The sequence below is a fragment of the Streptomyces sp. NPDC026522 genome (assembly GCF_055567555.1).
The window spans coordinates 112,590-164,230 of sequence record NZ_JBVHQF010000002.1; the positions used below are offsets into that span (position 1 = coordinate 112,590).

Annotated in this window: 57 protein-coding genes; 46 read left to right on the forward strand and 11 right to left on the reverse strand. The window is 70.7% G+C overall.

The features are described from left to right. The first annotated feature begins 197 nt into the window (after positions 1-197). The 21 genes from rpsH to glmM all read left to right on the forward strand — a co-directional run bounded on the left by rpsH (position 198) and on the right by glmM (position 15,979). Entirely contained in the window at positions 198-596 is a 399-nt protein-coding gene (gene rpsH / locus ACZ4M3_RS05010; protein ID WP_007265911.1) for a 30S ribosomal protein S8, read from the forward strand. 20 nt (positions 597-616) lie between these two features. After that, on the forward strand, positions 617-1,156 hold the full coding sequence (rplF, locus tag ACZ4M3_RS05015; protein ID WP_053682616.1) for a 50S ribosomal protein L6: 540 nt from the start codon (positions 617-619) through the stop codon (positions 1,154-1,156). 2 nt (positions 1,157-1,158) lie between these two features. Further along, a complete protein-coding gene (gene rplR, locus ACZ4M3_RS05020) occupies positions 1,159-1,542 on the forward strand; it encodes a 50S ribosomal protein L18 (RefSeq protein WP_030026334.1) in 384 nt (127 codons plus the stop codon). 45 nt (positions 1,543-1,587) lie between these two features. Beyond that, entirely contained in the window at positions 1,588-2,190 is a 603-nt protein-coding gene (gene rpsE / locus ACZ4M3_RS05025; protein ID WP_190183000.1) for a 30S ribosomal protein S5, read from the forward strand. Beyond that, entirely contained in the window at positions 2,190-2,372 is a 183-nt protein-coding gene (gene rpmD, locus ACZ4M3_RS05030) for a 50S ribosomal protein L30 (RefSeq protein ID WP_053682614.1), read from the forward strand. Before rpsE ends, rpmD begins: the two co-directional genes overlap by 1 nt. Positions 2,373-2,374: 2 nt before the next feature. Then, the gene (rplO, locus tag ACZ4M3_RS05035) at positions 2,375-2,830 is read left to right on the forward strand and encodes a 50S ribosomal protein L15 (RefSeq protein WP_030154704.1); all 456 of its coding nucleotides are present in this window, start codon (positions 2,375-2,377) and stop codon (positions 2,828-2,830) included. A 186-nt stretch (positions 2,831-3,016) separates the two neighbouring features. Continuing rightward, positions 3,017-4,330: a preprotein translocase subunit SecY gene (secY, locus tag ACZ4M3_RS05040; protein WP_190183002.1), complete on the forward strand. Its 1,314-nt coding sequence runs from the start codon at positions 3,017-3,019 to the stop codon at positions 4,328-4,330. Further along, complete coding sequence (locus tag ACZ4M3_RS05045; protein ID WP_467730266.1) at positions 4,330-4,977, forward strand: adenylate kinase; 648 nt, start codon at positions 4,330-4,332, stop codon at positions 4,975-4,977. The genes secY and ACZ4M3_RS05045 overlap by 1 nt, the downstream gene beginning before the upstream one ends. Positions 4,978-5,069: 92 nt before the next feature. Beyond that, the gene (gene map / locus ACZ4M3_RS05050) at positions 5,070-5,906 is read left to right on the forward strand and encodes a type I methionyl aminopeptidase (RefSeq protein WP_453409000.1); all 837 of its coding nucleotides are present in this window, start codon (positions 5,070-5,072) and stop codon (positions 5,904-5,906) included. A 138-nt stretch (positions 5,907-6,044) separates the two neighbouring features. After that, a complete protein-coding gene (gene infA / locus ACZ4M3_RS05055) occupies positions 6,045-6,266 on the forward strand; it encodes a translation initiation factor IF-1 (protein ID WP_003956442.1) in 222 nt (73 codons plus the stop codon). Between the two features lie 73 nt (positions 6,267-6,339). Further along, entirely contained in the window at positions 6,340-6,453 is a 114-nt protein-coding gene (gene rpmJ, locus ACZ4M3_RS05060) for a 50S ribosomal protein L36 (RefSeq protein WP_003956441.1), read from the forward strand. 199 nt (positions 6,454-6,652) lie between these two features. Then, positions 6,653-7,033 carry a 30S ribosomal protein S13 gene (gene rpsM / locus ACZ4M3_RS05065; RefSeq protein WP_030710357.1) on the forward strand — a complete coding sequence of 127 codons (381 nt, stop codon included), beginning with the start codon at positions 6,653-6,655 and terminating at the stop codon, positions 7,031-7,033. Between the two features lie 54 nt (positions 7,034-7,087). Then, positions 7,088-7,492: a 30S ribosomal protein S11 gene (rpsK, locus tag ACZ4M3_RS05070; protein ID WP_003956432.1), complete on the forward strand. Its 405-nt coding sequence runs from the start codon at positions 7,088-7,090 to the stop codon at positions 7,490-7,492. Between the two features lie 140 nt (positions 7,493-7,632). Further along, the gene (locus ACZ4M3_RS05075; RefSeq protein WP_007265920.1) at positions 7,633-8,655 is read left to right on the forward strand and encodes a DNA-directed RNA polymerase subunit alpha; all 1,023 of its coding nucleotides are present in this window, start codon (positions 7,633-7,635) and stop codon (positions 8,653-8,655) included. 125 nt (positions 8,656-8,780) lie between these two features. Next, positions 8,781-9,254 (forward strand): 50S ribosomal protein L17, encoded by a 474-nt coding sequence (gene rplQ / locus ACZ4M3_RS05080; protein WP_453356544.1) that lies wholly within the window; start codon positions 8,781-8,783, stop codon positions 9,252-9,254. Positions 9,255-9,367: 113 nt separating this feature from the next. Further along, positions 9,368-10,219, forward strand: coding sequence for a tRNA pseudouridine(38-40) synthase TruA (gene truA, locus ACZ4M3_RS05085; protein ID WP_467730267.1), 852 nt, complete (start codon positions 9,368-9,370; stop codon positions 10,217-10,219). Positions 10,220-10,286: 67 nt separating this feature from the next. After that, the gene (locus tag ACZ4M3_RS05090) at positions 10,287-11,906 is read left to right on the forward strand and encodes an ABC-F family ATP-binding cassette domain-containing protein (RefSeq protein WP_467730268.1); all 1,620 of its coding nucleotides are present in this window, start codon (positions 10,287-10,289) and stop codon (positions 11,904-11,906) included. A gap of 57 nt (positions 11,907-11,963) precedes the next feature. Continuing rightward, complete coding sequence (locus ACZ4M3_RS05095; protein ID WP_467730269.1) at positions 11,964-13,241, forward strand: glycosyltransferase family 87 protein; 1,278 nt, start codon at positions 11,964-11,966, stop codon at positions 13,239-13,241. Between the two features lie 235 nt (positions 13,242-13,476). Beyond that, on the forward strand, positions 13,477-13,920 hold the full coding sequence (gene rplM, locus ACZ4M3_RS05100; RefSeq protein ID WP_136213237.1) for a 50S ribosomal protein L13: 444 nt from the start codon (positions 13,477-13,479) through the stop codon (positions 13,918-13,920). Between the two features lie 42 nt (positions 13,921-13,962). Then, entirely contained in the window at positions 13,963-14,484 is a 522-nt protein-coding gene (rpsI, locus tag ACZ4M3_RS05105; RefSeq protein ID WP_361312420.1) for a 30S ribosomal protein S9, read from the forward strand. Between the two features lie 136 nt (positions 14,485-14,620). Beyond that, positions 14,621-15,979 carry a phosphoglucosamine mutase gene (glmM, locus tag ACZ4M3_RS05110; RefSeq protein ID WP_467730270.1) on the forward strand — a complete coding sequence of 453 codons (1,359 nt, stop codon included), beginning with the start codon at positions 14,621-14,623 and terminating at the stop codon, positions 15,977-15,979. Positions 15,980-16,028: 49 nt separating this feature from the next. On the opposite strand, the gene ACZ4M3_RS05115 is transcribed toward glmM, so the two are convergent. Together ACZ4M3_RS05115 and coaA are read right to left on the reverse strand one after the other, a co-directional pair. After that, positions 16,029-16,982 (reverse strand): DUF389 domain-containing protein, encoded by a 954-nt coding sequence (locus tag ACZ4M3_RS05115; RefSeq protein ID WP_467730800.1) that lies wholly within the window; start codon positions 16,980-16,982, stop codon positions 16,029-16,031. Between the two features lie 16 nt (positions 16,983-16,998). Next, positions 16,999-18,018, reverse strand: a complete 1,020-nt coding sequence (coaA, locus tag ACZ4M3_RS05120) for a type I pantothenate kinase (protein ID WP_467730271.1) — start codon at positions 18,016-18,018, stop codon at positions 16,999-17,001. Positions 18,019-18,300: 282 nt separating this feature from the next. Between coaA and ACZ4M3_RS05125 the strand changes: the two genes are divergently transcribed. From ACZ4M3_RS05125 to ACZ4M3_RS05160, 8 genes are all read left to right on the forward strand, one after another. Beyond that, positions 18,301-19,083, forward strand: a complete 783-nt coding sequence (locus tag ACZ4M3_RS05125) for a hypothetical protein (protein WP_467730272.1) — start codon at positions 18,301-18,303, stop codon at positions 19,081-19,083. Between the two features lie 116 nt (positions 19,084-19,199). After that, positions 19,200-21,050 carry a glutamine--fructose-6-phosphate transaminase (isomerizing) gene (gene glmS / locus ACZ4M3_RS05130; RefSeq protein WP_467730273.1) on the forward strand — a complete coding sequence of 617 codons (1,851 nt, stop codon included), beginning with the start codon at positions 19,200-19,202 and terminating at the stop codon, positions 21,048-21,050. 12 nt (positions 21,051-21,062) lie between these two features. Next, positions 21,063-21,431 (forward strand): holo-ACP synthase, encoded by a 369-nt coding sequence (locus ACZ4M3_RS05135; RefSeq protein ID WP_467730274.1) that lies wholly within the window; start codon positions 21,063-21,065, stop codon positions 21,429-21,431. Between the two features lie 64 nt (positions 21,432-21,495). After that, positions 21,496-22,884, forward strand: a complete 1,389-nt coding sequence (locus tag ACZ4M3_RS05140) for an NAD(P)H-hydrate dehydratase (RefSeq protein ID WP_467730275.1) — start codon at positions 21,496-21,498, stop codon at positions 22,882-22,884. Positions 22,885-22,944: 60 nt separating this feature from the next. Next, positions 22,945-24,081, forward strand: coding sequence for an alanine racemase (alr, locus tag ACZ4M3_RS05145; RefSeq protein WP_467730276.1), 1,137 nt, complete (start codon positions 22,945-22,947; stop codon positions 24,079-24,081). 27 nt (positions 24,082-24,108) lie between these two features. Continuing rightward, on the forward strand, positions 24,109-25,332 hold the full coding sequence (locus ACZ4M3_RS05150) for an alpha/beta fold hydrolase (RefSeq protein WP_467730277.1): 1,224 nt from the start codon (positions 24,109-24,111) through the stop codon (positions 25,330-25,332). Then, entirely contained in the window at positions 25,289-25,873 is a 585-nt protein-coding gene (gene tsaE, locus ACZ4M3_RS05155; protein WP_467730278.1) for a tRNA (adenosine(37)-N6)-threonylcarbamoyltransferase complex ATPase subunit type 1 TsaE, read from the forward strand. The genes ACZ4M3_RS05150 and tsaE overlap by 44 nt, the downstream gene beginning before the upstream one ends. Before the next feature lie 141 nt (positions 25,874-26,014). Further along, positions 26,015-26,215 carry a hypothetical protein gene (locus tag ACZ4M3_RS05160; RefSeq protein ID WP_467730279.1) on the forward strand — a complete coding sequence of 67 codons (201 nt, stop codon included), beginning with the start codon at positions 26,015-26,017 and terminating at the stop codon, positions 26,213-26,215. A 42-nt stretch (positions 26,216-26,257) separates the two neighbouring features. On the opposite strand, the gene ACZ4M3_RS05165 is transcribed toward ACZ4M3_RS05160, so the two are convergent. Then, the gene (locus ACZ4M3_RS05165; protein WP_467730280.1) at positions 26,258-26,800 is read right to left on the reverse strand and encodes a hypothetical protein; all 543 of its coding nucleotides are present in this window, start codon (positions 26,798-26,800) and stop codon (positions 26,258-26,260) included. Between the two features lie 208 nt (positions 26,801-27,008). Between ACZ4M3_RS05165 and tsaB the strand changes: the two genes are divergently transcribed. From tsaB to ACZ4M3_RS05190, 5 genes are read left to right on the forward strand one after another with little or no spacing between them, the layout of a single operon-like run. Further along, a complete protein-coding gene (tsaB, locus tag ACZ4M3_RS05170; RefSeq protein WP_467730281.1) occupies positions 27,009-27,686 on the forward strand; it encodes a tRNA (adenosine(37)-N6)-threonylcarbamoyltransferase complex dimerization subunit type 1 TsaB in 678 nt (225 codons plus the stop codon). Between the two features lie 17 nt (positions 27,687-27,703). Next, positions 27,704-28,219 (forward strand): ribosomal protein S18-alanine N-acetyltransferase, encoded by a 516-nt coding sequence (rimI, locus tag ACZ4M3_RS05175; protein ID WP_467730801.1) that lies wholly within the window; start codon positions 27,704-27,706, stop codon positions 28,217-28,219. Continuing rightward, entirely contained in the window at positions 28,212-29,348 is a 1,137-nt protein-coding gene (gene tsaD, locus ACZ4M3_RS05180; protein ID WP_467730282.1) for a tRNA (adenosine(37)-N6)-threonylcarbamoyltransferase complex transferase subunit TsaD, read from the forward strand. Before rimI ends, tsaD begins: the two co-directional genes overlap by 8 nt. After that, positions 29,345-29,632 (forward strand): hypothetical protein, encoded by a 288-nt coding sequence (locus tag ACZ4M3_RS05185; protein WP_467730283.1) that lies wholly within the window; start codon positions 29,345-29,347, stop codon positions 29,630-29,632. Before tsaD ends, ACZ4M3_RS05185 begins: the two co-directional genes overlap by 4 nt. 31 nt (positions 29,633-29,663) lie before the next feature. Continuing rightward, positions 29,664-30,293 (forward strand): hypothetical protein, encoded by a 630-nt coding sequence (locus ACZ4M3_RS05190; protein ID WP_467730284.1) that lies wholly within the window; start codon positions 29,664-29,666, stop codon positions 30,291-30,293. A 51-nt stretch (positions 30,294-30,344) separates the two neighbouring features. Here the strand turns inward: ACZ4M3_RS05190 and ACZ4M3_RS05195 are convergent, their stop codons facing one another. Continuing rightward, the gene (locus ACZ4M3_RS05195; RefSeq protein ID WP_467730285.1) at positions 30,345-31,532 is read right to left on the reverse strand and encodes a class I SAM-dependent methyltransferase; all 1,188 of its coding nucleotides are present in this window, start codon (positions 31,530-31,532) and stop codon (positions 30,345-30,347) included. Between the two features lie 92 nt (positions 31,533-31,624). On the opposite strand from ACZ4M3_RS05195, the gene ACZ4M3_RS05200 reads away from it, so the two are divergent. Together ACZ4M3_RS05200 and ACZ4M3_RS05205 are read left to right on the forward strand one after the other, a co-directional pair. Continuing rightward, a complete protein-coding gene (locus tag ACZ4M3_RS05200) occupies positions 31,625-32,569 on the forward strand; it encodes a polysaccharide deacetylase family protein (protein ID WP_467730286.1) in 945 nt (314 codons plus the stop codon). Further along, positions 32,566-33,444, forward strand: coding sequence for a polysaccharide deacetylase family protein (locus ACZ4M3_RS05205; RefSeq protein WP_467730287.1), 879 nt, complete (start codon positions 32,566-32,568; stop codon positions 33,442-33,444). Before ACZ4M3_RS05200 ends, ACZ4M3_RS05205 begins: the two co-directional genes overlap by 4 nt. Positions 33,445-33,948: 504 nt before the next feature. Here the strand turns inward: ACZ4M3_RS05205 and ACZ4M3_RS05210 are convergent. Further along, complete coding sequence (locus ACZ4M3_RS05210) at positions 33,949-34,323, reverse strand: VOC family protein (RefSeq protein ID WP_467730288.1); 375 nt, start codon at positions 34,321-34,323, stop codon at positions 33,949-33,951. A 72-nt stretch (positions 34,324-34,395) separates the two neighbouring features. On the opposite strand from ACZ4M3_RS05210, the gene ACZ4M3_RS05215 reads away from it, so the two are divergent. Then, positions 34,396-35,037, forward strand: a complete 642-nt coding sequence (locus tag ACZ4M3_RS05215) for an HAD family hydrolase (RefSeq protein ID WP_467730289.1) — start codon at positions 34,396-34,398, stop codon at positions 35,035-35,037. Positions 35,038-35,559: 522 nt separating this feature from the next. Here the strand turns inward: ACZ4M3_RS05215 and ACZ4M3_RS05220 are convergent. Beyond that, positions 35,560-36,963 (reverse strand): FtsW/RodA/SpoVE family cell cycle protein, encoded by a 1,404-nt coding sequence (locus ACZ4M3_RS05220; protein ID WP_467730290.1) that lies wholly within the window; start codon positions 36,961-36,963, stop codon positions 35,560-35,562. Positions 36,964-37,267: 304 nt separating this feature from the next. Between ACZ4M3_RS05220 and groES the strand changes: the two genes are divergently transcribed. Then, positions 37,268-37,576 carry a co-chaperone GroES gene (gene groES / locus ACZ4M3_RS05225; RefSeq protein WP_030230757.1) on the forward strand — a complete coding sequence of 103 codons (309 nt, stop codon included), beginning with the start codon at positions 37,268-37,270 and terminating at the stop codon, positions 37,574-37,576. Between the two features lie 138 nt (positions 37,577-37,714). After that, entirely contained in the window at positions 37,715-39,343 is a 1,629-nt protein-coding gene (gene groL / locus ACZ4M3_RS05230; protein ID WP_467730291.1) for a chaperonin GroEL, read from the forward strand. Positions 39,344-39,437: 94 nt separating this feature from the next. Here the strand turns inward: groL and ACZ4M3_RS05235 are convergent, their stop codons facing one another. Together ACZ4M3_RS05235 and ACZ4M3_RS05240 are read right to left on the reverse strand one after the other, a co-directional pair. After that, positions 39,438-40,172 (reverse strand): ester cyclase, encoded by a 735-nt coding sequence (locus ACZ4M3_RS05235; RefSeq protein WP_467730292.1) that lies wholly within the window; start codon positions 40,170-40,172, stop codon positions 39,438-39,440. Positions 40,173-40,260: 88 nt separating this feature from the next. Then, complete coding sequence (locus tag ACZ4M3_RS05240) at positions 40,261-41,034, reverse strand: SDR family NAD(P)-dependent oxidoreductase (RefSeq protein WP_467730293.1); 774 nt, start codon at positions 41,032-41,034, stop codon at positions 40,261-40,263. 117 nt (positions 41,035-41,151) lie between these two features. Here ACZ4M3_RS05240 and ACZ4M3_RS05245 point away from each other — a divergent pair, with 117 nt between their 5' ends. Continuing rightward, a complete protein-coding gene (locus ACZ4M3_RS05245; protein WP_467730294.1) occupies positions 41,152-42,075 on the forward strand; it encodes a LysR family transcriptional regulator in 924 nt (307 codons plus the stop codon). Between the two features lie 162 nt (positions 42,076-42,237). On the opposite strand, the gene ACZ4M3_RS05250 is transcribed toward ACZ4M3_RS05245, so the two are convergent. Then, complete coding sequence (locus ACZ4M3_RS05250) at positions 42,238-42,564, reverse strand: WhiB family transcriptional regulator (protein WP_190183031.1); 327 nt, start codon at positions 42,562-42,564, stop codon at positions 42,238-42,240. Between the two features lie 375 nt (positions 42,565-42,939). Between ACZ4M3_RS05250 and ACZ4M3_RS05255 the strand changes: the two genes are divergently transcribed. From ACZ4M3_RS05255 to ACZ4M3_RS05270, 4 genes are all read left to right on the forward strand, one after another. Next, the gene (locus ACZ4M3_RS05255; protein WP_003948568.1) at positions 42,940-43,551 is read left to right on the forward strand and encodes a response regulator transcription factor; all 612 of its coding nucleotides are present in this window, start codon (positions 42,940-42,942) and stop codon (positions 43,549-43,551) included. A gap of 265 nt (positions 43,552-43,816) precedes the next feature. Then, positions 43,817-44,446, forward strand: coding sequence for a sigma-70 family RNA polymerase sigma factor (locus tag ACZ4M3_RS05260; protein ID WP_453353189.1), 630 nt, complete (start codon positions 43,817-43,819; stop codon positions 44,444-44,446). 126 nt (positions 44,447-44,572) lie between these two features. Continuing rightward, entirely contained in the window at positions 44,573-46,081 is a 1,509-nt protein-coding gene (gene guaB / locus ACZ4M3_RS05265) for an IMP dehydrogenase (RefSeq protein ID WP_467730295.1), read from the forward strand. A 136-nt stretch (positions 46,082-46,217) separates the two neighbouring features. Then, the gene (locus ACZ4M3_RS05270; protein ID WP_453357797.1) at positions 46,218-47,342 is read left to right on the forward strand and encodes a GuaB3 family IMP dehydrogenase-related protein; all 1,125 of its coding nucleotides are present in this window, start codon (positions 46,218-46,220) and stop codon (positions 47,340-47,342) included. Between the two features lie 82 nt (positions 47,343-47,424). Here ACZ4M3_RS05270 and ACZ4M3_RS05275 read toward each other — a convergent pair whose 3' ends face one another. Together ACZ4M3_RS05275 and ACZ4M3_RS05280 are read right to left on the reverse strand one after the other, a co-directional pair. Beyond that, entirely contained in the window at positions 47,425-47,898 is a 474-nt protein-coding gene (locus ACZ4M3_RS05275; RefSeq protein WP_467730296.1) for a hypothetical protein, read from the reverse strand. A gap of 117 nt (positions 47,899-48,015) precedes the next feature. Beyond that, entirely contained in the window at positions 48,016-49,245 is a 1,230-nt protein-coding gene (locus ACZ4M3_RS05280) for a nucleotide sugar dehydrogenase (RefSeq protein ID WP_467730297.1), read from the reverse strand. A 282-nt stretch (positions 49,246-49,527) separates the two neighbouring features. On the opposite strand from ACZ4M3_RS05280, the gene ACZ4M3_RS05285 reads away from it, so the two are divergent. Together ACZ4M3_RS05285 and ACZ4M3_RS05290 are read left to right on the forward strand one after the other, a co-directional pair. Then, the gene (locus ACZ4M3_RS05285) at positions 49,528-51,234 is read left to right on the forward strand and encodes a glycerol-3-phosphate dehydrogenase/oxidase (RefSeq protein WP_467730298.1); all 1,707 of its coding nucleotides are present in this window, start codon (positions 49,528-49,530) and stop codon (positions 51,232-51,234) included. 149 nt (positions 51,235-51,383) lie between these two features. Then, positions 51,384-51,641 (forward strand): hypothetical protein (locus ACZ4M3_RS05290; RefSeq protein ID WP_467730299.1); only part of this gene is annotated, 258 nt, incomplete at its 3' end.

Consider the following 51,641-nt stretch of genomic DNA (forward strand, 5'->3'; position numbering starts at 1 on the left):
AACTTCCAGGCACTCTCGGTAAGCATCTGGTCGGCGGATGCCCGGCCGCACATGCCTTAGGCTTGTGTGGTTGGGCGTCCGCCGCCCATAACGACTTACTACGCCGTAGGTCCCCGCACCGCACCCGTCCCGCCACTGAGTGGGGAGAGGGATGGCGCATACAGGAAACCCCGGCGAGAGAGGCCGAAGGCCACTTCATGACCATGACTGACCCGATCGCAGACATGCTCACGCGTCTGCGTAACGCTAACTCGGCGTACCACGACACCGTCGTGATGCCGCACAGCAAGATCAAGTCGCACATCGCAGAGATCCTCAAGCAGGAGGGTTTCATCACCGGCTGGAAGGTCGAGGACGCCGAGGTCGGCAAGAACCTCGTCCTCGAGCTGAAGTTCGGGCCGAACCGTGAGCGCTCCATCGCGGGCATCAAGCGGATCTCGAAGCCCGGTCTGCGCGTGTACGCGAAGTCCACCAACCTGCCGAAGGTGCTCGGCGGCCTGGGCGTGGCGATCATCTCCACGTCCCACGGTCTGCTCACCGGCCAGCAGGCAGGCAAGAAGGGCGTAGGTGGGGAAGTCCTCGCCTACGTCTGGTAGTCGGGAACGGAGGAAAAGCAATGTCGCGAATCGGCAAGCTCCCCATCCAGGTTCCCGCCGGTGTGGACGTCACCATCGATGGCCGCACGGTCGCGGTGAAGGGCCCCAAGGGTTCCCTCTCGCACACCGTCGCTGCGCCCATCGCCGTCGCCAAGGGTGAGGACGGCGTTCTGAACGTCATCCGCCCGAACGACGAGCGTCAGAACAAGGCCCTGCACGGCCTGTCCCGCACGCTGGTGGCGAACATGATCACCGGTGTGACCACGGGATACGTCAAGGCTCTCGAGATCAGCGGTGTTGGTTACCGCGTCGCCGCGAAGGGCTCCGACCTGGAGTTCCAGCTTGGCTACAGCCACCCGATCCTGATCGAGGCGCCCGAGGGCATCTCCTTCAAGGTCGAGTCGCCCACCAAGTTCACGGTCGAGGGCATCGACAAGCAGAAGGTCGGCGAGGTCGCCGCCAACATCCGCAAGCTGCGGAAGCCCGACCCGTACAAGGCCAAGGGTGTCAAGTACGCCGGCGAAGTCATCCGCCGCAAGGTCGGAAAGGCTGGTAAGTAGCCATGGCATACGGTGTGAAGATCGCCAAGGGCGACGCGTACAAGCGCGCTGCCAAGGCTCGCCGCCACATCCGCATCCGCAAGAACGTCTCGGGTACGGCGGAGCGTCCGCGCCTCGTCGTGACGCGTTCCAACCGCAACATCGTTGCTCAGGTCATCGACGACCTCCAGGGTCACACCCTGGCGTCGGCGTCGACCCTGGACGCTTCGATCCGCGGTGGCGAAGGCGACAAGAGCGCCCAGGCCCAGGCTGTCGGCGCACTCGTCGCCGAGCGTGCCAAGGCCGCGGGTGTCGAGACCGTCGTGTTCGACCGCGGTGGCAACCGATACGCCGGGCGCATTGCCGCTCTGGCTGACGCCGCCCGCGAAGCCGGGCTGAAGTTCTAAGCCCCGGTTCCGGGACTCACGGACGTAACAGAGAGAGGTAATCCAATGGCTGGACCCCAGCGCCGCGGAAGCGGTGCCGGTGGCGGCGAGCGGCGGGACCGGAAGGGTCGCGACGGTGGCCCTGCCGCCGAGAAGACCGCTTACGTTGAGCGCGTTGTCGCGATCAACCGCGTCGCCAAGGTTGTCAAGGGTGGTCGCCGCTTCAGCTTCACCGCGCTGGTCGTGGTGGGCGACGGTGACGGCACCGTAGGTGTCGGTTACGGCAAGGCCAAGGAAGTTCCCGCGGCCATCGCCAAGGGTGTCGAGGAAGCCAAGAAGAACTTCTTCAAGGTTCCGCGCATCCAGGGCACCATCCCGCACCCGATCCAGGGTGAGAAGGCCGCGGGCGTCGTCCTGCTGAAGCCTGCTTCCCCCGGTACCGGTGTTATCGCCGGTGGCCCGGTGCGCGCCGTTCTGGAGTGCGCCGGCGTTCACGACATCCTGTCGAAGTCCCTGGGCTCCGACAACGCGATCAACATCGTGCACGCGACCGTGGCGGCCCTCCAGGGCCTGCAGCGTCCCGAGGAGATCGCGGCTCGCCGTGGTCTGCCCCTCGAGGACGTCGCCCCCGCGGCCCTGCTTCGTGCGCGTGCTGGGGCGGGTGTCTGATGGCCCGCCTCAAGATCACGCAGACGAAGTCGTACATCGGCAGCAAGCAGAACCACCGCGACACTCTGCGTTCGCTCGGGCTCAAGCGCCTGAACGACGTGGTCGTCAAGGAGGACCGCCCCGAGTTCCGCGGAATGGTGCAGACCGTCCGCCACCTCGTGACGGTTGAGGAGGTTGACTAATCATGGCTGAGAACAGCCCGCTGAAGGCCCACAACCTCCGTCCCGCCCCCGGCGCCAAGACCGCGAAGACCCGTGTCGGTCGTGGTGAGGCGTCGAAGGGTAAGACGGCCGGTCGTGGTACGAAGGGCCAGAAGGCCCGTTACCAGATCCCGCAGCGCTTCGAGGGCGGGCAGATGCCCCTCCACATGCGTCTGCCGAAGCTCAAGGGCTTCAAGAACCCGTTCCGCACCGAGTTCCAGGTCGTCAACCTGGACAAGCTCGGCGCTCTCTACCCCGAGGGTGGAGAGGTCACGGTGGCCGACCTGGTCGCCAAGGGCGCGGTGCGCAAGAACAGCCTCGTCAAGGTCCTGGGCCAGGGCGAGATCTCCGTGGCGCTGACGGTTTCGGTTGACGCCGTCTCCGCCTCCGCCAAGGAGAAGATTGCCGCTGCCGGCGGCACCGTCACCGAGCTCGTCTAAGACGAACGCACGTGACAAATAGCTAAAACCCGACCGGGGGTGCCTCACATATGGGGCATCCCCGGTTGGTCGTTCCACGGGGGGCGCAGTCGCCGGTAAGGTGGCCTGCACCTTTGCTTGTACGTATTCGTCGATCCCTCAGACCGTCACCTCTGACGCAGTAGCGCGGGGGTCGCAGGAGGCACCGTGCTCACCGCGTTCGCCCGGGCGTTCAAGACGCCCGACCTGCGCAAGAAGCTGCTCTTCACGCTCGCCATCATCGTGCTGTTCCGCCTCGGGTCCCACATCCCGGTCCCCGGCGTGAACTACAAGAACGTCCAGTTCTGTGTGGACCAGGCAGGGACCGGCAACAGCCTGTTCGGCCTCGTCAACATGTTCAGCGGTGGCGCGCTGCTGCAGATCACGATCTTCGCGCTCGGAATCATGCCGTACATCACGGCGAGCATCATCCTGCAGCTGCTGACCGTGGTCATCCCGAAGCTGGAGAACCTCAAGAAAGAGGGGCAGTCCGGCACGGCGAAGATCACCCAGTACACGCGTTACCTGACGGTCGCCCTCGCGATCCTCCAGGGCACGGGTCTGGTGGCCACCGCCAAGACGGGTGCGCTCTTCGGCTCCTGCCAGCTCCGCACCGAAATCGTCTCGGACCGCTCGATCTTCACCATGATCACGATGGTGCTCACCATGACCGCCGGCACCTGTGTCGTCATGTGGCTCGGTGAGCTGATCACCGACCGCGGCATCGGCAACGGCATGTCGATCCTCATGTTCATCTCGATCGCGGCCGGATTCATCGGCGCCATGTGGCAGATCAAGCTCCAGGGCAAGATCGCTGATGGCTGGGTCGAGTTCGGCGTGGTGATCCTCGTCGGCCTGGCGATGGTGGCCCTGGTGGTCTTCGTCGAACAGGCGCAGCGCCGGATCCCGGTCCAGTACGCGAAGCGCATGATCGGGCGCCGCGCGTACGGCGGCACCTCGACCTACATCCCGCTCAAGGTCAACCAGGCCGGTGTCATCCCGGTCATCTTCGCCTCGTCGCTGCTCTACATCCCGGCACTGGTCGTGCAGTTCAGCGGCTCGACGGCGGGCTGGGCGACCTGGATCCAGAAGCACTTCGTCAAGGGCGACCACCCTTACTACATCGCGGCCTACTTCCTCCTGATCGTGTTCTTCGCGTTCTTCTACGTGGCGATCTCGTTCAACCCCGAGGAAGTTGCAGACAACATGAAGAAGTATGGTGGGTTCATCCCGGGCATCCGCGCCGGCCGGCCTACCGCCGAGTACCTGAGCTACGTACTCAACCGGATCACCTGGCCGGGGTCGCTGTACCTGGGTCTGATCGCTCTCGTGCCGACAATGGCGTTGGCGGGCTTCGGAGCGAACCAGAACTTCCCGTTCGGCGGGACGAGCATCCTCATCATCGTGGGTGTGGGTCTGGAAACCGTGAAGCAGATCGAGAGCCAGCTCCAGCAGCGTAATTACGAAGGGTTCCTCCGCTGATGCGTATCGTCCTCGTCGGGCCCCCCGGCGCCGGCAAGGGAACACAGGCCGCGTTCCTTGCCAAGAACCTGTCGATCCCGCACATCTCCACGGGCGACCTGTTCCGCGCCAACATCAGCCAGGGCACCGAGCTCGGCAAGAGCGCGAAGTCGTACATGGACGCCGGTGAGCTCGTTCCGGACTCGGTCACCATCGGGATGGCCAAGGACCGGATGGAGCAGCCCGACGCCGAGAACGGCTTCCTGCTCGACGGGTTCCCGCGCAACCTCACCCAGGCCGAGGCGCTCGACGAGATCCTCAAGGCCGCCGGGCTCCACCTCGACGCCGTCCTCGACCTGGAGGTCGAGGAGGACGAGGTCGTCAAGCGCATCGCGGGCCGCCGGACCTGCCGCAAGGACTCGTCGCACGTCTTCCACGTCGCGTACGCGAAGCCGCAGGTCGAGGGGGTCTGCGACCACTGCGGCGGCGAGCTGTACCAGCGCGGTGACGACTCCGAGGACACGGTCCGCAACCGGCTGGCCGTCTACCACGCGGAGACCGAGCCGATCATCGACTACTACAAGGCCCAGGGCCTCGTGTCGACCATCCCCGCCCTCGGTGAGGTCGCGGAAGTCACGCGGCGCGCGATGGACGCCCTGAAGAAGTAGTCCCCATGTTGTGCAGGAACGGCCGCGGTGTCCGAGAGACACCGCGGCCGTACTGTTGAGAAGTCCGATTTCAGAAGGTGGAAGGCCGTTCCATGGTGCAGCTCAAGACGCCCGAGCAGATCGCGAAGATGCGCGAGGCGGGGCTGGTCGTCGCCGCGATCCACGCGGCGACCCGTGAGGCGGCCGTACCGGGCGCCACGACCCGGGACCTGGACATGGTGGCCCGCAAGGTCATCGCCGACGCCGGTGCGAAGTCGAACTTCCTCGGCTACGGCGGTTTCCCCGCGACGATCTGCACGTCGGTGAACGAGGTCGTCGTCCACGGCATCCCGGACGACAAGACGGTCCTCAAGGACGGCGACATCATCTCGATCGACGCGGGCGCGATCGTGGACGGCTGGCACGGGGACGCCGCCTACACGGCGTTCGTGGGCACCGGCCACGCTCCGGAGCTGGTCGAGCTCTCCCGGGTGACCGAGGAGTCGATGTGGGCGGGCATCGCGGCGATGAAGCTCGGCAACCGCCTGGTGGACATCTCCAAGGCGATCGAGAGCTACATCCGCCGCCAGCCGCGTCCGGCCACCGGCAAGTACGGGATCATCGAGGACTACGGCGGTCACGGCATCGGCTCCGAGATGCACATGGACCCCCACCTGCTGAACTACGTGTCGCGCAAGCGGGGCAAGGGCATCAAGCTGGTCCCGGGCGTGTGCCTGGCGATCGAGCCGATGGTCTCGCTGGGCACCGCCCAGACGGAGGTGCTGGCGGACGACTGGACGGTCATCACCACGGACGGCACCTGGTCCTCGCACTGGGAGCACTCCATCGCCCTGACCGAGGCCGGTCCGATCGTGCTGACCAGCCCGGACTGCGGCAAGGCGAAGCTGGCGGAGTACGGGGTCACCACGGCTCCCGACCCGCTCGGTTAATGATCTAGGCTATGGGGCAAACTTTCCGGATTCGTCTTTCTGGGTGCCCTGACGTAGACTGACTCGTCGGCTCTCGTGCATTTCCATGCCCTGCATGGGCACGGAGCTGATCAAGGTAGCCGATTCGAAAGGCGAAGCGTGGCCAAGAAGCAAGGTGCCATCGAGATCGAGGGCACCGTGATCGAGTCCCTCCCGAACGCGATGTTCAAGGTGGAACTCCAGAACGGTCACAAGGTCCTCGCGCACATCAGCGGCAAGATGCGCATGCACTACATCCGTATCCTGCCTGATGACCGGGTTGTCGTGGAGCTCTCCCCGTACGACCTGACGCGTGGCCGGATCGTCTACCGATACAAGTAGATCTTGTCTTCACTCCCGCCTGGGCATCCGTCCCGGCGCGGGTGGTGGCACTGACCCGGAGAACCTCACCAACATGAAGGTCAAGCCGAGCGTCAAGAAGATCTGCGACAAGTGCAAGGTGATCCGCCGTCACGGCCGGGTCATGGTCATCTGCGACAACCTGCGCCACAAGCAGCGCCAGGGCTGACGCACGCCGACCGACCTGCCTTCCGCAGTTCTTCGCGCGACGTAAGAAAACGTACATACGCAGAACCCGCCCAGCCCCGTACGGGGCCGGCGGCACCTCCGGCGGGGGCCGGGGACCCGGACGTACCACCACCCATCAGGAGTGGTCGGCGGTCGGGAACGGTTCTGCGGAAGACCCCCGAACACACAGGAGCCATTGAATGGCACGCGTTTCCGGTGTTGACATCCCGCGCGAAAAGCGTGTGGAGATCGCACTCACCTACGTCTTCGGTATCGGGCGCACCCGGTCCAAGGAGATCCTCGCCTCCACCGGCGTGAACCCGAACACCCGCGTTCGTGACCTGGCCGAAGAGGACCTGGTCAAGATCCGCGAGTACGTGGACGCCAACCTCCGTACCGAGGGTGACCTCCGCCGCGAGATCCAGGCCGACATCCGTCGCAAGGTCGAGATCCAGTGCTACCAGGGCATCCGCCACCGTCGTGGCCTGCCGGTGCACGGTCAGCGCACCAGCACGAACGCGCGTACCCGCAAGGGCCCGCGTCGCGCGATCGCCGGTAAGAAGAAGCCGGGCAAGAAGTAGTCCTGTTCAGCGGTCTTGCGCTGTAGGACCGACCACCTCCCGTAGGAGATTTAGATGCCCCCGAAGGGTCGTCAGGGCGCTGCCAAGAAGGTGCGCCGCAAGGAAAAGAAGAACGTCGCTCACGGGCACGCCCACATCAAGAGCACGTTCAACAACACCATCGTCTCGATCACGGACCCCTCGGGCAACGTGATCTCCTGGGCCTCCGCCGGCCACGTCGGCTTCAAGGGCTCGCGCAAGTCCACCCCCTTCGCCGCGCAGATGGCCGCCGAGTCGGCCGCCCGTCGCGCGCAGGAGCACGGCATGCGCAAGGTTGACGTCTTCGTCAAGGGTCCGGGCTCCGGCCGCGAGACCGCGATCCGCTCCCTGCAGGCCACCGGCCTGGAGGTCGGCTCCATCCAGGACGTCACCCCCACCCCGCACAACGGCTGCCGTCCGCCGAAGCGCCGCCGCGTCTGACGCGACGGACGCGCCTGTGCGTCTTTGAGTGTCCGGGCGGTACGACCCCTTCGGGGGCCGTGCCGCCCGTACCCTTGCAGTACCCAGCAGTACATGTCGGGCGTCAAATAGTGGGCGTCCACGACTGAAGGAACACAGACATGCTTATCGCTCAGCGTCCCTCGCTGACCGAAGAGGTCGTCGACGAGTACCGCTCGCGGTTCGTGATCGAGCCGCTGGAGCCGGGCTTCGGCTACACCCTCGGCAACTCCCTGCGCCGTACGCTCCTGTCCTCGATCCCGGGTGCCGCCGTCACCAGCATCCGCGTGGACGGCGTCCTGCACGAGTTCACCACCGTGCCGGGTGTCAAGGAAGACGTCACCGACATCATCCTCAACATCAAGCAGCTGGTCGTCTCCTCGGAGCACGACGAGCCGGTCGTGATGTACCTGCGCAAGCAGGGTCCCGGCCTGGTCACCGCTGCCGACATCGCGCCCCCGGCCGGCGTCGAGGTGCACAACCCGGACCTCGTCCTCGCCACGCTCAACGGCAAGGGCAAGCTGGAGATGGAGCTGACCGTCGAGCGCGGCCGCGGCTACGTCTCCGCCGTCCAGAACAAGCAGCTGGGCCAGGAGATCGGCCGGATCCCGGTCGACTCGATCTACAGCCCGGTCCTCAAGGTCACCTACAAGGTCGAGGCGACCCGAGTCGAGCAGCGCACCGACTTCGACAAGCTGATCGTCGACGTCGAGACCAAGCAGGCCATGCGCCCGCGCGACGCCATGGCGTCCGCCGGCAAGACCCTGGTCGAGCTGTTCGGTCTGGCCCGCGAGCTCAACATCGACGCCGAGGGCATCGACATGGGCCCGTCCCCGACGGACGCCGCCCTGGCCGCCGACCTGGCGCTGCCGATCGAGGAGCTGGAGCTCACCGTTCGGTCCTACAACTGCCTCAAGCGCGAGGGCATCCACTCCGTGGGTGAGCTCGTCGCCCGCTCCGAGGCGGACCTGCTCGACATCCGCAACTTCGGTGCGAAGTCGATCGACGAGGTCAAGGCGAAGCTGGCCGGCATGGGCCTGGCCCTCAAGGACAGCCCGCCCGGATTCGACCCGACCGCCGCCGCCGACGCCTTCGGCGCCGACGACGACGCGGACGCCGGTTTCGTCGAGACCGAGCAGTACTAGTCGGCCGGGCTCCGGCCCACCGAGCAGTACTGAGCAGCACCCGTAGAACTTTCCCGCGGCATCCGCCGCGGGGGAACTGACACCGGTACCTGACACGGCCGGTGCAGATATGAAGGAGTAACACCATGCCGCGTCCCGCAAAGGGTGCCCGCCTGGGCGGCAGCGCCGCGCACGAGAAGCACCTCCTCGCGAACCTCGCGAAGGCGCTCTTCGAGCACGGCCGCATCACCACCACCGAGGCCAAGGCCCGTCGCCTGCGTCCCTACGCCGAGCGTCTGGTCACCAAGGCCAAGAAGGGCGACATCCACAACCGTCGCCTGGTGCTGCAGACGATCACGGACAAGAGCATCGTGCACACGCTGTTCACCGAGATCGCCCCGCGCTACGAGAACCGCCCCGGTGGTTACACGCGCATCACCAAGATCGGCAACCGTCGTGGCGACAACGCCCCGATGGCGGTCATCGAGCTGGTCGAGGCCCTGACCGTCGCCCAGCAGGCCACCGGTGAGGCCGAGGCCGCCACCAAGCGTGCCGCGAAGGACGCCGAGGCCGTGGCCGAGGCTCCCGCCGCCGAGGCCGAGGAGACCAAGGAGGCCTGATCCCGCTACGGGATCGAGCTTGCTTGATCGGCTCTGAACGGGCCCGCCCCCTGCCGGGGCGGGCCCGTTCTGCGTTTTTTCCGCGGTTCTGCGTTTCTGAGAGGATCGGTCACGTGAGTGACGAGGTGGAGCCCGGGCACGTCCGGGTACGGCTGGACCTGAGCTACGACGGCAAGGACTTCTCCGGCTGGGCGAAGCAGCGCACGCTGCGGACCGTGCAGGGAGAGCTGGAGAGCGCCCTGCGGACCGTGCTGCGGCTGGGGGAGCCGGTCGAGCTGACCGTCGCCGGGCGGACCGACGCCGGGGTGCACGCGCGCGGTCAGGTCGCCCAGTTCGACCTGGCCGAGGACGTGTGGGCCGAGCACCAGGACAAGCTGCTGCGCCGCCTCGCGGGGCGGCTGCCGCACGACGTGCGGGTGTGGAAGGCCGAGCGGGCCCCCGAGGGCTTCAACGCGAGGTTCTCGGCCATCTGGCGCCGCTACGCCTACCGGGTGGGCGACCACCAGGCCGGGGTGGACCCGCTGCGCCGCGGGCACGTGCTGTGGCACCAGTGGCCGCTGGACGTGGACGCCATGAACGAGGCCTCCGCCGCGCTGCTCGGCGAGCACGACTTCGCCGCGTACTGCAAGAAGCGCGAGGGCGCCACGACCATCCGTACGCTCCAGCAGCTCGGCTGGGAGCGCGCCGAGGACGGCATCGTCACCGCGACGGTGCGCGCCGACGCCTTCTGCCACAACATGGTCCGCTCGCTGGTGGGCGCGCTGCTGCACGTCGGCGACGGCCACCGGCCGGTCGACTGGCCCGCGGCGGTCCTCAAGGCCGCCGTACGGGACTCCTCGGTGCACGTCGTCAAGCCGCACGGGCTGACGCTGGAGGAGGTCGGCTACCCGGCGGACGAGCTGCTGGCGGCCCGCAGCAAGGAGGCGCGCAACCTGCGCACCCTGCCGGGCGCCGGCTGCTGCTGAGCCGTAACGGGCGCCCGTCGGCTAATCCGTTTGGGCGGATCGGCGCCCGGCCTGGACAATGCGCGGCATGGGACATCTAGAAGCCAGCCACCTGGAGTACTACCTTCCCGACGGGCGGGTGCTGCTCCCCGACGTCTCCTTCCGGGTGGGGGAGGGGTCGGTGGTCGCCCTGGTGGGGGCGAACGGGGCCGGCAAGACCACCTTGCTGAAGCTGGTCTCGGGCGACCTCCAGCCGCACGGCGGCGCGGTCACCGTCAGCGGCGGCCTCGGCGTGATGTCCCAGTTCGTGGGCTCGGTGCGGGACGAGACGACCGTGCGGGACCTGCTGGTATCGGTGGCGCAGCCGCGGATCCGGGAGGCGGCGAAGGCCGTCGACCGGGCCGAGCAGCTGATCCTGACCGTGGACGACGAAGCCGCGCAGATGGCCTACGCGCAGGCGCTGAGCGACTGGGCGGACGTCCAGGGGTACGAGGCGGAGACCCTGTGGGACGTCTGTACGACGGCCGCGCTGGGGGTCCCGTACGACAAGGCGCAGTTCCGCGAGGTGCGCACGCTCTCCGGCGGTGAGCAGAAGCGGCTGGTGCTGGAGGTACTGCTGCGCGGGCCGGACGAGGTGCTGCTGCTCGACGAGCCGGACAACTACCTCGACGTCCCCGGCAAGCGGTGGCTGGAGGAGCAGCTGCGGGCCACCCGCAAGACGGTCCTCTTCGTCAGCCACGACCGGGAGCTGCTCACCCAGGCGGCCGAGAAGATCATCAGCCTGGAGGCGAGCCCGACCGGCTCGGACGTCTGGGTGCACGGCGCCGGTTTCGGCAGCTACCACGAGGCCCGCAAGGAGCGCTTCGCGCGCTTCGAGGAGCTCAAACGGCGCTGGGACGAGGAGCACGCCCGGCTGAAGGCGCTGGTGCTGCGGCTGCGCAACCAGGCCGCTTCCAGCCCAGACATGGCCTCCCGCTACCGGGCGATGCAGACCCGCTTCCAGAAGTTCGAGGAGGCCGGCCCGCCGCCGGAGCCGCCGCGCGAGCAGGACATCCGGATGCGCCTCAAGGGCGGCCGGACCGGCGTGCGCGCGCTGACCGTGGAGAACCTGGAGCTGACCGGGCTGATGAAGCCGTTCTCCCTGGAGGTGTTCTACGGGGAGCGGGTCGCGGTGCTCGGCTCGAACGGTTCCGGCAAGTCGCACTTCCTGCGGTTGCTGGCGGGTGAGGACGTCAAGCACACCGGTACCTGGAAGCTGGGCGCGCGGGTGCTCCCGGGCCACTTCGCGCAGACCCACGCCCACCCGGAGCTGTTCGGCCGCACCCTCGTCGACATCCTGTGGACGGAGGCGGCCAAGCCGCTCGGCGCGGCGATGGGCGCCCTGCGCCGCTACGAGCTGGAGCGCCAGGGCGACCAGCCGTTCGAGAAGCTGTCGGGCGGCCAGCAGGCGCGGTTCCAGATCCTGCTGCTGGAGCTGGCCGGCACCACGGCGCTGCTGCTGGACGAGCCGACGGACAACCTCGACCTGGAGTCGGCGGAGGCCCTCCAGGACGGCCTGGAGGCGTACGACGGCACTGTGCTCTGCGTCACGCACGACCGCTGGTTCGCGCGTACATTTGACCGTTTCTTGGTCTTCGGTTCGGACGGTGTTGTACGGGAGACTCGGGAACCTGTCTGGGACGAACGTAGGGTCGAGCGCGAACGCTAGGGGTAGACGGCCCCCGAGCGGTGATCGGGAGGCGTTGTGCGGCTGCGGCCTGGCACCTTGGTCAGGGGATGGGAAACGGTACGGGACCCCGCGTTCGGGCACCGGCTGGTGGCCTGGCTGCTGCGGCCGGCGTCGGGGCCCTGGCACGGAGTGGCGCTGGCCGTGGTGCTCGGCATCGCGGTCTCCACCAGCCTGCGGGAGAACTGGGGCTCGGACAACGCCTTCGTGGTCAAGGCGGCCGAGACGCTGCTGGCGGGCGGGTCCCCGTACGAGGACAAGCGGTTCCTCTACCTCCCGAGCGCCGTGATCATGGCGGTCCCCGAGGCGCTGCTGCCGCAGCCGGTGCTGCGCTGGGTGCTCCCGCTCGCGATGTCCGCCCTGCTGGCGGTCGGCTGGTGGGCCGCGCTGCGGCTGTTCTCGGTGCCGGCGCGCTCCCGCTTCGCGGTCGGCGGGTTCGCCGCGCTGGCCCTGGCCTACAAGCCGTACGTGAACCTCGTACTGATCGGCAACTGGACCGCCATCTCGGCGGCCGCGCTGCCCCTGGCGGTGCTGCTCGCGCAGCGTCGGTCCTGGACGGCGGCGGGGCTGGTGGTGGGGCTGGCCATCGCCTGCAAACCCATGCTGGTGCCGATCGGGCTGCTCTTCGTACTGGCCCGGCAGTGGCGGGGGCTGGCCGTGGCCGTGCTGGTGCCGCTCGGCGTCTCGCTGCTCGGGGCGCTGATGATGCCTAGCCCGACGCTGTTCGTCACCAAGACGCTGCCGTTCCTGCTCCATGGGCAGGACGCGTACGCGCTGCCCTGGGACGCCTCGCCGATCGCGGTGCTGCCGCGGCTGGGGGTGCCGGAGCCGGTCGCGGTGCTGCTGACGGCGGCGGGGGCGCTGGGCGCGCTGGTCGCGGCGTGGCGGCGGTGGCGGCGTACGGACGGTCCGGGCGACGCGGACGGGGGGGAGCTGCGGCTCGCGGAGACGGCCTGCATGGTGATGCTCGCCGCATTCCTGGTCTCGCGGCCGTCCTTCGACCACTACCTGCTGGTGGTGCTTCCGCTGTTGCTGGCCTCGGCGGTGCGGCCGGGCTCGATGCCCCGCTCGCCCTGGTTCTGGCTGGCCCTGACGCCCCAGGTGGCGCTGGTGCCGTGGCCCTCCGAGCTGGCCCACAAGCGGCGCGCGTTCAAGGACTGCGCCACCCTGTGCGGGCTCGCGATCATGCTGGCGGGTCGAGCGCTGCGCTCCGTACGGGTTACTCTGGATCCAGTAACAACTGCGGGGTCCCCACCCAGGACCGAACCGGAGTGCGCCGCGACGCCAGCAGAATCGGCATCGCGGACCGCGTTTTGACCCGTACGGGTCCTCTTGGGTACTCTGCTGGTTTGTTATGCGTATTGGCTTTCTCATTCTCACGTGAAAGGGCCTTACGCCGGTCCACCGGGCCGATGACCAGCGGTTCACACGGGTTGCGTCCCCGTAGTGGACCAGGGCTGTCGTGATCGTCCGTGGTGACCCTTGTCAGGACCCTTCCCCGTGGGCTCACGCCCTGGGGATGACCCACCACTGAAGAAGCGAAGGCATACGCGTGCGTACGTTCAGCCCCAAGCCCGGCGACATCTCGCGCCAGTGGCTCGTCATCGACGCCCAGGACGTAGTCCTCGGCCGTCTGGCGACCCAGGCCGCTGCCCTCCTGCGGGGCAAGCACAAGCCGACTTACGCCCCCCACATGGACATGGGCGACTTCGTCATCATCGTCAACGCCGACAAGGTTCACCTGTCCGGCAACAAGGCGTCCCAGAAGATGGCGTACCGCCACTCCGGCTTCCCGGGTGGTCTGCGTTCCGTCCGTTACGACGACCTCCTGGCGAACAACCCGGAGAAGGCCGTCGAGAAGGCCGTCAAGGGCATGCTCCCCAAGAACACCCTGGGCCGTCAGATGCTCTCGAAGCTGAAGGTCTACTCGGGCGACCAGCACCCCCACGCTGCCCAGCAGCCGGTGCCGTTCGAGATCACCCAGGTCGCGCAGTAGTTCCGGCCACCCCCTAAGACGTAGAAAATTCTGAGGAGCATCGTGGCCGAGACCACCGCCGAGACGACCCCCGTCGAAGAGTTCGAGGGCAACGTCGAGGAGTACACCAGCGAGTCCGAGGTCGTCGTCGAGGGCGACTACACCTCCGAGTCCCTTGCCGGTCGCTTCGGCGACCCCCAGCCGGCCGCCGGTCTGGGTCGTCGCAAGAACGCCATCGCCCGCGTCCGGATCGTTCCGGGCACCGGCAAGTGGAAGATCAACGGTCGCACCCTTGAGGACTACTTCCCCAACAAGGTGCACCAGCAGGAAGTCAACGAGCCGTTCAAGCTCCTTGAGCTCGACAACCGCTACGACGTCATCGCCCGCATCGCGGGTGGCGGCGTCTCCGGCCAGGCCGGCGCCCTGCGCCTCGGTGTGGCCCGTGCGCTGAACGAGGCGGACGTCGACAACAACCGCCCGGCGCTCAAGAAGGCCGGCTTCCTCTCCCGCGACGACCGTGCGGTCGAGCGCAAGAAGGCCGGTCTCAAGAAGGCCCGTAAGGCTCCGCAGTACAGCAAGCGTTAATCTGCGCCTGCTGTTCTGCAACGAAACCGCCCCGGCAGCACTCTCTGTGCTGCCGGGGCGGTTCGTTTACCGCCACAAGCGGCACATATCTGTCACACAGCGGCACTAAGCGAAGCGTGAACTCGGGAGGACAACAGTGGGACGACTCTTCGGGACGGACGGTGTACGAGGCGTTGCCAACGCGGATCTGACGGCCGAGCTCGCGCTCGGTCTCTCCGTGGCGGCCGCGCACGTACTGGCCGAGGCGGGCACCTTCGCCGGTCACCGGGCCACCGCCGTGGTCGGCCGTGATCCCCGCGCGTCCGGCGAGTTCCTGGAGGCCGCGGTCGTCGCGGGCCTCGCGAGCGCGGGCGTGGACGTCCTGCGCGTCGGTGTGCTGCCCACCCCGGCGGTGGCGTATCTCACCGGTGCGCTGGGCGCCGACCTCGGCGTGATGCTCTCCGCCAGCCACAACGCGATGCCCGACAACGGGATCAAGTTCTTCGCGCGCGGCGGCCACAAGCTCGCCGACGAGCTGGAGGACCGGATCGAGTCCGTCTACGAGGAGCACCGCACCGGCGCCCCCTGGGACCGTCCCACCGGCGCCGGCGTCGGCCGGGTCTCGGACTACGCCGAGGGCTTCGAGAAGTACGTCGCCCACCTGATCGGGGTGCTCCCCAACCGCCTCGAAGGCCTCAAGGTCGTCCTGGACGAGGCCCACGGCGCGGCCGCGTACGTCTCCCCGGAGGCCTTCGCCCGGGCCGGCGCGGAGATCATCACGATCGGCGCCGAGCCCGACGGCCTGAACATCAACGACGGCTGCGGCTCCACCCACCTCGGTCTGCTCAAGCAGGCGGTGGTCGAGCACGGAGCCGACTTCGGCATCGCGCACGACGGTGACGCCGACCGCTGCCTGGCCGTGGACGCCTCCGGCGCGGAGGTGGACGGGGACCAGATCCTCGCGGTGCTGGCGCTGGCCATGCGCGAGGCGGGGCAGCTGCGCGGGAACACCGTGGTCGGCACCGTCATGTCGAACCTGGGCTTCAAGCTGGCCATGGAGGCCGAGGGCATCGAGGTCGTGCAGACCGGTGTCGGCGACCGCTACGTGCTGGAGTCGATGAAGGAGCACGGCTACGCGCTGGGCGGCGAGCAGTCCGGCCACGTGATCATCCTCGACCACGCGACGACCGGTGACGGCACCCTGACCGGGCTGCTGCTGGCGGCCCGGGTCGCGGCCACCGGGCGGTCGCTGGCGGAGCTGGCCGGTGTGATGGAGCGGCTGCCGCAGGTGCTGATCAACGTGCCCGACGTGGACAAGTCGCGCGTCGGGACCTCCGGCGAGCTGGCCGCGGCGGTGGGCGAGGCCGAGCGCGAGCTGGGCGCCACCGGACGGGTGCTGCTGCGTCCCTCCGGTACGGAGCCGCTCGTACGGGTGATGGTGGAGGCCGCCGACATCGAGCAGGCCCGCGCGGTCGCGGGACGCCTGGCGGACGTCGTGAAGTCGGTGCTGGGGTAGGTCCCCGGCGCTGCCTGAGCCCCGCCGCCCCTGCCGGGGGCGGCGGGGCTCAGGCCGTTCCGGGCGGGGTGCGGTTCCAGCGGCCGCGCGCGGTGCGCCACAGCAGCTTCTGCGCGTACAGGGTCAGGGTGCCGGCCAGCATGATCCCGCCCAGGTTCAGCAGCAGCTGCTCCGCCGAGCCCCACATCTGGCCCACCTCGCCGTAGCTGAGGGCCACGGCGGCGTTGGCGGCCGCCGGGACGGTGGTCACCGAGATCGCCACGCCGACCAGCGCGCCCGACTTCGCGGAGGTCAGGGACAGCACGCCGGCCACCCCGGCGAGCAGCGCGACCGTGAAGGAGAACGAGTCCGGCTGCCAGATGAAGCTGGTGTTCGGGCGCGGGTTCTCCAGCATCGAGCGCTGGAACAGGCCCAGCGCGTTCATCGCCAGGCTGAACAGGGTGGTTGCCGCCATCGCGGCGGCGAAACCCGCCAGCAGGGCCACCAGCGAGCGCGCGGCCGCCTTGGGGGCCAGCCGGACCAGGCTGGTGCAGACACCGGCGAGCGGCCCGAACTCGGGGCCGACGGCCATCGCGCCCACGATCAGGATGGCGTTGTCCAGGACCACACCGCAGGCGGCGATCAGCGTCGCGACGATCATGAACGCGGTGTAGGTGACGGTGAGGGTCGACTCCTCCTGGGTCGCCTCGGTCAGCTGCTCCCACAGCACCGCGTCGGCGGCCTCGCCGGGCGCCTCCTCCTCGGCCTCGTCGGCGCTCTCGGAGAGGGTGAGGTCGATGTTCTCGACGGCGATCGAGCCGTCCTTGTCGATGCCCAGCCGGCGCAGCTCGTGCAGCAGCTCGTCGCCCGCCTCGCGGGCGACGTCGCACATCACGACATCACCTGCGGGGACCAGGGCCGCGCCGGTCAGCACCACCAGATGGGTGGTGCCGACGGTCCCTTCGACGAGGCGGAGCACGGCGTGCGTCCGGTCGGGCGGGGTGATCATCCGCAGGTGCAGAATGCCCGAACAGTAGCTTTCAAAGTTTGCGCAGGCTGAGCTTCTGCACCTTGTGGTCCGGGCCCTTGCGCACGACGAGGGTGGCCCGGCCGCGGGTCGGGGCCACGTTCTCGACCAGGTTGGGCCTGTTGATGGTCCGCCACATCGTCTGCGCGTATTCCAGGGCCTCCTCCTCGGAGACCTGCGTGTACTTGCGGAAGTAGGAGAAAGGATTCTGGAAGGCGGTCTCGCGCAGCTTCCGGAACCGGTTCAGGTACCAGCGCTCGATGTCCTCGGGGCGCGCGTCCACGTACACGCTGAAGTCGAAGTAGTCGGCGAGGCCCACCCTGGTCCGGCCGTCCTTGCCGGGCAGGGCCGGCTGGAGGACGTTGAGCCCCTCGACGATGAGGATGTCCGGGCGGCGGACCACGAGCTGCTCGCCGGGGACGATGTCGTAGATCAGGTGGGAGTAGACCGGGGCCGTGACCTCGTCCTTGCCCGCCTTGATGTCGGCGACGAAGCGGGTCAGCGCGCGGCGGTCGTACGACTCGGGGAAGCCCTTGCGGGCGGTCAGGCCGCGGCGCTGGAGTTCCTTCATCGGGTACAGGAAGCCGTCGGTGGTGACCCGCTCGACGCGTGGGTGCTCCGGCCAGCGGGCGAGCAGGGCCTGGAGCAGCCGGGCCACGGTGGACTTGCCGACGGCGACGGAGCCGGCGACCCCTATGACGAACGGGGTCCCCTGCTGGGCGCCGTGGCCGTTGCCGGCATCGCCGAGGAAGGTGTTGAGGGTGCCGCGGAGGTTGCTGGTGGCGCCGACGTAGAGGTTCAGCAGACGGGAGAGCGGGAGGTAGACGTCGCGGACCTCGTCGAGGTCGATGACGTCGCCCAGGCCGCGGAGCTGTTCGACCTCGTCGGCGGTGAGCGGGAGGGGGGTCCGTTCGCGCAGGGCGCTCCACTCGGCCCGGGTGAGGTCGACGTAGGGCGAGGGCTCGGGGGGCCGGCGGTGGCCGGCGCGCTCCGTTGCGCGGTCCGGCGTGCTTCGTGGCGGCGAAGTGATCACAGAGCCATTGTCGGGGGTCGCGCTCGCTTGTGGGTGGTGTGGTCGGTCACGTGGCCGAGCGGGCCGGGGAGGGCCGGGCCGGGCGGCGCCGTGGCCGGATACCGATCGGAGTCTCGTGTCGGTCTCGCGCCGATCACGATTGGCGACGGTGTGTGAAAACCGGATCGTCCGAGCGGGCTTCCCCCCGTACATTGCTGATCGCCGCAGCTCCGGCGCGCGCCCCCGACCGAGGGCGCTGCGCGGGGCCGCCTTGGGTGTTTCTTGTTCCGGGGGAGATCTTTCGTGCGTACCGTGTCCGTCCGTCGTGCTGTCCTGACCGCTTCGGCGGTGTCCCTGAGCCTGCTGGTCACCGCTTGCGGGTCGGGCCGGGCGGGTGCCGCGAAGGCCGACTTCAAGGCCGGCTCCCAGCCGTCGGCCGCCGCTTCGGGCGAGGCCGCGGCGGGCCCCAGGGGGAAGACCGCGGCCGAGCTGGGCACGCTGCTGGTCACCCAGGCGGACCTGCCGGACCACCGGCTGGAGCCGGTGCAGGACAGCGCGGCGCAGAACGACCCGATCGAGACCGACAAGGCTGCCTGCAAGCCGCTGGCCCAGGCCGAGAGCATGCAGCCGATCGGCCCGTCCGCGGGAGTCGCTCGGGTCGTCGCCAGCGGGAAGCCCCGGCCGGCGGGCGAGGGCGCCGGGGCGGCGGAGAAGCTGGACGCGGCCATGGGCGCCCTCAAGGTGACGGCCACGTCGATCGCGCTGGTGTCCTACGACGGCAAGGGCGCCGAGCAGGCCTTCGCCGCCGTCAAGGACGGGGTCGGGGCCTGCGCGGGCGGCTACTCGGTGGCGCAGGCGGGGGAGAAGACGGACATCGAGAGCGTCAGGGCCGACACGGCGCTCTCCGGCGGCGACGAGGTGGCCTCCTTCGTCACCGTGATGGACCTGGGGGACGGCGACAAGAACGTGACCCGCGTGGTCGTCCTGCGCAAGGGCAACACCCTCGCGATGTTCACCGCGCTGAGCCTGAGCGGCGAGGCCGAGCAGCCGAAGGCCGTCGTGGACGCGCAGACGAAGAAGCTGTGACCGGCTGACCTTCCCTCAGAACGGCGTCAACCCCGCTCCGGCACATTCGCCGGGGCGGGGTTTTCGTCCGGTTCACGTACCCGGCAGGAGGCCGGCCACGGCGTACCCTGCGCCCTATGTGCGGAATTGTGGGTTACGTGGGAGCGCAGTCGGCGCTCGATGTGGTCATCGCCGGACTCAAGCGGCTGGAGTACCGCGGCTACGACTCGGCCGGGGTGGCCGTGCTCGCGGACGGGGGACTGGACGCGGTCAAGAAGGCCGGCAAGCTGGTCAACCTGGAGAAGGAACTGGTCGGGCACCCGCTGCCGGCCGGCTCCACGGGCCTGGGGCACACCCGGTGGGCGACCCACGGCGGACCCACCGACGTCAACGCCCATCCGCACCTCGACAATTCGGGGCGCGTGGCGGTCGTGCACAACGGGATCATCGAGAACTTCGCCGCGCTGCGCACCGAGCTGGCCGAGCGCGGGCACAAGCTGGAGTCCGAGACGGACACCGAGGTCGTGGCGCACCTGCTCGCCGAGCAGTTCGACGCCGGGTCAGGGGACCTGGCGGAGGCCATGCGACGGGTCTGCCGGCGGCTGGAGGGTGCGTTCACGCTGGTCGCGGTGCACGCCGACGCGCCGGACGTGGTGGTCGGGGCGCGCCGGAACTCCCCCCTGGTGGTGGGCGTTGGAGAGGGTGAGAACTTCCTCGCCTCGGACGTGGCCGCGTTCATCGCCCACACCCGGTCCGCGATCGAGCTGGGGCAGGACCAGGTCGTCGAGCTCCGCCGCGAAGGGGTCTCGGTGACCAACTTCGACGGTTCGGCCGCGACGGTGCGGGCGTACCACGTGGACTGGGACGCCTCGGCGGCCGAGAAGGGGGGTTATGACTACTTCATGCTCAAGGAGATCGCCGAGCAGCCGAAGGCTGTCGCCGACACCCTCCTGGGCAGGATCGACGCGAGCGGCCTGCTGACCCTGGACGAGGTGCGCATCCCCGCCTCCGTGCTCCGCGAGGTCGACAAGGTCGTGATCGTGGCGTGCGGTACGGCGTACCACGCGGGCATGATCGCGAAGCTGGCCATCGAGCACTGGACCCGCATCCCGTGCGAGACGGAACTGGCCAGCGAGTTCCGCTACCGCGACCCGATCCTGGACCAGCGGACGCTGGTGATCGCGATCTCGCAGTCCGGCGAGACCATGGACACCCTGATGGCGCTGCGGCACGCGCGCGAGCAGGGCGCCAAGGTGCTGGCCGTCTGCAATACGAACGGGTCGACGATCCCCCGCGAATCGGACGCCGTGCTGTACACGCACGCCGGCCCCGAGGTGGCCGTCGCCTCGACCAAGGCGTTCCTGACGCAGCTGGTGGCCTGTTATCTGGTCGCGCTGTACCTCGGGCAGGTGCGGGGTACCAAGTGGGGCGACGAGATCCGCGCGGTGATCCGGGAGCTGTCGGACATCGCCGCGGCCGTGGACCGGGTGCTGGAGACGATGGAGCCGGTACGGGCGCTGGCGCGTTCGCTGGCCGACAAGAACACCGTGCTGTTCCTCGGCCGCCACGTCGGGTACCCGGTGGCGCTGGAGGGCGCGCTCAAGCTCAAAGAGCTGGCGTACATGCACGCGGAGGGCTTCGCGGCGGGCGAGCTCAAGCACGGGCCGATCGCGCTGATCGAGGAGGACCTGCCGGTGGTGGTCGTGGTGCCGTCGCCGCGCGGGCGTTCGGTGCTGCACGACAAGATCGTGTCGAACATCCAGGAGATCCGGGCCCGCGGGGCGCGCACGATCGTGATCGCGGAGGAGGGGGACGAGGCGGTGGTCCCGTACGCGGACCACCTGATCCGCATCCCGGCCACGCCGACGCTGCTCCAGCCGCTGGTGGCGGCGGTGCCGTTGCAGGTGTTCGCCTGCGAGCTGGCGACCGCGCGGGGGAACGAGGTGGACCAGCCGCGTAACCTCGCCAAATCGGTCACGGTCGAATAGGGGCATGGTGTTGTGATTATCGGTGTGGGCATTGACGTTGCCGAGATCGAGCGGTTCGGCGCCGCCCTGGAGCGGACGCCGCACCTGGCGCAACGGCTCTTCGTCGACTCCGAGTTGACCCTGCCGAGCGGCGAGCGGCGCGGAACCGCCTCGCTCGCCGCCCGGTTCGCGGCCAAGGAGGCACTCGCCAAGGCGCTCGGCGCGCCCGGCGGGATGCTGTGGACCGACGCCGAGGTGTACGTCGAGGAGACCGGACAGCCGCGGGTACGGGTGTCCGGGACGGTGGAGGCGCGGGCGCTGGCGCTCGGCGTGAAGTCGTGGCACGTCTCGCTCAGCCACGACGCGGGCGTGGCCTCCGCCGTGGTCATCGCCGAGGGGTAGACCACCTCTCGGCACTCGCGGCCGTCCCGGTGGTCCGGGCGGCCTTTTCGGGCAGGGTGGTGGCATGCGTACTGCTTACAGCGTGGAGACCGTACGGGCCGCCGAGCGCGAGCTGATGGCGCGGCTGCCGGAGGGCGCCCTGATGCGGCGGGCGGCGGCCGGGCTGGCCGCCGTGTGCGCCGGGCTGCTGCGAAGGGTGTACGGGGCGCGGATCGTGCTGCTGGTCGGCCCGGGGGACAACGGCGGCGACGCCCTGTACGCGGGCGCGCGGCTGGCCCGGCGCGGCGCGGGGGTGACGGCCGTACCGATGGACCCCGGGCGGATCCACCCGGGCGGGCTGGCGGCCCTGCTGGCCGCGGGCGGCCGGGTGGCCCCGGCCGTGCCCGGGCGGGCGGACCTGGTGGTGGACGGACTGCTCGGCATCGGCGGCCGCGGCGGACTGCGCCCGGCGGCCGCGGCGCTGGTGGAGCGGATCCCGCCGGGCGCGGTGGTGGTGGCCGCGGACCTGCCGAGCGGGGTGGACGCCGACACGGGCGAGGTGGCGGGAGCGGCGGTACGGGCCGACGTCACGGTGACGTTCGGGGCGTACAAGCCGGGGCTGCTGATCGACCCGGGCGCCGCACGGGCCGGGGCGCTACGGCTGGTGGACATCGGGCTCGCCCTCCCGGCGCCGGACGCACAGGCGTTGCAGCACGCCGACGTGGCGGGACTGCTGCCGGAGCCGGGCGCGGCCAGCGACAAGTACCGCCGGGGCGTGGTCGGCATCGTCGCCGGGTCGGCCCGCTACCCGGGAGCGGCGGTGCTGGCCGTCGCGGGCGCGCTGCGCGGCGGCGCGGGCGCGGTGCGGTACGTGGGCCCGGCGGCGGTCGGGGAGGCGGTGCTGGCCAGGTACCCGGAGACGCTGATCGGGCGGGGCCGGGTACAGGCCTGGGTGATCGGGCCGGGGCTGGGGGACGAGCGGGGCGCGGAGGTCCTGGCGGACCCGGTGCCGGTGCTGGTGGACGCCGACGGGCTGCGCGGGCTGGACCCCGCGGCGCTGCGGGCCCGGACGGCGCCGACGCTGCTGACCCCGCACGCGGGCGAGGCGGCGGCGCTGCTGGGGGTCCGGCGGGAGGAGGTCGAGGCCGGCCGGCTGGCCGCGGTACGCGCGCTGGCGCAGCGGTACGGGGCGACGGTGCTGCTCAAGGGCTCGACGACGCTGGTCTGCGACGGCGGGGTGGTCCGGGTCAATACGACCGGGACCCCGTGGCTGGCCACCGCCGGCAGCGGCGACGTGCTGTCCGGGCTGGCGGGCTCCCTGCTGGCGGCGGGACTGTCCGCGCCGGACGCCGCTTCGGTGGCGGCGTACCTGCACGGCCTGGCCGCGCGCCGCACCGCCGCGGGCGCCCCGCTGCTGGCCCACGAGGTCGCCGAAGCCCTCCCGGGCGCCTGGCGCGACGTCCGCACCCCCTGACCGCCCCGCCCGCGGCACGGCCCGCGAGGGGGTGGTGGCGGTTCTGAGAGACTGTGCCCGATGAACGAGACACCGACGCGCGCGTACGCCGAGATCGACCTAGCCGCCGTGCGGTCCAACGTGCGCGCACTGCGCGAGCGGGCGCCCCGGGCCGAGCTCATGGCCGTCGTCAAGTCGGACGCCTACGGGCACGGGGCGGTCCCCTGTGCCCGCGCCGCCCTGGACGCCGGTGCGACCTGGCTCGGCACCGCGACCCCCGAGGAGGCGCTCGCGCTGCGCGCCGCCGGGATCGGCGCCCGGATCATGTGCTGGCTGTGGACGCCGGGCGGCCCCTGGCGGGAGGCCGTCGAGGCCGATCTGGACGTGTCCGTCAGCGGGATGTGGGCCCTGGACGAGGTCCGGGCCGCCGCCCGCGCGGCCGGGCGGGTCGCCCGCGTCCAGCTCAAGGCCGACACCGGCCTCGGCCGGGGCGGCTGCCAGCCCGCCGACTGGGCGGAACTGGTGGGCGCCGCGGTCGCCGCGCAGGCCGAGGGGACCGTCCGCGTCACCGGCGTGTGGTCGCACTTCGCCTGCGCCGACGAGCCCGGGCACCCCTCCATCGCCCTCCAGCTCACCGCCTTCCGCGAGATGCTCGGCTACGCCGAGAAGGAGGGCGTCGAGCCCGAGGTCCGGCACATCGCCAACTCGCCCGCCACGCTCACCCTCCCGGAGAGCCACTTCGACCTCGTGCGCTGCGGCCTGGCCGTCTACGGCGTCTCGCCCGCGCCCGAGCTGGGCACGCCCGAACAGCTCGGCCTGCGCCCCGCGATGACCCTCCGGGCCTCCGTCGCGCTGGTCAAGACCGTGCCCGCCGGCCACGGAGTCAGCTACGGCCACCACTACGTGACGGAACGTGAGACCCGGCTGGCGCTCATCCCCGTCGGGTACGCGGACGGCGTCCCGCGCCACGCCTCCGGAACCGGTCCGGTCCTCGTCGGCGGTGCGGTGCGGCGGATCGCGGGCCGGGTCGCCATGGACCAGTTCGTGGTCGACATCGACGGCGCGGACGTGCGCGCCGGGGATCCGGCGATCCTCTTCGGGCCGGGCGACCTGGGCGAACCCACCGCCGAGGACTGGGCTCAAGCGGCGGGCACCATCGCGTATGAGATCGTCACCCGTATCGGGGGCCGCGTGCCCAGGGTGTACCGCAACGGCTGAGCACGGCCGGGTGAGGACGGCGACCGCGTGAGCGAGAACTGGCGCAAGGCCGGCTGGGCCGGCGCGGCCATCGGCGTGATAGCCGCCGGCGCGGCCGCCGGCGTCGCCGTCGAGCGGATCACCGTGGGCCGCGGCATCCGCCGCAAGGCACGGCTCGCCCTCGACGCCGCCGGGGACTACGGGTCCCTGCGCGGAACGGAGGGCGTCTGCCGGGCCGAGGACGGCACCGAGCTGTACTACGAGGTCGACGAACTGCCCGAGGAACCGGCCCGGCGCGGCCGGCTGCGGCGCAAGAAGCCCCCCGCCGCGACCGTCGTCTTCTGCCACGGCTACTGCCTCGGCCAGGACTCCTGGCACTTCCAGCGCGCCGCCCTGCGCGGCGTCGTCCGTTCCGTCTACTGGGACCAGCGCAGCCACGGCCGCAGCATGCGCGGCCTCGCCCAGGCCGACGGCGAACCGGTCACCATCGAGCTGCTCGGCCGCGACCTCAAGGCGGTGATCGACGCCACCGCCCCCGAGGGCCCGCTGGTGCTGGTCGGCCACTCCATGGGCGGGATGACCATCATGGCGCTGGCCGAGCAGTTCCCGGAACTGGTACGGGAGCGCGTGCTCGGGGTGGCCCTGGTCGGCACCTCCAGCGGGCGCCTGGACGAGGTCACGTACGGCCTCCCGGCCGTCGGGATGGGCGCCGTGCGCCGACTCCTCCCCGGGGTGCTCAGGGTGCTCGGCTCGCAGGTGGAACTCGTCGAGCGGGGCCGCCGGGCCACCGCCGACCTCTTCGCGGGCATGATCAAGCAGTACTCGTTCGGCTCCAGGGAAGTCGACCCGGGCGTCGCCCGCTTCGCCGAGCGGCTGATCGAGGCGACCCCCATCGACGTGGTCGCCGAGTTCTACCCGGCCTTCCAGGTCCACGACAAGAGCGCCGCGCTCCAGCGGTTCACGGACATCCCGGTCACCGTCATCGCGGGGGACCACGACATGATCACGCCGCCCGAGCACAGCGCCGCCATCAAGGACGTACTGCCGGCCGCCGAGCTGACGGTCCTGGAGAACACCGGGCACCTGATGATGCTGGAGCGCCCCGACGCGGTGACCGCGCTGCTGACCGGCCTGCTGGCGCGCACCGGCGCCGTGCCGGCGGCGGAGGCCGGGGACGCGCCCGGCGCGGTATCCGCCGGGGGGTCCGGAGCGACTAACGTTGGCGCGCATGGAAGAAGTACCGCGAGAAGCGCCGCGCAGCCCGGCTCCTGAGGCCGCCGCGCCCGGGGCGGCCGAAGGCGCCGTCGCCGAGACCCTGATCACCGTCGACTCGCCCGACTCCATGCGCGAGCTGGGCCGTCGGATCGCCGGCCTGCTGCGGCCCGGCGACCTCGTCCTGCTGACCGGCGAGCTCGGCGCGGGCAAGACCACCCTGACGCGCGGCCTCGGCGAGGGCCTCGGCGTGCGCGGGGCCGTCACCTCCCCGACCTTCGTGATCGCCCGCGTGCACCCGCCGCTGGCCGACGGGCCGGCGCTGGTGCACGTGGACGCGTACCGGCTCGGCGGCGGCCTGGAGGAGATGGAGGACCTGGACCTCGACGTCTCGCTGCCCGAGTCCGTGGTCGTCGTCGAGTGGGGCGACGGCAAGGTGGAGGAACTCTCCGACGACCGGCTGCACGTGGTGATCGCGCGGGCGGTCGGCCACGAGGAGGTCCTCGACGACGTGCGGGAGGTCTCGGTGCGCGGGATCGGCGCGCGCTGGACCGGGCATCCGACGGGCCTGGCCGGGCTGGCGGAGCGGGTCGCGCGGTAGCGGGGCGGCGCCCCGGGCCGAAACGTCCCGACACCGCGTCGGGAAAACGTTGCGCGAGTGCCGATGCTCGTGGTGACATGGTACCGAGCGCTGGTTAGGTGTACCTAAGTACGGCGCCCCGGGCCGGTCCAGGAGGCAGCCATGTCGGCAGCAGGAGCAGCACGCGCAGCAGCGGGAGCAGGGCGGGCGCACGGCGCGGACGTGTCCATGGGGGCGCTGCTCGCCTCCTGCGCGGCCGCCACCGCCGTGTCCACGCCGCCCGCGCGCATCCCCGTACGGCCGCTGTCGGAGGACGGGGCCCGCGACGCGGAACAGGCCGCTCCGGAGTCCGAAGCGGCCTGAGGTCCGTACGGCATACCCCGTACGGGTGAAGTGGGTGGCGGGTCAGGGGAGGACGACGACCTTCGTGTTGATCGTCGCGAAGGCCCACAGCGCGTCGCCGTCGGCCCGCGACATCCGGATGCCGCCGGTCTTCTTCGTCTGGTCCGGCTCCGGCACCGAGCCGTCCACGCGCGCACTGAAGCCGATCGCGATGCCGTCGGTGGTGGCGAACCGTACGACGTGCTCGATCGGCACCCCGTCCGAGCCGGTGACCGTGCCCGAGCGCGAGGCGACCGGGTAGCTGCCCGGCACCGGGTGGACCGTGCTCGGCATGACCGCGAAGGACTTCACCGGCTGCCCGTCCTCGCCGACCAGCCACACCCGCTTGCCGGACACCGAGTACACGACGCGCACCCCGGTCCCGGAGTCGGCCGGCACCGCGGCCGGGTCCTGCTTGGCGGGGGCCGGGGCGGGCGCGGGGGCCTGCGGAGCCGCCTTCGCGGGGCGCGCGGGCGCCGTGGCCGAGGCCTGGTAGCCGAGGAAACCGACGGCGGCCAGTGCCGCGACGGTGAGCCCGGCCACGATTCCCGAGCTGCTGCGTGCCACCTTGCTCCGCCTTTCCGCGGTCTCCCCGCGTCTTCTTCGTGCTCTTCTTCGGCTCTTCGTGTCCGCTTCGCGCGCCCGCGCGATGCCTGCCGGGGCGCTGGAACGCCCGGTCGAGTACCGCACTGACCGCCTCGGTCGAAAGGTAGCAGCCGGCCCGGCCCGCGACCGGCCGCAAGGGCCGGGGCCCAAGGAGTCGTAGGCTGTTCGCGTGCTCTTGCTCGCTGTAGATACCGCCACGCCCGCCGTCACCGTCGCCCTGCACGACGGCGAGTCAGTCCTCGCCGAGTCGAACCAGGTCGACGCCCGCCGTCACGGGGAGCTGCTGCTGCCCTCCGTCGACAAGGTGCTCGCCGAGGCCGGGCTCAAGCTCGAAGCCGTCACCGGCATCGTCGTCGGCGTCGGACCCGGCCCCTACACCGGGCTGCGCGTCGGCCTCGTCACCGCCGCCACCTTCGCCGCCGTCCTCGGCGTCCCGGTGCACGGCCTGTGCACCCTGGACGGCCTGGCCCACGCGGCCGGCGCCGCCGGGATCGAGGGCCCCTTCACCGTGGCCACCGACGCCCGGCGCAAGGAGGTCTACTGGGCCCGGTACGAGGACCCGCGCACCCGCGTCGGGGATCCCGCCGTGGACCGCCCCGCCGACATCGCCGACCGGGTCGCCGGGATGCCCGCGGTCGGGCAGGGCGCACTGCTGTACCCGGAGGTCTTCACGGACGCCCGGCCGCCCGAGCACCAGAGCGCCGGCGCCCTCGCCGCCCTGGCGGCGGAACGGCTCGTGGCCGGGACCCCCTTCGAGAACGCCGACGGCCTGCCTCCGGCGCCGCTGTACCTGCGCCGGCCCGACGCCCAGGTGCCCAAGAACTACAAGGTGGTCACCCCGCAGTGACCGCGGTACTGCGCGAGATGCGCTGGTGGGACATCGGGCCCGTGCTGGAACTGGAACACGAGCTGTTCCCCGATGACGCCTGGTCCGCCGGCATGTTCTGGTCGGAGCTCGCCCACGCACGCGGTCCGCACGCCACCCGCCGTTACGTCGTCGCCGAGATCCCTCCCGACGGCGGCTCCGCCCCGGGCGGCGGTCGCATCGTCGGCTACGCCGGGCTGGCCGCCGCCGGGGAGCTGGGCGACGTACAGACCATCGCCGCGGCCCGCGACCAGTGGGGCACCGGCCTCGGCGCCCGGCTGCTGGAGGACCTGCTGCGCGCCGCGACCGCCTTCGAGTGCGCCGAGGTGCTGCTGGAGGTGCGGGTGGACAACACCCGCGCGCAGAAGCTCTACGAGCGCTTCGGTTTCGAGCCGATCGGCTTCCGGCGCGGCTACTACCAGCCCGGCAACGTCGACGCGCTCGTGATGCGCCTTTCCGATCCCGCTAGCTCCGTAACCGTAGACGGACCCGTACAAGGTGAGACCCATGGCTGACGAACCGCTCGTCCTCGGCATCGAGACCTCCTGCGACGAGACCGGCGTCGGCGTCGTCCGCGGCACCACCCTGCTGGCCGACGCGATCGCCTCCAGCGTCGACGAGCACGCCCGCTTCGGCGGGGTCGTGCCCGAGGTGGCCTCACGCGCCCACCTGGAGGCCATGGTCCCGACCATCGACCGCGCCCTCAAGGAAGCCGGCGTCAGCGCCCGCGACCTCGACGGCATCGCCGTCACCGCGGGCCCGGGCCTCGCGGGGGCGCTGCTGGTGGGCGTCTCGGCGGCCAAGGCGTACGCGTACGCGCTGGGCAAGCCGCTGTACGGGGTCAACCACCTGGCCTCGCACATCTGCGTGGACCAGCTGGAGCACGGGCCGCTGCCGGAGCCGACCATGGCGCTGCTGGTGTCGGGCGGGCACTCCTCGCTGCTCCTGGCACCGGACATCACCAGCGACGTGCGGCCGCTCGGCGCGACCATCGACGACGCGGCCGGCGAGGCCTTCGACAAGATCGCCCGGGTGCTCCAGCTGGGCTTCCCCGGCGGTCCGGTCATCGACCGGCTCGCGCGGGAGGGCGACCCGAAGGCGATCAACTTCCCCCGCGGGCTGACCGGGCCGCGCGACGCGGCGTACGACTTCTCCTTCTCCGGCCTCAAGACGGCGGTGGCCCGCTGGATCGAGGCGAAGCGGAACGCGGGCGAGGAGGTGCCGGTGCGGGACGTGGCGGCGTCCTTCCAGGAGGCCGTGGTGGACGTGCTGACCCGCAAGGCGATCCGCGCCTGCAAGGACGAGGGCGTCGACCACCTGATGATCGGCGGCGGTGTCGCGGCCAACTCCCGGCTGCGGGCGCTGGCCCAGGAGCGGTGCGACGACGCCGGGATCGTCCTGCGCGTGCCGCGGCCCAAGCTGTGCACGGACAACGGCGCGATGGTGGCCGCACTGGGCGCCGAGATGGTCAAGCGGAACCGTCCGGCCTCGGACTGGGACCTGTCGGCGGACTCCTCGCTGCCGGTGACGGACCCGCACGTACCGGGGACGCAGGACCACGGCCACGGCCACGGCCACGGCCACGGGCACGGGCATGACCACGACCACGTGCACGAGCTGAGCAAGGACAACCTGTACTCATGAGCACGGTCGCGCTGATGTGGGAGGCCCGGGCGGTGCCCGGCCGCGGCAACGAGCTGCTGGAGTGGGCCCGTTCCCAGGTCCTGGCCCGGGAGCCGGTGCGCCGCGAGGTGCTGCGGGCCCCGCAGGACCGGGTGCTGGTGGTCACCTGGTGGGAGGCCGCCGAGGGCGTGGCGGCGGAGCTGCCGGAGCTTCCCGAGCCGGCCGACGACCTGATCACGCGGGCGGTGCACCGCTGGCGGTTCGAGTCGGTGGAGGTCGCCGGCGGCTGGGCGCCGGTCGAGTGACTCTCCATCAGGTCCCGCTATGGTCATGTCCATGTCCCGTCGTGACCTGCCGCCTCCGCCGCCGCCCGCGCACCTGCGGGAGTGGCTGGACGAGTCCGCCGTCCGCGCCGACCGCGCGCGCTTCCTCCGGGAACTGGGCCGGCGCAGCCTCGGCCCGGGCCGGCTGCTGCTGCTCTGGGCGGTGGCGGCCGTCTTCGCGCTCGGCTGGACCTTCATCGGCATGGCCCTGATGTCCTTCGAGAGCCACGAGCCGCTCTCGTACGCCTTCGGGCTCCTCTTCGGTGCGCTCGGCACGGGCGTGCTGGTCCCCGCCGGGATCTGGTTCGCCAAGGGCGCCGAACGGGACCGGCAGATGCGGCACCTGCTCTGCGCGTGGGCCGACTGCGACCGGGATCCGGCCGCGGACGCCCAGGTGCGCGCGCCCCTGCGGAGCCTGACCTGGCTGCTCGCCTCCTTCGCGCTCGGCGCGCTCGGGCTCTGGGTGACCTTCGGGACGGCGGCGGGGGCCCGGCCGGGCGAGGTGACGTACGGCGAGGTCACGTACTTCATGGGCCTCGGCCTGATCCTGTGGATCACCGGCCTGCTCGGCCTCGGCAAGGCCGGCGCGCACTACCGCTGGGCCCTGCGCTCCTTCGGCGGCGGCCGCGAGGTGTCGGGCTAGGCGGTGCCCGGCCGGGGCATCAGGATCGGGCCGCCGGTGCCGCCGGAGCCGTCAGCGTCCCGCTACCGGCGCCCCGATCAGCATCGAGGGAGCGCCGTCGACGCGGGTCAGGATCACGGTCGCCGAGTGCGGCCCCTGCGGCTTGACCTTCCTGCGCAGTTCCTCCGGCTCGATCGCCGAGCCGCGCTTCTTCACCGTCAGGATGCCGACGCCGCGCTCGCGCAGCAGGGCCTTGAGCTTCTTCAGGCCGAACGGCAGCACGTCGGTGATCTCGTACGCGGTCGCGTACGGGGTCGCGCGCAGCTCATCGGCGGTGATGTAGGCGATGGTCGGGTCGATCAGCCGGCCGCCCAGCTGCTCGGCGACCTCCGCGACCAGATGGGCGCGGATCACGGCGCCGTCGGGCTCGTAGAGGTAGCGGCCCACCGGCCCCGCCTCGGGGTCGGGCAGCGGGTCGGCGGTGCGCAGCGCGCGCGGCCCGGGCAGCAGGGTGGCCCGTACGCTGCCGGGCTCGGTCCCGAACCACAGCACGGCTTCCTTCACGTCCCCCTGGTCGGAGATCCACTCGGCCTCGGCCTCCGCCGGGACGGCCTCGTGCGGAATCCCGGGGGCGATCTTGATCGCGGCGTACGGGGCGCTGCGCGCGGCGGCGACGGCCCAGGACAGCGGCGGGGAGTAGCTCTCGGGGTCGAAGATCCGGCCCCGGCCGCCGCGCCGGGCCGGGTCGATGAAGACGGCGTCGTAGCCGGCGGTGTCGACGGCGGTCACGTCCGCCTCCCGGACCTCGACCAGGTCCGCCAGCCCCAGCGCCTCGGCGTTGGCCCGGGCCACGGCGACGGTCAGCGGGTCGTGGTCCACCGCCAGCACCCGGATCCCCAGCCGGGCCAGGGCCAGGGCGTCCCCGCCGATGCCGCAGCACAGGTCGGCGACGCTGCGCACGCCGAGGGCCGCGAGCCGGCCGGCCCGGTAGGCCGCCACCGAGGCGCGGGTGGCCATCTCGCCGCCGCCGGGGGTGAAGTACATCCGGAAGGCGTCCTCGGCCCCGAACTTCGCCACCGCCCGCTGGCGCAGCCGGGCCTGCCCGAGCGCGGCGGACACCAGGGCGGCGGGGTGCTCGCGGCGCAGCCGGGTGGCCACGGCCAGCTCCTGGGCGGGGTCGTAGTCGCGGAGCGAGTCGAGGAGGGCGCGCCCCTCGGGGGTGAGGAGGGCGGCGAAGTCTTCGGGGGTCACGGGGTCCATTGTCGGCCAGTGTGGGCCAGTCGGTGGAAGGTCGCGGTCCGCTCGCGGTGTCTGCCGGGGCCCGGGGGAGTGTCCTGGGAGTATCCGTCGCTATGCAGCCTGTACGACAAAAGGGAAATAAGACGCTACAAGGTCATCGGTCGGCGGCGCGCCCGCTCGGCCGGTACGGGGTGGCCCTGGCCGCGCTGCTGGTCGCCGCGCTGGGCACCGCATGCGGCTCCTCGAACCCGCCCGCCACCAAGCCCAAGGCAGGCCAGGGCGCCGAAGGAGCGGGCGCGGCGGGCGCGCTCGCGAACCCGGCCGAGCAGCAGAAGGCCGCCCAGCAGGCCCTGATCGCCGCGGCGAAGAAATGGAAACTGGCCAAGCCGCCGCTGACCGCCCCGCCCGCGCCGAAGACCAAGCCGGAGATCACCACCCGCGACGGCTTCGAGGTCGAGGGCCAGGACGAGCTCCCGCCGGTCTTCACCACGGTCCCCACCGAGGACAAGGTCGTCTTCCTGACGATCGACGACGGCGCCGAGAAGGACCCCGAGTTCCTCAAGATGATGAAGGAACTCAAGATCCCCTACACGGCCTTCCTCAGCGACTACCTGGTCCGGGACAACTACCCGTACTTCAAGGAGATGCAGGCCGCGGGCGTCACCCTGAACAACCACACGCTCAACCACCGCTACCTGCCGGCCCTCGACTACGAGAAGCAGCGCGAGGAGATCTGCGGGCAGCAGGACACCATGCAGAAGGAGTTCGGCAAGCGGCCGACACTCTTCCGGCCCCCCTTCGGCAACTACAACCAGGACACCCTGCGCGCGGCCAAATCCTGCGGCATCAAGGCGGTCCCGCTGTGGAACGCCGAGGCGTTCGTCAACCGGATGGACTGGCGGGAATGGGACCGTGACCTCCACCCTGGTGACATCATCCTCACGCACTTCCGGGGGCGGGAGGACTGGAAGGGCACGATGCCTGACATGATCCGTCATGTCATGAAGACCGTCACGGACAAGGGTTACGCCGTGGCTCGCCTGGAGGACTACTTGTGAAGTACGCGCGCCGGTTGGTGGCCGGGACGCTCGCAGCCGGCGCGCTCGCGCTGTCCCTTTCGGGGTGCGGGAACAGCGTGGACCCCATCGAACGACTGGGGCGCAAGACCAAGCAGGAGACGGGGAAGCCTTCGGCCTCCCCGTCCACCGCCGCCTCGTCCCCCACGCCGGCGGCTCCGGCGGACGAGGCGTACCGCAAGTGGGGGCTGACGGCCCCGGTCCAGTACGCGCCGAAGCCCGCCCAGAAGCCGCAGCTGCCCAAGGCCGCGCCGGGCAAGCCGGCCGTCATAGACCGAATACCCGTCGCGCCGGGCGACAAGGTCGTCTTCCTGACCTTCGACGACGGCGCGGAGAAGGACCCGCAGTTCCTGAAGATGGCGGCCGACCTCAAGCTGCCGATCAGCATGTTCCTCACGGACAACGTGGCCTCGTCCGACTACGGCCACTTCCAGACGCTGCGCGACAACGGCAGCGGCAGCACGATAAACAACCACACGCTGACCCACCCCAACCTGCGGACGCTGGGCCTCGCGGCGCAGAAGAAGGAGATATGCGGTCAGCAGGAACGCCTGGAGAAGCGCTTCGGCGCCAGACCGACCCGCTTCCGGCCGCCGTTCGGCAACTACAACGACGACACCCTCACGGCCGCCTCCGAGTGCGGCATCTCGCAGGTCATCCTGTGGCGCGTGTCGATGCAGATCACCGGCTTCCAGTACGCCGAGGGCGCCGCGCTCCGCCCGGGGGACATCATCCTCGCCCACTTCCGCGGCCCGGCGGAACTCAAGGGCGAGTCGGAAACCCAGATGGCCACCCACATGCTCCAGCGCATCCAGGAACAGGGCTTCAAGATAGGCCGCCTGGAGGACTACCTGTAGGGGGCCGGTCGGGCCCGCGGGCTCTGTTCTGCGGGGCGGGGGCTTCGGGGGGCGGGATACGAGCCGGGCCGGATCGGGGAGGGTATGGGGGTTTCCCGTCAGTCCCATCGTCCCTCCGGGGCGGCCCGGCCCCTCAAGGGCGCTCCTCCTCGTTCCTCGTCGTCGCGTCGCTACGCGATGGCCTTCGGCCACCCTTGACCGACCGACCCGCCCCGGATCAACGAAGACTGCCGGGAACCCCCCAAACGAACGGTCACGGGGCAGAGGACCAGGGAAGGCCTCGCAGGGACGAACAACGGGGTCCCGGGCGGGCACGCCGGGCATCCGGGCCCCCATCGACCGATCCGGCACCGGGCAAGGGCCTCACCCCACCGGACAGCGCCCCAGACACCGAAACGGCACACCCGCGCACCAGATCGCTACGCGCTCCTCCCGTCCCGGCGTCCGACGGCCGTCTGGGGCTGGTCACAGACGGGCGCACGCCATAGCTTCCGCGTTGGGGGGTCAGTTGGCGCGCTCGGCCGAGCTGCGTTCCACGCAGAACTCGTTGCCTTCGGGGTCGGCCAGGGTCACCCATCCGGTCCCGTTGGGCTTGCGGTGGTCGCCCACCTGCGTCGCGCCCAAGGCGAGGATGCGCGTCACCTCTTCGTCTCGCGACCGGTCCTGCGGCTGCAGGTCGAGATGCACCCGGTTCTTCACCGTCTTGGCATCGGCCACCGTCACGAAGAGCAGGTGCGCGCCGGACGTCATGACCGTTGCCTCGGGATCACCGGGGAAGTCGTCGGCAGCGAGCGAACCGTCCAGGACGGCGGCCCAGAACTGCGCCAGCCGGTAGGCGTCGGAGCAGTCGATGGTGATGTGTCGTATCAGGGAAGTCATTGACGCACTATCGAGCAGGCCCACTACCGCCGTCCATGGAATTGGGCGAGCACGGATCAGTACGCTGGGCGGATGATTCGGACGGTGGTTCTCGACATCGGCGAGACCCTTACCCGCGACGATCGCTATTGGGCCGCATGGGCCGACTGGCTGGGCGTGTCTCGGCACGCGCTTTCCGCGCTGGTGGGTGCCGTGGTCGTGGACGGCAGGGACAATGCGGACGCGATCCGCCTGCTGCGCCCAGGCGTCGACATCTCCGCCGAGTACGCCGCCCGTGAGGCCGCCGGCCTGGGTGAACGGCTCGATGAATCAGACCTCTACGAGGACGTCCGCCCGACACTGGCCGCGCTGCGCGCCGCCGGGGTGCGCGTTGTCGTCGCGGGCAACCAGAGTCGGAAGGCGGGCGGTCTCCTCCGCGCCCTGGACCTGCCCGCCGACCTGGTCGTCACGTCCGGCGAATGGGGCGTGGCGAAGCCCGCGCGCGGATTCTTCGAACAAGTGCTGGCCGTGTCGGACTGCCCCGCCGCCGAGACCTTGTACGTCGGCGACCACCCGGCCAACGACATCTTTCAGGCCCGGGCCGCCGGTCTGCGGGCCGCGCATCTACGTCGTGGGCCTTGGGGCCATTGGTGGGCCGATGATCCCCAGGTGCGAGCTGCTGCCGACTGGTCCATCGACTCTCTCGCCGAGCTGCCCGACCTCGTCAAACGGTAACTTTCGTCGCCCAGTTCACCGAAAGCTGCAAGCCCGTCTGTGACCAGCCCCAGACGGCCGTCGGACGCCGGGGCGGGAGGAGCGCGTAGCGATCTGGTGCGCGGGTGTGCCGTTTCGGTGTCTGGGGCGCTGTCCGGTGGGGTGAGGCCCTTGCCCGGTGCCGGATCGGTCGATGGGGGCCCGGATGCCCGGCGTGCCCGCCCGGGACCCCGTTGTTCGTCCCTGCGGGGCCTTCCCTGGTCCTCTGCCCCGTGACCGTTCGTTTGGGGGGTTTCCGGCAGTCTTCGTTGATCCGGGGCGGGTCGGTCGGTCAAGGGTGGCCGAAGGCCATCGCGTAGCGACGCGACGAAGGAGCGCCCTTGAGGGGCCGGGCCGTCCCGGAGAGACGATGGGACTGACGGGAAACCCCCGTACCCTCCCCGATCCGGCCCGGCTCGTATCCCGCCCCCCGAAGGCCCCGCCCCGCAGAACAGAGCCCGCGCTCCCGACCGGCCCCCACCTCCACCTCCCACCCCCACCCCCTCAACCCCGCAGCGGCGCCCCCAGCGGGGTGATCGTGGTTTCCGCCGGGCCCAGGGCGTCCGCCTCGCGTTGGCGTTCGGCGCTGTCGCTGATGCGCAGGAGGAGGGCGATCATGATCCAGTTGGCCAGCAGGGACGAGCCGCCCTTCGCCAGGAAGGGCAGGGCCTTGCCCGTCAGCGGGATCAGGCCCGTGACGCCGCCCGCGACCACGAACACCTGGAGCGCCAGCGCCGCCGCCAGGCCCACCGCCAGGAGCTTGCCGAACGGGTCCCGCGCCGCCAGGGCCATCCGCAGGCCCCGCTGGACCAGGAGCGCGTAGAGCAGCAGGACCGCCATCACCCCCGCCAGGCCGAGTTCCTCGCCCACGGTGGTCAGGATGAAGTCGCTGCGCCCCGCGAACTTGATCAGCTCCGGGTGGCCCATGCCGAGTCCGGTGCCCGTGATGCCGCCCGTGCCGAAGCTGAACAGCGCCTGCGCCGACTGGTCGGAGGTGACGCCCGGCGGCCGGTCCTTCCAGTAGTAGGACAGCGGGTTGAGCCAGGCGGCCACCCGGGCCTTCACGTGCGGCTCCGTCGAGCCCACCACGAAGGCGCCGCCCGCCGCCATGACGAGCCCGCAGACGATCCAGCCGGTGCGCTCGGTGGCGACGTACAGCATCACCACGAACACGCCGAAGAAGATGAGCGACGTACCGAGGTCGCGCTCGAAGACCAGCACCAGCAGCGACAGGACCCACACGGTGACGATCGGCCCGAGCTGGCGCATCGGCGGCAGCCGCACGCCCAGGAACTTGCGGCCCGTCAGGGCCAGCGAGTCCCGGTGGACGACCAGGTACCCCGCGAAGAAGACCGCGATCATGATCTTCACGAACTCGCCGGGCTGGAGCGAGAACCCGAACAAGATGATCCACCGCTTCGCGCCGTACGTGTCCGCGCCGAAGAACGCCGGGGCGATCAACAGCACCAGCGCGCCGGCCATGGTGAGGTAGATGAAGCGCTGCAACAGCCTGTGGTCCCGCAGCAGCGCCACCACCAGCAGACAGGCGGCGACCCCGACCACGGTCCACACCAGCTGGCCGGGCGCGTTCGCGTCGGACCCGTAGCGCTCGATGTACCCCTGGTCGAGGCGGTGGATGAGGACGAGCCCGAGTCCGGTCAGCAGCATGGCGAGCGGGAAGATCAGCGGGTCCGCGTACGCCGCGAACCGGCGGATGCCCAGGTGCCCCACCAGCGACAGCAGCGTCAGGCTGATGGTGAAGCCGGTGAGGTTCGGCGGCAGCACGCCGTTCATCGCGAGACCGGCCTCGGCGTGGCCGAAAACGGCGATGCCGATGACGAGGACGAGCAGCAATGCTTCGGTACGGCGGCGCGCGCCGGCGACCGTCAGCGGCTTCAGTCCCCGCACGGGATGCCTTCGCCGTCGGTATTAGGGCGTTTTATCTTCATATCCACTACGACGAGGAAGCCCTGACGATGGTTCCTGAGGGCCCGGCCGGGGCTATCCGGAAGGGGGCCATCCGTAATCTGTCGGGTGGCGTGTTGGCACTCCGCTTGACCGAGTGCTAATCGCCGGAATAGTCTCGCACCTGGCACTCGCCACTGGTGAGTGCCAACACAGCGACAGGCAGGTCCGGCACCCGCGACGACGGATCGACCTGGTCGCCACCTCAGACAGTTAACCCCGGATCTCCGAAGGGGGAGGTCGGATCGTGACGACCGCCAGCTCCAAGGTTGCCATCAAGCCGCTTGAGGACCGCATTGTGGTCCAGCCGCTCGACGCCGAGCAGACCACGGCCTCCGGCCTGGTCATCCCGGACACCGCGAAGGAGAAGCCCCAGGAGGGCGTCGTCCTTGCGGTCGGTCCGGGTCGCTTCGAGGACGGCCAGCGTCTCCCGCTGGACGTCAGCGTCGGCGACATCGTGCTGTACAGCAAGTACGGCGGCACCGAAGTGAAGTACAGCGGCGAGGAGTACCTCGTCCTCTCGGCCCGCGACGTGCTCGCGATCGTCGAGAAGTAAGACACTTCTCCAGTTTTGCTTTGAGCTGCGCCCCTGGTCACCCTGCTGATGCCGGGGGGCGAGGGGCGTAGTTCGTTCTAGGCGGTGGCGGTCGCGGTGAGCGGCCGAGGATCGCAACGAGAGGACTGAACCGCTCCCATGCCGAAGATTCTGAAGTTCGATGAGGACGCCCGTCGCGCCCTTGAGCGCGGTGTGAACAAGCTTGCCGACACGGTGAAGGTGACGATCGGCCCCAAGGGCCGCAACGTCGTCATCGACAAGAAGTTCGGCGCGCCCACCATCACCAACGACGGTGTCACCATCGCCCGCGAGGTCGAGCTGGACGACCCGTACGAGAACCTGGGCGCCCAGCTCGTGAAGGAGGTGGCGACCAAGACCAACGACATCGCGGGTGACGGCACCACCACCGCCACCGTGCTGGCGCAGGCGCTGGTCCGCGAGGGCCTGCGCAACGTCGCCGCCGGCGCCTCCCCGGCCGCCCTCAAGAAGGGCATCGACGCCGCCGTCAAGGCCGTGTCGCAGGAGCTCCTCGCGACCGCCCGCCCGATCGAGGACAAGTCCGACATCGCCGCCGTGGCCGCGCTCTCCGCGCAGGACCAGCAGGTCGGCGAGCTCATCGCCGAGGCGATGGACAAGGTCGGCAAGGACGGTGTCATCACCGTCGAGGAGTCCAACACCTTCGGCCTGGAGCTGGAGTTCACCGAGGGCATGGCCTTCGACAAGGGCTACCTCTCGCCGTACATGGTCTCCGACCAGGAGCGTATGGAGGCCGTCCTCGACGACCCGTACATCCTGATCAACCAGGGCAAGATCTCCTCCATCCAGGACCTCCTGCCGCTGCTGGAGAAGGTCATCCAGGCCGGCGCCTCCAAGCCGCTGCTGATCATCGCCGAGGACGTCGAGGGCGAGGCCCTGTCGACCCTGGTCGTCAACAAGATCCGTGGCACCTTCAACGCCGTCGCCGTCAAGGCCCCCGGCTTCGGTGACCGCCGCAAGGCGATGCTCCAGGACATGGCCACCCTCACCGGTGCCACCGTCATCGCCGAGGAGGTCGGCCTCAAGCTCGACCAGGCCGGTCTCGACGTCCTGGGTACCGCGCGCCGCGTGACCATCACCAAGGACGACACCACCATCGTCGACGGTGGCGGCAGCTCCGACGAGGTCCTCGGCCGCGTCAACCAGATCAAGGCCGAGATCGAGTCCACGGACTCCGACTGGGACCGCGAGAAGCTGCAGGAGCGGCTGGCGAAGCTCGCCGGCGGCGTCTGCGTCATCAAGGTCGGCGCCGCCACCGAGGTGGAGCTCAAGGAGAAGAAGCACCGCCTTGAGGACGCCATCTCGGCGACCCGCGCCGCGGTGGAGGAGGGCATCGTCTCCGGCGGTGGCTCCGCGCTCGTCCACGCCGTGAAGGTGCTGGAGGGCAACCTCGGCCTCTCCGGCGACGAGGCCACCGGTGTCTCCGTGGTCCGCCGCGCCGCCGTCGAGCCGCTGCGCTGGATCGCCGAGAACGCCGGCCTCGAGGGCTACGTCATCACCGCCAAGGTCGCCGAGCTCGACAAGGGCCAGGGCTTCAACGCCGCGACCGGCGAGTACGGCGACCTGGTGAAGGCCGGCGTCATCGACCCGGTCAAGGTCACCCGTTCCGCGCTGGAGAACGCCGCTTCCATCGCCTCCCTGCTGCTCACGACCGAGACCCTGGTCGTCGAGAAGCCGGCCGAGGAAGAGGCCGACGCCGGTCACGGCCACGGTCACGGCCACAGCCACTGACCTGGTCAGAGCCGGGCTGAACTGAGGAGAGCCCCGGTCCCCGCCGCTGCGAAGCGGTGGTGACCGGGGCTTTCCCGTGCCGTGGGGCGCGCCGTCACATGCCCATGTCCTGGGTCGTGCCGCGGGACGCCGTACCCATGTCCATGCCCAGCTGCCGCATCAGAGCAGGGGCGTCGTAGTACCACCAGCCCTCCGCGATCCGGCCGTTCTCGATCCGGAAGGTGGTGCAGCCCGACATGGCGACCTCCTTGCCCGTCGGGGCGACCCCCATGAACTCGCCCTTCTGCTTGCCGGTCCAGTTCCACAGGGTGGTGACGCAGTCGCCTTCGGCGATCTGGCGGTGCAGGTCGAAGGTGAAGTCGAAGGCGTCGCGCCACATCGTCATGTCCCGGCGCATGCCCTCGCGGCCGTCGACGGCGCCCGGCATCCGCAGCATGTCGTGGTCCATGTAGTCGGTCGCGACGCACTCCTCCATGACGTCGAACTTCCCCTTCTCCGCCACGTCCTCGAAGATCCGGTTCACGAGCAGCTTGTTGAGGTACTCGTCGCGGACCACGTCCAGGTTCATGAACTTCGGCATGCCCTCGCAGAGGGCCACCATTTCCTGGAACATCCGGTCCGTCTCCGGAAGCTGAGAGTTCCTCATGGCCTCCTCGTACGAGGGGAATTCGACGAGATCGACGTAGTGCGTCTTCGCGTCGCGGTCCCGTCCGATCATCGAGTGGGTGACCGTCCGCCGGCCGCTCGCCTGCTCCGCCCAGCGGTCGATGAGCGCGTTCATCTCTTCGAACCGCTTGGTTTCGTAATCAATTACCTGTACGAATGTCATCGCGTCGCCTCCCGGGTGGATGAGACACATCCCAGTTTAGGGAGAATTGCCCCGATCGGCGCCGCACTCCGGGCGCGTGCCCGGAGGCCTACTGGGGCCCGTACTTCCGGCCCGTACGCGACGACACCCCACTCAGCAGCCCGCGCGGCGTCAGTTTCACCACCCCCATCAGTGCCTTGTAGCGCGGGTCGGGGATGGAGACGGTCTTGCCGCGCGCCAGGTCGTCCAACGCCGCCGCCACCAGCTTGTCGGCGTCCAGCCACAGCCAGCCCGGGATGTTGTCGGTGCCCATCCCGGCCCGCTGGTGGAACTCGGTCCGTACGAAGCCCGGGCACAGCGCCATCAGCCGCACCCCGCTCCCGGCCAGGTCCTTCGCCGCGCCCTGGGTGAACTGCACGACCCAGGCCTTGCTCGCGCCGTAGGTCCCGCGCGGTACGAAGGCGGCCACCGAGGCCACGTTGATGATGCCGCCGCGCCCGCGCGAGCGCATCGACTCCGCCGCCGCCGAGGTCAGCCGGAGCACCGCCTCGACGTGCACCTTCAGCATGGTCAGCTCGTCCGCCATGGACACCTGGAGGTAGCGGCCCTTGTTGCCGAAACCGGCGTTGTTGACCAGCAGGTCCACCGGGTGCGTGCGGTCGCCGAGGCGGGCCTCGACCGCGGCGATGCCCTGGTCCGTGGACAGGTCGGCGGTCAGCACCTCGGCCTCGATGCCGTGCCGGTCGTGCAGTTCGGTGGCCTGCTCGCCCAACCGCTCGGTGTTCCGCGCCACCAGCACCAGGTTGTGCCCCTGGGCGGCGAGCCGCCGGGCGAAGGCGGCGCCGATGCCCGCCGTGGATCCCGTAATCAACGCAGTCGTCATAGGCGCAACCTAGCTTTATTCGGTGCGTGGTTCGCCCCCCGGCCCCGGGGTGGCGCGCACCCCAAAGCGTGGCATGAGCATTGCCTTGATGGTCAAAGGAGGGCTTATGCTCGAAGGGTGATCGAGGCACGTCATCTACGGGTTCTGCGCGCCGTCGCCGGGACCGGGTCCTTCTCCGCCGCCGCCCGCGAACTGGGCTGCACCCAGCCGGCCGTCTCCCAGCAGATGAAGGCGCTGGAGCAGTCCGCCGGCACTCCGCTGCTGATCCGGACCGGCCGCGAGATGCGGCTGACCCAGGCCGGCGAGGCGCTGGTCCGGCACGCCGCCGGGATCCTGGCCGGGCTGACCGCCGCCGAGGAGGAGGTCGCGGCGATCGCCGGGCTGCGCGCGGGCCGGGTCCGGCTGGTGTCGTTCCCCAGCGGCAGTTCCACCCTGGTCCCCACTGCGCTGGCGGCCATGCGCGCCGAGCATCCCGGCACCCGGATCTCGTTGGTCGAGGCCGAGCCGCCGCGCTCGGTGGAGATGCTGCGCGAGGGCGACTGCGATCTGGCGCTGGCCTTCCGGTACGGGGGCGCGGCCGGGTCCGCCGCCGAGTGGGAGGACCTGGTGGTGCGGCCCCTGCTGACCGACCGGCTGGTGGGGCTGGTCCCGCAGGCGCACCGGCTGGCCGGGGCCGAGCGGGTGGGCATGGCCGAGCTGGCCGGGGAGCCCTGGATCGCGGGCTGCCCGCGCTGTCGCCGGCACCTGGTGGAGGTGTGCGAGGACGCGGGGTTCACCCCGCGCATCGACTTCGCGACCGACGACTACCCGGCGGTGGTCGGCCTGGTCGGGGCGGGGCTGGGGGTGGCGGTGCTGCCGGAACTCGCGGTGGAGTCCGTGCGGGCCAAGGGGGTCAGCACCGTGGTCGTCGAGCCCGCCGTCGAGCGGGAGGTCGTGGCGCTGACCCTGCCCGACCTGGCGCGGGTGCCCGCCGTGGCCGCGACCCTGGCGGAACTGGAGCGGGCCGCCGCGTCCATGGGGCGCGACGGCACCGCCCCGTGAAACGACGCGGTCCGGGGACGGGTGCGACACGCCCGGGCGCGCGCCGCGTGGCAGTTTCCGCGGGAGGGGTTTCGAGGGTCGTCGCGGGTTCCGGGGCGATCTTCGGATGATCCGCCCGCTGAGTTGAGGAAACGTTCCTTCGGGCGGTTCGGGGGAGGGGCGTCAGTGCGGGGCGGCCGGTCCGGTCGCGCTCGACGCGGGGACCAGGCGGTGCCGGGCGCGGCCCATCAGTTCTTCGCGTTCGTCCTCGGTGAGGCCGCCCCACACCCCGTAGGGCTCACGGACGGCGAGTGCGTGCGCGGCGCATTCCGCGCGCACCGGACAGCGCATGCAGACCTCTTTAGCCGAGGCCTCGCGCGCGCTCCTGGCCGCACCCCGCTCGCCTTCCGGGTGGAAGAAGAGGGAGCTGTCGACCCCGCGGCAGGCAGCCAGGAGCTGCCAGTCCCAGAGGTCGGCGTTCGGTCCGGGGAGCCGGGAGAAATCTGCCATGGGTAGTCCTCTTGGTGCCGGTACTGAGGCGGATAGGGTCCATGTCTCCACATCTACAGTCGTAGTAGATGTAAATATGACTCATTGGGAATCTAGCCTCAGACACATGGCGAACGGAAGGAAAGCCGCCAAATAGGGCATAGCTCCAGATGGAGGACAGGGGCTCGTGGCTCCTGCGCCGTGATCGCGTCCTCACGTAGAGTGCCGAAGGTGTCCGTCCGACCCGTAACTCTTTCGAGTGACCATCGTTGAGAGTGCGAAGGCGGTTGAACCAAGAAGTTCTCGGACAGGTGTCCGGGGGCATCGACCGCACAGGTGACGATACGTACCAGCCTGGAGGCTCAAGGTGACGCGCATCAGCTGCGGAGGGCGGTCATGACTTCCGTCCTCGTCTGCGACGACTCCCCGCTTGCCCGAGAGGCGCTCCGTCGCGCGGTTGCCACCGTGCCCGGCGTCGAGCGTGTGACGACGGCTGCCAACGGCGAGGAAGTCCTCCGCCGCTGGGGTGCCGACCGCTCCGATCTCATTCTGATGGATGTCCGGATGCCGGGCCTCGGCGGTGTGGAGACGGTCCGCCGGCTGCTCTCGGCCGACCCGGGCGCCCGCATCATCATGCTGACGGTCGCCGAGGACCTGGACGGCGTGGCCCTCGCGGTCGCCGCCGGAGCCCGGGGCTATCTGCACAAGGACGCCTCGCGCGCCGAGTTGCGGGCCACGGTCACCCAGGCGCTCGCCGACCCGACCTGGCGACTGGCCCCGCGCCGACTCCGCTCGGCCGAGATGGGCGCAGCGCCCACCCTCACCGCGCGCGAGATCCAGGTGCTGGAGGGCATGAGCCACGGCCGGTCGAACGCGGAGATCGGGCGCGAGCTCTTCCTCTCCGAGGACACGGTCAAGACGCACGCCCGCAGGCTCTTCAAGAAACTCGGCGCCTCGGACCGGGCGCACGCCGTGGCGCTCGGGTTCCGCTGGGGCCTGGTCCGCTGACCGCGGAGCACCCAGAGTGTCCCGCCGGACCCGGTGCGCGAGCGGGGGTTGGCGGGGCACAATCCGGGGGACGTGTCGCTTCGGGCGCGATGCCGCATCCTTGAGGGTGTGCCGCACTTTCGGAAGATGTGGCCTCGAGGACCATTCGGGCCGAGCGGAGGGGAGGGCGCAAACCATGAGTTCCGGCGCACCCGCTCATAACGCTTCGACGCACAACCAGGACCGCGGTGCCGCGAACGGTGCCGCGCCAAGGCACCATGGACCGATGCGCGACGACGAGGCCCAGGGGTCACCCACGGCCACAAGCCCCACGGACGCCGCCAAAGGCGGCGGTGCCGGGGCCGTCAGCGCGCTCGTGCGCCGAGCGGTGGAAGGCGACGAGCAGGCCACGCACGACCTGCTCGCCTTCGTGCACCCCCTCGCCATCCGCTATTGCCGCACCCGCCTGTCCCGGCTTCCCGGTGACGCCCGTCACTTCGTGGAGGACCTCGCGCAGGAGGTGTGCGTCGCCGTCCTGATGGCACTGCCGCGCTACCGCGACACCGGCCGCCCCTTCGAGGCGTTCGTCTTCGCCATCGCCGCGCACAAGGTCGCCGACCTCCAGCGGGCCGCCATGCGCCACCCGGGGAGCACCGCCGTCCCGTCCGACGAGATGCCGGAACGGCCCGACGACTCGCTGGGCCCCGAGGAGCGGGCGCTGCTCAGCAGCGACGCCGCCTGGGCCAAGAAACTGCTGGCCAACCTCCCGGAGAACCAGCGCGAGCTGCTCGTACTGCGGGTGGCGGTCGGGCTGACCGCCGAGGAGACCGGGCAGATGCTCGGGATGTCGCCCGGCGCCGTGCGGGTGGCCCAGCACCGGGCGCTCAGCCGGCTGCGCGCCCTCGCCGAGCAATAGGGGATCAGCGCCTCGCCGGTCGTAGGAACAGACGAATCTGCCGGTTGACCTTGGTCGTGGAATGAGACGCCTCGGGATCCCGTTAGCATGGACATCCGCGCTGAGCAAGACCATTGGGAAGGTGTCATGACCGACAGCGGTTCGACTGGAGTGCCCGACAAATTCGCCACGCTCGGACTGACCTACGACGACGTCCTGCTGCTGCCGGGCGCGTCGGACATGGCGCCGGACGAGATCGACACCTCTTCCCTCATCTCCCGCAACGTCCGGGTCAACGTCCCGCTGCTCTCCGCGGCCATGGACAAGGTCACCGAGGCCCGGATGGCCATCGCGATGGCCCGCCAGGGCGGCGTGGGCGTGCTGCACCGCAACCTCTCCATCGCCGACCAGGCCAACCAGGTCGACCTGGTCAAGCGCTCCGAGTCGGGCATGGTCACCGACCCGATCACGGTCCACCCCGACGCCACGCTCGGCGAGGCCGACCAGCTCTGCGCGAAGTTCCGCATCTCCGGCGTCCCGGTCACCGACGCGGCCGGCAAGCTGCTGGGCATCGTCACCAACCGCGACATGGCCTTCGAGTCGGACCGCAGCCGCCAGGTGCGCGAGGTCATGACCCCGATGCCGCTGGTCACCGGCAAGGTCGGCATCTCCGGCGTCGACGCCATGGAGCTGCTGCGCCGCCACAAGATCGAGAAGCTGCCGCTCGTCGACGACGCGGGCATCCTCAAGGGCCTCATCACGGTCAAGGACTTCGTCAAGGCCGAGAAGTACCCGAACGCCGCCAAGGACAAGGACGGCCGGCTGCTCGTCGGCGCGGCCGTCGGTGTCGCCGGTGACGCGTACGAGCGCGCCCAGGCCCTGATCGAGGCGGGCGCCGACTTCATCGTCGTCGACACCGCCCACGGCCACTCCCGCCTGGTCGGCGACATGGTCGCCAAGATCAAGTCCAACTCCGGCGTCGACGTCATCGGCGGCAACGTCGCCACCCGCGACGGCGCCCAGGCGCTGATCGACGCCGGCTGCGACGGCATCAAGGTCGGCGTCGGCCCCGGCTCCATCTGCACCACCCGCGTCGTCGCCGGCATCGGCGTCCCGCAGGTCACCGCCATCTACGAGGCCGCGCTCGCCGCGAAGGCCGCGGGCGTCCCGGTCATCGGCGACGGCGGCCTCCAGTACTCCGGCGACATCGCCAAGGCGCTCGTCGCCGGCGCCGACACCGTGATGCTCGGCTCGCTCCTGGCGGGCTGTGAGGAGTCCCCGGGCGAGCTGCTCTTCATCAACGGCAAGCAGTTCAAGTCGTACCGCGGTATGGGCTCGCTCGGCGCCATGCAGTCCCGCGGCGACCAGCGCTCCTTCTCCAAGGACCGCTACTTCCAGGAGGGCGTCGGCGGCGACGACAAGCTGATCCCCGAGGGCATCGAGGGCCAGGTCCCCTACCGCGGCCCGCTCTCCGCGGTCGTGCACCAGCTGGTCGGCGGCCTGCGCCAGTCCATGTTCTACGTCGGCGGCCGCACGGTCCCCGAGCTGCAGGACCGGGGCCGCTTCGTCCGGATCACCTCGGCGGGGCTCAAGGAGAGCCACCCGCACGACATCCAGATGACGGTCGAGGCGCCGAACTACTCCCGCAAGGGCTGACCGGTTTCCATGGAGGGGCGGACCCGCTTTCGGCGGGCCGCCCCTTCGTCATGCGTCCGTACAGCGGTCACCGGAACGCGGGCCCCCGGGGTTCGGGGATACTGGACGGGCAGACCCAGAGGAAAGGCCACCACACGTGACTGAGATCGAGATCGGGCGCGGCAAGCGCGGCCGCAGGGCGTACGCGTTCGACGACATCGCCATCGTCCCGAGCCGGCGTACGCGGGACCCGAAGGAGGTCTCGATCGCCTGGCAGATCGATGCGTACCGCTTCGAGCTCCCCTTCCTGGCCGCCCCCATGGACTCGGTGGTCTCCCCGCAGACCGCGATCCGCATCGGCGAGCTCGGCGGCCTCGGCGTGCTGAACCTCGAAGGCCTGTGGACCCGCTACGAGGACCCGCAGCCGCTGCTGGACGAGATCGCGGAGCTGGACGAGGCGTCCGCGACCCGCAGGCTCCAGGAGATCTACTCCGCCCCGATCCAGGCCGACCTGATCCGGCAGCGCATCAAGGAGGTGCGTGACTCCGGCGTCGTGACCGCCGCCGCGCTCTCCCCGCAGCGCACCGCCGAGTTCTCCAAGGCCGTCGTCGAGGCGGGCGTGGACATCTTCGTGATCCGCGGCACCACCGTCTCGGCGGAGCACGTCTCCGGCGCCGCCGAGCCGCTGAACCTCAAGCAGTTCATCTACGAGCTCGACGTGCCGGTCATCGTGGGCGGCTGCGCCACCTACACGGCGGCCCTGCACCTGATGCGCACCGGCGCGGCGGGCGTCCTGGTCGGCTTCGGCGGTGGCGCCGCGCACACCACGCGCAACGTGCTGGGCATCCAGGTCCCGATGGCGACCGCCGTCGCGGACGTGGCCGCGGCCCGCCGCGACTACATGGACGAGTCCGGCGGCCGTTACGTGCACGTCATCGCCGACGGCGGCGTGGGCTGGTCCGGGGACATCCCGAAGGCCGTCGCCTGCGGCGCGGACGCCGTGATGATGGGCTCCCCGCTGGCCCGGGCCACGGACGCGCCCGGCAAGGGCAACCACTGGGGCATGGAGGCCGTCCACGAGGACGTGCCGCGCGGCAAGAAGGTCGACCTGGGCACGGTCGGCACCACCGAGGAGATCCTCACCGGCCCGTCGCACTCCCCGGACGGCTCCATGAACCTCTTCGGCGCGCTGCGCCGCTCCATGGCCACCACCGGCTACAGCGAGCTCAAGGAGTTCCAGCGGGTCGAGGTCACGGTCGCGGACTCCCAGCACAGCCGCTGACCGGCTCCTGTACCCCGTACGGCCGATGGGCCCGGCTCCCCCGCGCGGGGGAGCCGGGCCCATCGGCGTGAGCGGTCCGGGATCAGGCGGCGGCCTTCTTGGCCGCGCCGAAGGAGACGAAGCCGCCGATCGCCAGGAAGAGGTAGTCGATCACGTCGGAGGACTCCTTCCAGACGTCGTTCAGGCCGCCGATGCCGACCTTGTCCAGCACGTCGGCGAGGCCGACGTGGTTGACGTCGGCGACCACGAGCGCGGTGAAGAACAGCTGGCCGGCGTAGACGGCGCCGAGCGACAGGACCGCGCTGGCCACGGGCAGGACGGGGTTGCGGCCACCGAGCTTTCCGGCGGCCAGGCCGACCAGCAGGCCGACGCCGACGGCGGCGTAGCCGACCTGGCGCTCGATGGCGTGCATGATGCCGCCGTAGGCGCCCGCCGCGACCAGGGCCGCCACGACGGCGGCGACGATGCCGAGGCCCACGTTGCCCGACCGGGCGGGGACCGGGGCGGGTACCTCGGTGTAGGACGAGGGCGCGGGCGGCTGGAACTGCTGGCTCATGAAGGGGTCCCCCCAGGGATGCGTACGCACGGGTGTCCGATGGACGTAAGTGCGAGATAAGCGACGCCGCAGGCTAGCAGGCCGCTCCGGCATCCGGAGGGGGGATTTCCCGGCAGGTCAGAGCCGGTGGGCGGCGCCGACCGGGCTGGCGCCGCGGGTGTCCAGGAGCAACTGGGCCTTCACCGCGAGGCCTTGCAGGTCGTACGTGCGGTGGTGCTGGAGCAGGATCGTCAGGTCGGCGTTCGCGGCGGCCTCGTACAGCGATTCGGCCCGGGGGACCGGCCGGTCCCGGACCCGCCAGCCCGAGATGTAGGGATCGTGGTAGCTGACCAGCGCGCCGAGGTCGATGAGCCGGCTCGCGATCTCCGGCGCCGGGGAGCCCTCCTGGTCCGCGAGGTCCGGCTTGTACGTGACCCCGAGCAGCAGGACGCGGGCGCCGCGGGCGGATTTGCCGTGTTCGTTCAGCAGGGTGGCGGAGCGCTGGATGACGTACTGCGGCATCCGGGTGTTGATCTCCTGCGCCAGTCCGACCATGCGCAGCGGGTGGCCCGGGGTGCGGGTGGTGTGGGGGAGGTAGGTGGGGTCCAGGGGGATGCCGTGGCCGCCGACGCCGGGGCCGGGGCGGAAGGCCTGGAACCCGTACGGCTTCGTCTCCGCGCACCGGATCACGTCCCAGAGGTCCACGCCGATGTCGTGGCAGAGGACCGCCATCTCGTTCATGAGGGCGATGTTGACGTGCCGGTAGTTGGTCTCCAGCAGCTGTACGGTCTCGGCCTCGCGCAGGCCCCGGGCCCGGACCACCTTCTCGGTGATGCGGGCGTAGAAGGCGTGCGCCGACTCGGTGCAGGCGGGGGTGAGACCGCCGATGACCTTGGGGGTGTTGGCGATGCCGTGGGTGCGGTTGCCCGGGTCCAGGCGGCTGGGGGAGTAGGCCAGGTGGAAGTCCCGGCCGGCGCGCAGGCCGGAGCCGGCTTCCAGGATCGGGCGCAGGTAGTCCTCGGTGACACCGGGGTGGGCCGCGGATTCGAGGATGACGGTGGTGTGGGGCCGCAGCCGGGCGGCGAGCGTGTGGCCGGCCTCGCCGACGGCGGAGAGGTCCAGCGCCCGGTCGGCGCCGAGCTGGGTGGGGGCGCAGATGACGGCGGTGCGGACCCGGCCTAGCTCGGCGGGGTTGGTGGTGATCCGGAAGCCGGCCGCCGACATGCGGCGGATCTCGGCGGCGGTGAGGGTGCTGTCCGTGGCCGGACCGCTGTCGTAGCCGACTGTCTCGATTCCGGCGGCGACGGCCGCCTGGGCGAGGGGGAGGCCGAGGTGGCCGAGTCCGATGACGGCGAGATCTGCGGGCATGGGGGTAGCCGTCCCTTCCCTTCCCTTGCATGAGCGGGCTGGGCGCGCGAGTCCTCGGGTGATCAAGCTGGGGATGATCGAAGGAGGCGCGATGTCAGACTAGGCATATATATGACAGAAATGTCGCATTCCGGGGGGATGGCTACCGTTGTGTTGTCCACAGGCGGTGGCCGAGTCGGCGGCGGCCGGTGAGAATCGTGGACGGGGATGTGTGCGGGTACGCCCGCAGCAGGCGGGTTCGCCCGCATCGAGCGGGTTCGCCCGCACCAACGGGAGGCAGCCGTGAGGACAGCGACACTGGGACCCGCGCAGCGCGCCGAGGCGCTCGCCGCGATGGCCGAACGCGAACTGGACGTGCTGGTCGTCGGCGCGGGCGTGGTCGGCGCCGGAACCGCGCTCGACGCCGTGACCAGAGGCCTCTCGACCGGGCTGGTGGAGGCCAGGGACTGGGCCTCGGGCACGTCGAGCAGATCGAGCAAGCTGATCCACGGCGGCCTCCGGTACCTGGAGATGCTCGACTTCGCGCTCGTGCGCGAAGCGCTGAAGGAGCGCGGCCTGCTGCTGGAGCGGCTGGCCCCGCACCTGGTCAAGCCCGTGCCGTTCCTCTACCCGCTCCAGCACAAGGCCTGGGAGCGGTTCTACGCCGGTTCGGGCGTGGCGCTCTACGACGCGATGTCGGTGTCCAGCGGGCACGGCCGGGGCCTGCCGACCCACCGGCACCTCTCCCGCAAGCGCGCGCTGCGGATCGCACCCGCGCTGCGCAAGGACGCCCTGGTGGGGGCCCTGCAGTACTACGACGCCCAGATGGACGACGCCCGGTACGTGACGACACTGGTCCGGACGGCCGCCGTGTACGGGGCGCACTGCGCCAACCGGTCCAGGGTGGTCGGGTTCCTGCGCGAGGGCGAACGGGTGGTCGGCGCGCGGGTGCGGGACGTCGAGGGCGGCGGGGAGTACGAGATCCGGGCCAAGCAGGTCGTCAACGCGACGGGGGTGTGGACGGACGACACCCAGGCGCTGATCGGGGAGCGCGGCCAGTTCCACGTCCGGGCGTCGAAGGGCGTCCATCTGGTCGTACCGAAGGACCGGATCAACTCGTCCACCGGGCTGATCCTGCGGACCGAGAAGTCCGTGCTGTTCGTCATCCCGTGGGGCCGGCACTGGATCGTGGGCACCACGGACACCGACTGGGACCTCGACAAGGCGCATCCGGCGGCGTCCAGTGCCGACATCGACTACGTGCTGGAGCACGTGAACTCGGTGCTGGCGGTGCCGCTGACGCGGGACGACGTCGAGGGCGTGTACGCGGGCCTGCGGCCCCTGCTGGCGGGCGAGTCGGACGCGACGAGCAAGCTCTCGCGCGAGCACACGGTCGCGCATCCGGTGCCGGGGCTGGTGGTGGTCGCGGGCGGCAAGTACACGACGTACCGGGTCATGGCGAAGGACGCGGTGGACGAGGCCGTGCACGGGCTGGACCAGCGGGTGGCCGAGTGCGTGACGGAGGACGTGCCGCTGGTGGGGGCGGAGGGGTACCGGGCGCTGTGGAACGGGCGCGCGCGGATCGCCGGCCGGTCGGGCCTGCACGTGGCGCGGGTGGAGCACCTGCTGAACCGGTACGGCTCGCTGACGGAGGAACTGCTGGACCTGATCGCGGCCGATCCGGGACTGGCGGAGCCGCTGTCGGGTGCGGACGACTACTTGCGGGCAGAAGTGGTGTACGCCGCCTCGCACGAGGGGGCGCGGCACCTGGACGACGTACTGACGCGGCGCACGCGGATCTCGATCGAGACGTTCGACCGGGGGACGCGATCGGCGCGGGAGTGCGCGGAGTTGATGGCACCGGTTCTGGGCTGGGACAAGCAGCAGATCGAGAAGGAGGTCGAGCACTACGAGAAGCGGGTGGAGGCCGAGCGGGAATCGCAGCGCCAGCCGGACGACCAGACGGCGGACGCGGCGCGGCTCGGGGCGCCCGACATCGTTCCGTTGTAACTCCGGGATCCGGGAGGGGGAACCGCGGACCCGGGGCGTCCGTCCGTTGCGGAGTGAGCAACAATGAGGGTTCTGCCGGGGCGGTTTACCATGCCCCCCGGCGGCTGCCGGGGCAGCCGGGGCAGGCTGCACGATCGCAGAGGGGACGCATGTCGAAGCCGGATCACACCGAATCGCCTGCCGGCGGCGCTGCCGCCGGGGGAGCTGCCGCTGCGAATCGGGGTGCGGGCGAGGCGGAGTCCCAAGACGCGAAGCGGCACCCGGACGAGACGACCCCCGCGAAGGCGGCCCCGACGGCGGCGAAGCGCGAGCCCGAGGAGTCGGCGGATGCGGTTGCCTCGGCCGACGAGGCCGCCGCTGCCGAGCCGAAGGGCGCGAAGGCGGACTTGCGCAAGGCGGCGCCTGGG

What these genes read in the sequence shown, in the direction of transcription:
- rplO (WP_030154704.1), top strand. Translation starts at nt 2,375, where the DNA reads ATGGCTGAGAACAGCCCGCTGAAGGCCCACAACCTCCGTCCCGCCCCC.
- ACZ4M3_RS05275 (WP_467730296.1), bottom strand. Translation starts at nt 47,898, where the DNA reads ATGAGCCAGCAGTTCCAGCCGCCCGCGCCCTCGTCCTACACCGAGGTA.
- tsaE (WP_467730278.1), top strand. Translation starts at nt 25,289, where the DNA reads ATGGAAGAAGTACCGCGAGAAGCGCCGCGCAGCCCGGCTCCTGAGGCC.
- ACZ4M3_RS05215 (WP_467730289.1), top strand. Translation starts at nt 34,396, where the DNA reads ATGATTCGGACGGTGGTTCTCGACATCGGCGAGACCCTTACCCGCGAC.
- ACZ4M3_RS05240 (WP_467730293.1), bottom strand. Translation starts at nt 41,034, where the DNA reads ATGACGACTGCGTTGATTACGGGATCCACGGCGGGCATCGGCGCCGCC.
- rplQ (WP_453356544.1), top strand. Translation starts at nt 8,781, where the DNA reads ATGCCGCGTCCCGCAAAGGGTGCCCGCCTGGGCGGCAGCGCCGCGCAC.
- rplF (WP_053682616.1), top strand. Translation starts at nt 617, where the DNA reads ATGTCGCGAATCGGCAAGCTCCCCATCCAGGTTCCCGCCGGTGTGGAC.
- rimI (WP_467730801.1), top strand. Translation starts at nt 27,704, where the DNA reads ATGCGCTGGTGGGACATCGGGCCCGTGCTGGAACTGGAACACGAGCTG.
- ACZ4M3_RS05255 (WP_003948568.1), top strand. Translation starts at nt 42,940, where the DNA reads ATGACTTCCGTCCTCGTCTGCGACGACTCCCCGCTTGCCCGAGAGGCG.
- ACZ4M3_RS05210 (WP_467730288.1), bottom strand. Translation starts at nt 34,323, where the DNA reads ATGACTTCCCTGATACGACACATCACCATCGACTGCTCCGACGCCTAC.
- alr (WP_467730276.1), top strand. Translation starts at nt 22,945, where the DNA reads ATGAACGAGACACCGACGCGCGCGTACGCCGAGATCGACCTAGCCGCC.
- rpmD (WP_053682614.1), top strand. Translation starts at nt 2,190, where the DNA reads ATGGCCCGCCTCAAGATCACGCAGACGAAGTCGTACATCGGCAGCAAG.
- rpmJ (WP_003956441.1), top strand. Translation starts at nt 6,340, where the DNA reads ATGAAGGTCAAGCCGAGCGTCAAGAAGATCTGCGACAAGTGCAAGGTG.
- glmS (WP_467730273.1), top strand. Translation starts at nt 19,200, where the DNA reads ATGTGCGGAATTGTGGGTTACGTGGGAGCGCAGTCGGCGCTCGATGTG.
- ACZ4M3_RS05045 (WP_467730266.1), top strand. Translation starts at nt 4,330, where the DNA reads ATGCGTATCGTCCTCGTCGGGCCCCCCGGCGCCGGCAAGGGAACACAG.
- groL (WP_467730291.1), top strand. Translation starts at nt 37,715, where the DNA reads ATGCCGAAGATTCTGAAGTTCGATGAGGACGCCCGTCGCGCCCTTGAG.
- rpsM (WP_030710357.1), top strand. Translation starts at nt 6,653, where the DNA reads ATGGCACGCGTTTCCGGTGTTGACATCCCGCGCGAAAAGCGTGTGGAG.
- ACZ4M3_RS05185 (WP_467730283.1), top strand. Translation starts at nt 29,345, where the DNA reads ATGAGCACGGTCGCGCTGATGTGGGAGGCCCGGGCGGTGCCCGGCCGC.
- rpsH (WP_007265911.1), top strand. Translation starts at nt 198, where the DNA reads ATGACCATGACTGACCCGATCGCAGACATGCTCACGCGTCTGCGTAAC.
- ACZ4M3_RS05075 (WP_007265920.1), top strand. Translation starts at nt 7,633, where the DNA reads ATGCTTATCGCTCAGCGTCCCTCGCTGACCGAAGAGGTCGTCGACGAG.
- rpsK (WP_003956432.1), top strand. Translation starts at nt 7,088, where the DNA reads ATGCCCCCGAAGGGTCGTCAGGGCGCTGCCAAGAAGGTGCGCCGCAAG.
- rplR (WP_030026334.1), top strand. Translation starts at nt 1,159, where the DNA reads ATGGCATACGGTGTGAAGATCGCCAAGGGCGACGCGTACAAGCGCGCT.
- guaB (WP_467730295.1), top strand. Translation starts at nt 44,573, where the DNA reads ATGACCGACAGCGGTTCGACTGGAGTGCCCGACAAATTCGCCACGCTC.
- ACZ4M3_RS05160 (WP_467730279.1), top strand. Translation starts at nt 26,015, where the DNA reads ATGTCGGCAGCAGGAGCAGCACGCGCAGCAGCGGGAGCAGGGCGGGCG.
- ACZ4M3_RS05190 (WP_467730284.1), top strand. Translation starts at nt 29,664, where the DNA reads ATGTCCCGTCGTGACCTGCCGCCTCCGCCGCCGCCCGCGCACCTGCGG.
- ACZ4M3_RS05280 (WP_467730297.1), bottom strand. Translation starts at nt 49,245, where the DNA reads ATGCCCGCAGATCTCGCCGTCATCGGACTCGGCCACCTCGGCCTCCCC.
- ACZ4M3_RS05200 (WP_467730286.1), top strand. Translation starts at nt 31,625, where the DNA reads ATGCAGCCTGTACGACAAAAGGGAAATAAGACGCTACAAGGTCATCGG.
- ACZ4M3_RS05140 (WP_467730275.1), top strand. Translation starts at nt 21,496, where the DNA reads ATGCGTACTGCTTACAGCGTGGAGACCGTACGGGCCGCCGAGCGCGAG.
- ACZ4M3_RS05195 (WP_467730285.1), bottom strand. Translation starts at nt 31,532, where the DNA reads ATGGACCCCGTGACCCCCGAAGACTTCGCCGCCCTCCTCACCCCCGAG.
- map (WP_453409000.1), top strand. Translation starts at nt 5,070, where the DNA reads ATGGTGCAGCTCAAGACGCCCGAGCAGATCGCGAAGATGCGCGAGGCG.
- rpsE (WP_190183000.1), top strand. Translation starts at nt 1,588, where the DNA reads ATGGCTGGACCCCAGCGCCGCGGAAGCGGTGCCGGTGGCGGCGAGCGG.
- ACZ4M3_RS05090 (WP_467730268.1), top strand. Translation starts at nt 10,287, where the DNA reads ATGGGACATCTAGAAGCCAGCCACCTGGAGTACTACCTTCCCGACGGG.
- ACZ4M3_RS05260 (WP_453353189.1), top strand. Translation starts at nt 43,817, where the DNA reads ATGCGCGACGACGAGGCCCAGGGGTCACCCACGGCCACAAGCCCCACG.
- tsaD (WP_467730282.1), top strand. Translation starts at nt 28,212, where the DNA reads ATGGCTGACGAACCGCTCGTCCTCGGCATCGAGACCTCCTGCGACGAG.
- ACZ4M3_RS05250 (WP_190183031.1), bottom strand. Translation starts at nt 42,564, where the DNA reads ATGGCAGATTTCTCCCGGCTCCCCGGACCGAACGCCGACCTCTGGGAC.
- ACZ4M3_RS05235 (WP_467730292.1), bottom strand. Translation starts at nt 40,172, where the DNA reads ATGACATTCGTACAGGTAATTGATTACGAAACCAAGCGGTTCGAAGAG.